Source organism: Caulobacter sp. DMC95 (assembly GCF_056313785.1).
On the sequence record NZ_JBQUZP010000007.1, the window covers coordinates 205,013 to 250,986 of the forward strand.

Below are 45,974 nucleotides of genomic sequence, written 5' to 3' on the forward strand. Positions count from 1 at the left end.
CCAACGCCGTCGGCGCGGCGATCGGCGGCCTCCTACTCGGCATGGACGGCTTCCTGGGCCTGGCCGGCTGGCAATGGGTCTTCCTGGTCACGGGTATGCCGGCGGTGCTGCTTGCGCCCTACGTTCTGTGGCGCCTGCCCAACGGTCCCGCCGAGGCGCGCTGGCTTCCCGACCAGCAGAAGACCTGGCTAGCCTCAGCGCTGGCGGCGGAACGCGGCGGCGAAGTCGATGACCATCGCGGCGCCTGGAAGGCGATCTTCGACCCGCGCGTCCTGCTCCTAGCGGGCCTCTATATCGGCATGCCGCTGGGCGCCTATGGTCTCAGCTACTGGCTGCCGACGATCGTGAAGTCGTTTGGCGTGTCGAACACCGTCAACGGCTTCATCAACGTCATCCCCTGGCTGTTTGTCGCCGTGGCGTTGTGGTTCGTGCCCCGCCACGCCGCGCGGCATGGCGCCAGCGCCTGGCATATCGCCGGACCGGTCTTGCTCGCCGCGGTGGCCTTGAGTCTCAGCGTCATCGTGCCGGGCCCAGCGTTGAAGTTCGCCATGCTGTGCATCGCCGCGCCAGCGATCTTCGCCGCTCAGCCGGTCTTCTGGAGCCTGCCGCCGAGCTTCCTCAGCGGGCCCAAGGCGGCGGCGGGGATCGCCGCGATCAACGCCGTGGGCAATCTGGGCGGCTTCATCGCGCAGAACCTTGTGCCAGTCGTCCGGGACGCCACGGGCAGCAACCTCGCGCCTATGCTGGCCCTGGCCGCCGTGCTGCTGGTCACCAGCATGCTGATCTTCGTCGCGATGGCGAAGCTGAAGCGATCAGGTCCGTTGGGATAGAAGCCATCTCCGCCTGACGTTGGACAACTCGCAATCAAGTCGCGGTCGCCCTGGCGGCCGCGACCTTTCGGCGTGTCGACGGCCGAGAGTCAGCACAATCCCTAAAGCGGGGCTGCGGTATTTTCTGGAAAAGGGGATCTCGTCGGAATGGCGGGGACCCAAGCAACGAAGCTTGCTTGGGTCCCCATGGTGCCGCCGGGCAGGATTGAACTGCCGACCTCAGCCTTACCAAGGATGCGCTCTACCACTGAGCTACGGCGGCGACGAGGAGGGGGCGTATAGCGAGGAGAATCGCGAACGCCAAGCCCAAAATCGTCTTGACCGCAGAACTTTGTCGCCGCACCCCCGGAACATGCCGATCGACGACGACAAGGCGGCTCGCGAAGCCAAGCTGGCTGAAGCCCTCCGAACCAATCTCCGCAAGCGAAAAGCCGCGGTCCGCAAGGATTCTGGCGGCGAGGACGCGGCCGTGGCCGCCGCAGAGGCCGCGCCGCAGCCGTATAACGATGTTCGAAACTTGCTGGGGATAACTCATGGCTCCGGTGAGCGGCGGACGCTGACCCTCGCGCTGTCTGCGCCGTTCCCGAACCCGGCGGGGGAGGGGTGGGCGGTGGCTGTGCGCCTGTCGGGGGATGGCGGGCAGTTCGACACTCCCGCTGGCAAGGCGGCGTTCGGCGCAGATGGCCTCGCGGCGCTGCGGAAGGCGATCGATCTGGCGCAGGTGGCGATCGACCTCGCCAGCACGACCCACGCACTGTTCTGGCCTGACGAGCGTCCCTACGATCTCTCGGCGCCGATTTAGACCGTCAGGGCCTTGCAAGCCCTCTTGCAACGGATAGAACGCGCGCCTCACATGTGGACCGCGCGGCGTCCCCACCCCGCGCGTTCGAGGGACCTTAATGGATCGCATCGCCATCATCGGCGGCGCGCAGTTGAACGGGACGATCCCGGTCAGCGGCGCCAAGAATTCGGCCATCAAGCTGATGGCGGCCAGCCTGCTCACCGACGAGCCGCTGCGCCTGACCAACATGCCGCGCCTGGCCGACACCCGCTTCCTGGGCAAGCTGCTGACGCGGCTGGGCGTGCAGGTGACCGAGAGCGACGGTCCGGACGGTCAGCAGACCCTTCTGCATGCGCCCGAGATCACCAGCGGCTTCGCGCCGTACGATCTGGTCCGCCAGATGCGCGCCTCGTTCAACGTTCTGGGTCCGCTGGTGGCGCGATCAGGCCAGGCCAAGGTTTCGCTGCCGGGCGGCTGCACCATCGGCGCGCGTCCGGTCGACCTGCACCTGCAGGCCATCGAGGCGCTGGGCGCCAAGATCGACCTGCACGAAGGCTATGTCTACGCCCAGGCTCCCCGCGGCCTGAAGGGGGCGGAGATCACGTTCCCGTTCGTCTCGGTCGGGGCCACCGAGCACGCCATGCTGGCCGCGGTGCTGGCCGATGGCGTGTCGGTGATCCATAACGCCGCCTGCGAGCCGGAGCTCGTTGACCTCCAGGAATGCCTGAACGCCATGGGCGCCAAGGTCGAGGGCGCTGGCACCCCGACCGTGACGATCACCGGCGTGCCGCGTCTGCACGGCGCCACCCACGCTGTGATCCCCGACCGGATCGAGATGGGCACCTACGCCGTTGCGGCCGCCATGGCGGGCGGCGAGGTCCGCCTCAGCAACGCCCGACCGGGCCTGATCGACGCCCTGCTCGACAAGCTCAAGGAGGCGGGCGCCGGCGTCGAGGAGACGGCTGACGGCTGCATCATCCGCCGCGACGGCCAACGCCTTACCGCTGTCGACATCGAGACCGCGCCGTTCCCCGGCTTCGCCACTGACCTGCAGGCCCAGTTCATGGCCCTGATGACGACGGCCAAGGGCGAGAGCCGGATCCGCGAGACGATCTTCGAGAACCGTTTCATGCACGCGCCGGAGCTGATGCGCCTGGGCGCCGACATCTCGGTGTCGGGCGGCGAGGCCCGCGTGCGCGGCGTCGAGCAGCTGGAAGGCGCCGAGGTGATGGCCACCGATCTGCGCGCTTCGGTGAGCCTGGTGATCGCCGGCCTCGTCGCGCGGGGTGAGACCACGGTCAGCCGGATCTATCACCTGGATCGGGGCTTCGAGCGTCTCGAAGAGAAGCTCGGCGCCTGCGGCGCTCAGGTCCGTCGCATCAAGGGCGACGGCGAGGCGGAACTCTGATCATGTCCGAGGCCGCCAAGCCCTTGCGCCTGCTGGCTCAAGACGCCGACGACCTGAGCGTCCTGTCGGCCGCCCTTCAGGACGCGATCGCCAAGATCGGCGACATCCGGTGGGACGCCCAGGCGCGCACCCTGACCATCGCCTGCAACCGCTTCCGCTGGGAGGCTCGCAAGGGCAAGCGCGGGGAGCGGGTGCGCTCCGCGCTCCAGTTCGGCGACGTGACAAGCGTCCAGGCGCGCAACCTGCGCCGCGACGCTAAGGGGGCAGTGGTCGAGCTACTGTCGATCGGCTTTGAGCCTGCGGAAGAAGCGCCTGCAGGCGTCGTCACGCTGACCTTCGCGGGCGGCGGAGACATGCGGGTCACAGTCGATTGCCTCGACGTGGCGCTGGCGGATGTTTCCGACCCCTGGTCGACGTCCCGGACGCCGGGCCACACGGACTGAGGGCCCTTGAATTAGGCGCCTGCTCAAACCTTGAGCGGCGCCATTTTTCTGATCTTTCCAAGGGCAGGGGCGGCGCCGGAGATTCGTCCCACGCGCTAGTGATCGCACGGCCAATTCGCGTAGCGAGCGAGCGGTGTTAACCTTACGCCACGCGTCCAAAAGAGGCGCGAACGTCAGGGAGGCCCTCATGGCCAGGAAGACCGCCTACTCGATGGGCGAAGCCCAGTCCGTGTTTTTCCGCGCGTGCGACATCACCAAGCCCGAACCACCGGTGCTTCGGCACGGCGGTCCCTGTTTCGACTGGGGCCGAGCCACCTTGGTCGTGCTGGGCTTTGTGTTCTGCGCGGGCCTCGCGACGCTGGCCTACGCGGCGCTGAGCTAGCGGATCGCCAAGTAACGCTGCTCTCTCGATTGCCAGCGCGCGCGATCCGCCCGTAAGGTCGGGTCGCGCCGTGGCGGGGGCCGGCGCGCTGGGACGGATCGCACCCGCGGAGAGCGGCATGCGCGCGCCCGACAGCGACCTCTGGAACGAAGATCTGGCCCCGACCACCGAAGCGCAGCGCAACTGGCGTTGGTGGCACTTTGCGGCCCTCTGGTTGGGCATGGTCATCTGCGTGCCGGCCTACATGCTGGCGTCTGGCCTGATCGAGCAGGGCATGTCGGCCTCGCAGGCCGTGCTGACTGTCCTGCTCGGCAATGTCATCGTCTTGGTTCCCATGTTGCTGATCGGCCACGCCGGGGCGCGCTGGGGCGTGCCCTACGCTGTCCTCGCCAGGGCCTCTTTCGGCTGGAAAGGCGCGCGGATCCCGGCGGTGGCTCGGGCGATCGTGGCCTGTGGCTGGTACGGCATCCAGACCTGGATCGGCGGCGGCGCGCTGTTGACCCTGCTCGGCGTCATTGTAGGGCGGAAGCTGGAGGGCGCGCCCTTGCCGGTGCTGGGCATCGGTGTCGGCCAGCTTCTCGCCTTCTTCGCCTTCTGGGGCGTGCAACTGCTGTTCGTCACCAAGGGGCTGACCGCGATCCGCCGGCTGGAAACCTGGACCGCGCCGATCAAGATCCTGATCTGCGGCCTGATGGTTTGGTGGGCCGTCGACAAGGCTGGCGGCCTGGGTTCGATCCTGCACCAGCCGTCGGCCTTCGCGGACGGCGGGGCCAAGGCCGGCCAGTTCTGGACGGTGTTTGCGCCCGCACTGACGGCTATGGTGGGGTTCTGGGCGACCCTGGCCTTGAACATCCCCGATTTTACGCGGTTTGCTCAGCGGCAGTCCGATCAGATCATCGGCCAGGCCGTGGGGCTTCCCGTGCCGATGGGCCTGCTGGCCCTCGTCAGCGTGGTGACGACCTCGGCGACCACGATCATCTTCGGCAAGGCGATCTGGGACCCGGTCCAACTGGCGGGCGACATCGGCGGGATCGCCGTCGTGGTTGGCCTGCTGATCATCAGCCTCGACACGGTCTGCTGCAACATCGCCGCGAACCTGGTGGGGCCCGCCTACGACTTCTCCGCCCTCTGGCCTAGCAAGATCAGCTATAGGATGGGCGGCTGGATCACCGCCGTCATCGGGGTCCTGATCATGCCCTGGAAGCTGCTGGAGACCACCCAGGGCTACATCTTCACCTGGCTTGTCGGCTACGGCGCGCTTCTGGGACCGATCGCCGGCATCCTGATCGTGGACTACTGGATCGTCCGCAAGGCCCGGTTGGCGGTCGATGACCTCTATGTGCGGGAGGGCGTCTACGCCTATCGGGGCGGCTGGAACATCGCCGCCGTCGTGGCGCTGCTGCTGGGCGTCGCGCCCAATCTGCCGGGGTTTCTGGCCGCCGCCGCGCCGCACCTTTTCGCCGGTATCGGGAGCTTCTGGACGGGGCTCTACACCTACGCTTGGTTCGTGGGTCTGGCCATCGCGGCGCTTGTCTACGGGCTCCTGATGCGGCGCGCCGCGACGCGCGACCCCGCCATTCCGTAGGCTTTCGGGCTTGCCTTGGTCGGAAAAAGCCGCATCTAGCAGGCCATGCGCCGCTTCTTGTTCTCCGACCCCGATTTTCAGACCGCCTTCAAGGCTTTCCTCGACGAGCGTCGCGGCTCGCCGGCCGATGTCGACGCCGCCGCTGCAGCGGTGTTGGAAGCGGTTCGCACCCAGGGGCTCGAGGCGCTGCTCGACTACAGCCGGCGTTTCGACAAGGTCGAGCTGACGGCCGAGACGATCCGCGTGACCGCCGAAGAAATAGAGGCCGGCGCGGCCGAGACCCCGGCGGACGTCCGCGAGGCCATCGCCTTCGCCGCCGCCCGTATCCGCGCCTATCACAGCCGCCAGCGTCCGGCCGACCAGGCCTGGACTGACGAGGCCGGCGTCGAGCTCGGCTGGCGCTGGACCCCGCTGGAGGCCGTCGGCGTCTACGTGCCCGGCGGCCGCGCGGCCTATCCCTCGACAGTGCTGATGAACGCCGTTCCGGCCCAGGTCGCCGGCGTTGACCGCATCGCCATGGTCACGCCGCCCGGCAAGCTGCAGCCGGCCGTGCTGGCGGCCGCCAAGGAGGCTGGCGTCACCGAGATCTGGCGTGTGGGCGGCGCCCAGGCCGTCGCGGCGCTGGCGTACGGAGCCGGCCCCATCCAGCCGGTCGATAAAATCGTCGGTCCCGGTAACGCCTATGTCACCGCCGCCAAGCGCCGCCTGTACGGCGTGGTGGGCATCGACGCGCTGGCCGGACCGTCCGAGATCGTCGTGGTCGCCGACAGCAACAACAACCCCGACTGGATCGCGGCGGACCTGCTCAGCCAGGCCGAACACGACCCGGCCGCCCAGTCGATCCTGATCACCGACGACGAAGCGTACGCCGCCGCCGTGGAGCAGGCCGTCATCGCACGTCTGCAGACCCTCGCCACCGGCGAGGACGCCGCCGTCTCCTGGCGCGACCACGGAGCCGTGATCATCGCGCCGCTGGACGAGAGCCCGGCTCTGGTCGACGCCATCGCGCCCGAGCATGTCGAGTTCGCGCTCGACAACCCCGAGCGCCTGTCCAACCGCGTGCGCCACGCCGGCGCGATCTTCCTGGGGCGCCTCACGCCCGAAGCGATCGGCGACTATGTCGCGGGCTCCAACCACGTGCTGCCGACCAGCCGCGCTGCGCGCTTCCAGTCGGGCCTGTCGATCTACGACTTCATCAAGCGCACCTCGATCGTGAAGTGCGATCCGGCCTCGTTCGCCATCCTGGGGCCGCATACGGTGGCCCTGGCCCAGGCCGAAGGCTTGCCCGCCCACGCCCTGTCGGCGTCGGTGAGGTTGCCAAGCGGCGCCTGACGCGCGAACCTCCCGCGCCAGATGAGCACCGACGCCCGCGCCACCCAACGGATCAAGTCGATCGAGATCGACGAGGACAGCCTCGCGGCCGCGTCGCGCGACCAGGAGCAGGAGCGCCAGGTCGCGATCTTCGACCTGCTTGAGGGCAACTATTTCGAACCCGTCGAGGCGGGCGAGGGCCCCTATGACGTGCGACTGTCGCTGATCGAGAATCGATTGGCTTTCGATATCGCCGGCCAGGGCTACGAGCGCCGCCACCTGCTGTCGCTTTCGCCGTTTCGCGGCGTGATCAAGGACTATTTCCTGATCTGCGACAGCTACTACTCGGCCATCCGCAACTCCTCGCCGCAGCAGATCGAGGCCTTGGACATGGGGCGGCGCGGCCTGCACAACGAGGGTTCGAACCTTTTGCGCGAGCGCCTGGAGGGCAAGGTCAAGACCGACCTTGATACGGCGCGGCGTCTCTTCACGCTGATCTGCGCGCTGCACTGGCGGGGCTGACCGTGCCCCAGTCGTTGCCGGACGCGGTGCTGTTCACCTGCAACTACAACCGCGTGCGCTCGCCGATGGCCGAGGGGCTGTTCAAGCGATTCTACGGCACGCGGGCCTTCGTCGATTCGTGCGGCCTTAAGTCCGATCCGGCCGGGGAGGGGATCGATCCCTTTGTCGTGGCGGTCATGGACGAGCTTGGCCTGGATGTCTCCGACCACAAGCCCAAGACCTTCGCGCAGCTGGAGGACGACAGCTTCGACGTCGTCGTGTCCCTGACCCCAGAAGCCCAGCATCGCGCGGTAGAGCTCTCCCGTGATCGGTCCGTCGAGATCGAGTACTGGCCGACCCACGATCCGACCCTCGCCGACGGCTCACGGGAGGCGCGCCTGGAGGCCTATCGCGAGGTTCGGGACGCCCTGGCGGCCGCCATCAAGCAACGTTTCGGCGCGCCATCGACGTTTGGGGGGTAATTGCGTTATAGAGGCGCCTCGCCGCGATCGGCCCCGCTCTGACTCGATGTCAAAGCGGCGCTCGCGGCTATTCGATTCGTCCCTTTGAGAGGCCTGATGGCTAAGGAAGAACTGCTCGAGTTTCCCGGTACGGTCAGCGAACTGCTGCCGAACGCCACGTTCCGCGTGAAGCTGGAAAACGACCACGAGATCATCGCTCACACCGCCGGCAAGATGCGCAAGAACCGCATCCGCGTTCTGGCGGGCGACAAGGTCCTGGTCGAAATGACCCCCTACGACCTGACCAAGGGCCGTATCACCTACCGCTTCAAGTAAGACGCCGATGGCTTCGACGACGGCTGCCCCCGTGGCCGCCGGGCCGGCGCTGGTGCTGGCCAGCGCGAGCCCCCGGCGCCTCGACCTGCTCGCCCAGGTCGGCGTAACGCCCGACCGGGTTGATCCCGCCGACATCGACGAAACTCCGCTTCGCGACGAGACCCCGCGCCGCCATGCGCTGCGCCTTGCGCTGGAGAAGGCTCAGGTCGTCGCCGCCCGCGCGCCGGATGATTTTGTCCTGGCGGCCGATACGGTCGTCGCCGTCGGGCGTCGCATTCTTCCCAAGGCCGAGACCGAGGCTGACGTCCTCTACTGCCTGAAGCTGCTTTCGGGCCGGAATCATAAGGTTCTGACCGGTGTGGCGTTGATCGCGCCGGATGGTCGCACGGCCACGCGCCTGGTCGAGACCAAGGTGGGCTTCAAGCGCCTGTCCGACGCCGAGCGCGACGGTTATGTCGCCAGCGGCCAGTGGCGGGGCAAGGCGGGCGGTTATGGCGTCCAAGGCCTGGCCGGCGGTTTCATCACTGACCTGCAGGGCTCCTATCCAAGCGTCGTCGGCCTTCCCTTGTACGAGACGCTCAGCCTGCTCTCTGGCCTGGGTTACCGCTCATGAGCGCAAAGGCCCCCACCGTGCGTCGCGCCTACCTGTATAAGGGCGTTGGCGAGACCGTCGGCGTGGTGACGCTTGACGGCCGCCCCGAGCGGCTGATGGTCGAGTGGCCAGGCGACGATCCGCTGGACGCCGAGGGCGTGCGGGGCGTGGCGAGGGTGCGCAAGATCGAGAAGGCCTTCGCGTCGGCCTTCGTACAATTGCCCGGCGGTCAGGACCTGATCCTGCCGCTTCGTCCCGACATGCCGGCCCTGATCGAGGGCGGTGTGGTCGAGATCGAGATCAAGACGCCTTCGCGCGCGGACAAGGCGGGCGTCGCGCGGTTCGTCGCCGAAGGGCAGGGCGAGCCGAGAATTCTGGCCCACGCCGCCTCGATCGAGGAGCGGCTCCACCAGTTTGTGAAGGCGGGGTCTCCCACCACCGGTGACAAGGCCCTGCTGGCCGTGGAGGAGGCTGAGGCGGACGCTCTGGCCACCGTGTTCAGCTTACCGGGCGGCGGAGACATCGCCGTCGAGCCGACGCGGGCTCTGACCGCCATCGACGTCGATCTCGGCGCGCGCGAGGGCGCGGACTCCAAGCGTGCTGCGCGGTTGGCCAACATGGCGGCGGTGAACGTCGCCGCGCGGGTGCTCCGACTCAAGGGACTCGCCGGAATCGTCGTGTTCGATCTCGTTGGCCGAGGACATGACGCCCAGGCGCTGACCACGGCGGCGCGCAACGCCTTCGCTCCGGACAATCCGGGGGTGGGAATCGGCGTCGTCAGCAAGTTCGGGACGCTTGAGATGATCGTGCCCCGGCGATCCCCACCGATTCTCGATCGACTGCTCGACGGCGGCGGCGCTCATCCCAGGCACATGGCGCGGCGAGTCGCGCGGGCTCTGGAGCGCGAGGGCCGCGCCGACCCGGGCGGGCGCCTGACGGCGCGTTGCGCGCCCGCTGTCGCGGCTGCGTTCCTGGCTGAGCTCGACCAGGGCCTGGCTGAGCGCCTTGGGCGGCGGTTCAGCATCGAATCCGTTGCGGGCTGGTCTGCGGACCGATTTGAGGTGTCAGCCCAATGAGCGCGAAATGTCCGATCTGCGCCAAGCCCGCTGATTCCGCGTTTCGTCCCTTCTGCTCGAAGCGCTGTGCGGATGTGGATCTGCAACGCTGGCTGAGCGGCCGCTACGTAGTGGCTGGCGGTGAGGATGACGAGGAAAATCCGCCATCCCCAGACATCAACAGGGAATGATAAAACGGCGCTGGACTTCCTTTCGCGCCTCCCCTATAGACCCGGCTCCTCGCTTCGCGGCGAGGTCGCCAAGGCGGTTTCAGCCGCCAAACCCCGGATGCCTGGGTAGCTCAGTTGGTAGAGCAGCGGATTGAAAATCCGCGTGTCGCTGGTTCGATTCCGGCCCCAGGCACCACTCCTTTCTTCTCGCCTCCTCTTCTGGGCTCCAGGGGCCAAGTCGTTCGGAAGGCCGCCCGGTCGCCGGGTCGGCGCGCGCGTCGTTTTATCGATGGACGGGCTTGTTTCCGCCGCGCGGTCCGCCCATGTGCCGCGCAGACAGGCGCCTTTCTTCACAGACCCACGTTTTGTTGCCTTGCTGCGGTGCAGCATGCTTTTTCTCGTTGGCAGGGAAAAACCGCCCCGAAATCCGGAAAACCGTTTTGTGCAGTGCGGTAAGCCTTGGGGGTGCGGGGGGGCGGCGATGAATTTGTGCCCAAATGAGACCCTTGACGGTGCGAAAAGGGGTTGCCAAAGGACCCCAGCCGCAATTCTAACATTGTGGTAAGACCGGAGCCTCAAAAGGGCGTCGGTTGCACGCGCTTCGAAACGATCCTTCTGGAGGCTGGTCCTCGTGAGGGGCGTAACGGGTCGAGCGCAGCGAAGCGGGTCCGCTCGGGGCGAGAGCTATCGAGCTCCAGGCGGACTATTCAGAGTTAGGGTGGAGACGCTCTCGCGCGACGACCCTCGGTCCAAACGTGCTAGACCAATCAGGAACTGGCGACAGATGCTCGACATTAAACGGAAGACCCCCCTCATCGCTCTCGTCGGCGCCGTGGCGCTGATGGCGAGCGCCCCGGCTTTTGCGCAAGACGCTGCGGCTCCCGCCGCCGCCTCCGCTGAAGCTCAACCGGCCACCGACGCCGCCGCCGCTCCGGCCGCGGACGCCGCCGCCGCCGCTGCTCCGGCTCCGGAAGCCGCTCCCGCCGAAGAAGGCGGCGAGGCTAAGGCCAGCCACTCGCTGACCCCCGTCGGCATGTTCATGGCCGCCGGCGTGGTCGTTAAGGTCGTCATGATCGGCCTGATCCTGGCCTCGGTTTTCTCGTGGGTGCTGCTGCTCACCAAGATTTTCGAGTTCGCCGCGCTGAACAAGCAATCGGACAAGTTCCTGGAAGCCTTCCGCGGCGCTCGCTCGATCGCCGACATCGCGCGCATCAGCTCGTCGGAAGAATTCGAAGGCAACCCGATGGCCGACATGGCCGCCGCCGCCTCGCAGGAAGTTGAGCTGTCGCGTCAGGCCGGCCTGGCCGTCGCCGGCGAGCACCGCGACTCGACGCTGAGCCGCGCGACCTACGCCATCAACGCCGTTCAAGCTTCGCTGGCCAAGCGCCTGTCGGGCGGCATGGTGTTCCTCGCCTCGGTCGGTTCGGGTGGTCCGTTCATCGGTCTGTTCGGTACGGTGTACGGCATCATGACGTCGTTCATCGGCATCGCGAACACCAACACGACCAACCTCGCCGTCGTCGCGCCGGGTATCGCTGAAGCCCTGCTCGCCACCGGTATCGGTCTGTTCGCCGCTATCCCGGCCGTTATCTTCTACAACTACTTCCAGACCCGCATCTCGGCCTACGGCACGCGTTCGGAAGGTTTCGTTGCTGAACTGATGAACGCCATCTCGCGCCAGCTCGACAAGGGGGCGTAACACCCATGGCCGCCAAACTTTCAGGCGGTGGGGGCGACAGGTTCAACGTCGAACAGAACAGCGAGATCAACGTTACGCCCTTCGTGGACGTTATGCTGGTGCTCCTGATCATCTTCATGGTGGCGGCTCCGCTGGCCTCCGTGTCGGTCGAAGTGAACCTGCCGCCGGCGGTGGCGAAATCATCGCCGCCACCATCCAAGCCGGTTTACGTCTCGATCAAACAGTCGGGGCAGCTCTACCTTGGTGACAACGAGACCAGCATCGATGAGCTGGGCTATGACATCACCAAGAGCATGGGTCGTCGCGATCCGACTAAGGAGCGCATTTTCATCCGGGCCGACGAGAAGGTTCGCTATGGGGCTTTCATGGAGGTGATGAACACTCTCCAGGATAACGGCTTCTACAGCGTGGCGCTCGTTGGACGGGATGATAGTCAGTAGGGGGTGATGCATGGCTGATCAAAATACGCCCGAGCATCGCCGCTACGATCCGCTCACGTCGGAAGGTCCGCGTCGCAAGAAGGGCTTCGGTCCTTTCGGCGTCGCCCTGACTGTGGTGGTTGGTCTGCACGCGCTTCTCTTCGCGTACCTCGCGAAGCAAAAGTTCGAAGCCGTGTTCCAGGAGTACTCGGACGACGCGACGGTTGTGGAGCTGCCTCCGCCGCCGCCGCCGCCGCCGCCGCCTCCGCCGCCTCCGCCGCCGACCAATGAACCTCCGCCGCCTCCGGCCGTGGTTCAGCCGCGTCCCCCGGTGGCTCCGCCGCCGGACGTGACGCCGCCGCCGCCGCTGCCGATCCCGCCCGTTGAAAAGCGGGTGGAACAGACGGCTCCGCCGGTGATCTCGCCCACGCCGCCGGTTCCTTCGAACCCGCCGGCTCGTGCGTCGGTCATCACGCGTCCGGACTGGGCCCGTAAGCCTTCGGGCGACGATATGGCTCGGTACTATCCGGACCGCGCTCAGCGGATGGAAGTCAGTGGTCGTGCGACGATCTCGTGCACCGTGACGGCCAAGGGCACTCTGGAAGGCTGCTCGGTGGTTTCCGAATCGCCGGCGGACATGGGCTTCGGCGATGCGGCTATCCGCTTGTCGCGCCTGTTCCGGATGAAGCCTAAGACCCTCGACGGCGCGCCCGTCGACGGTGGCCAGGTGACCGTCCCGCTGGTGTTCCAAGTCCCGCAATAGGACCTGGACCAAAGCGAAAGCTAAGGAGCGCCCCGGAGTTTCGGCTCCGGGGCGTTTTCCGTTCAAAACATCGGGATCGGTGCTTGATCCCGACGATCGATCCCACTAAAGACAACGCCTCGCGATGAGCCGGCTTAGCTCAGTTGGTTAGAGCGCTAGATTGTGGATCTAGAGGTCCTCGGTTCGAGCCCGAGAGCTGGTACCATCGCAAGTCCTTGAAAAGCCCGGCTTAGCCGGGCTTTTTTCGTTTCTGGCTGGGCTTCGCCCGCAGCGCGCTCCGGTCTAAGCTCCCGTCTGATGGGGGGGGGGCAGAAGCAGGTCGGGTCGCCCGTTCGCCTCGGGCCAAGGCGTGAGGAGCGCGCCGAGAGGGACGTGGTCAGTGCGCGCTGGAGAGGCTACCTCTGCCGCGCGGCGACGTACGGTCTTCGGCACGTCCGCGGCGCGGTCAGATGAGGCCTGAGAGCCGACCCGCCAGCTGCAGATCCTCCACAAAGGCGCTATAGGCCGTCGCCCGCGCGGACGCGTTCGACAGGCGTAGAAGGTAGGCCGGGTGGAACGTCACCAAGCCCTGACCTTGATCAGGCAGGGTGTGAGGCCGCCCCCGCGACTCCAAGACGCGTGTCGCTCGCCCCATCACGCTAAAGGCGGCGGTCGCGCCCAGCATGACGGTCACGCGGGGGCGCACTAGGCGCCGCTCGGCGTCCAGCCACCACCGGCAAGCACTGACTTCGCCTTGCGTTGGGGTCTTGTGGAGGCGGCGCTTGCCCCGGGGCTCGTGCTTGAAGTGCTTGACGGCGTTCGTCACGTAGACGCGTTCGCGCGGCACGCCGGCCTCGATCAGCGCGTTATCGAAGAGTTCTCCCGCAGGACCCACGAACGGGCGGCCTGCGAGGTCCTCCTGGTCGCCTGGCTGCTCACCGACAAACATCAAGGGCGCGTTGGGTGGGCCCTCTCCAGGAACGCCTTGGGTCGCGTCTCGCCAGAGCTCACAGCGTCGGCAGACGCTGACGCCCGCTTGGACAGCGTCCAGCTGGGTCGGAACGCCAGCGCCGAACGAAGCGTCCCGGGCGTGGCGCTGGGCGGCCTTCAAGACGCGATCGGAGGGAGGGCGCGCCGGTGTCGCGACCATGGCGGTGGCGCGGTGCTGGGCGGCTTCAATAAGCCCTGGAATGAGCGACGCCTCAGGAAGGTTGCGCCAATACCGCTTGGGCATCTCCTGCCGCATCTGGCGAGGATTCAAGCGGGCGGGATTGAAGATTGAGGCGTAGTAGGTTCGCCAAAGCTCCTCCTGAGCGTCCTCGGACGGTGCGTCGGCGGGATCGGCGCCTTCGGAGACCGTCAGGCGTTCTCCGTCCCACGCCACGCAAGCGTCCGGAGTCAGGATGGTCCAGTCCATGTTTGAAAAACGGCGCGCAAAGAACGGCGCCGTCGCCTCGGTCACGCGGTGCGCGGGCTCGAACCAGGCCGCGTAGGTCTCCGTCTCCGCGCCCTCAACCAACCGAAATCGAACAAAGGCCTTCATCTTGTGGGCGGCGCGGCTCACCGCCTTGGCCATATCGCGCGCACGCGCCATGTCCGGGTCGGCCGGATTGTTGATCAGCCCCGGTTCGCGCTCCAGCCGCCAGAGGATCCGATAGAGCAGGGCGAAGCGATCGGATGATCGGTTCAGGACGACCTGCCGGGCGAGATCCAGGAAAGCGGCGGGCGTCGTGAACGTCGCTGTCGCCAGCGTGATCGGCGTGTCCTGCTCAAAAAGGTCTCTCTCCACGGTCCAGACCAGCGAGTCCGGCGCGGCGCCTTCGGCCCGCAAGACACGCGCGGCCTTGCGCCAGCCTTCGAAATCGATCTCAGAGCCCAAGCGAACCACGCGCATCAGAACAGGCTCAATTGGGTCGGCGCGGTGAGCGCGGCCTTGAGGTCTTCGCGATCGGTCAACGCGCCCGGCCGCCAGTCGGCCGTCATGACGAAGGGCTTGGCGCGCTTCACCACCCCGCCCACGCGCTTCAGATCATTGAGCGTCAACCGGCTGAGGCGCCGCGCCGCCAGAATCCGTCCGACGGCCTTGGCGCCCAGGCCCGGAACACGAAGCAGGGTCTCCCGGTCGGCGGTTTGCACGTCGACGGGGAACTGCTCCCTGTGCCGCAGCGCCCAGCCGGTCTTGGGGTCGACGGACAGATCCAGATCATGCCCCTGTTCGACGATCTCAGGCTGCGCAAAGCCATAGAAGCGCATCAGCCAATCGGCCTGGTATAGGCGGTGCTCTCGCAGCAGGGGCGGGCGCACCAGCGGGAGCCGGTGACTGGCGTCCGGGATCGGGCTGAACGCCGAGTAATAGACGCGGCTCAGACGATAAGCGCCGTAGAGATTGGCGCTGCGGGCCAGGATGTCGCCATCCTTGGCCTGGTCCGCACCGACGATCAGTTGCGTGGATTGGCTACGGGCGAAGGCGCGCCGCCCCGATCGACGCGCAGGCTCGGCGTGATCGTCGATGGCCAGGCGCATGCGTCCCATCGCCCGCTTGATGTCAGTAGGGTCCTTTTCAGGCGCCAGCGACTTCAAGCTGTCGTCACGCGGAAGCTCGATATTGATCGAGACCCGGTCGGCATAAAGGCCCGCCTCGGCCGCCAGCTCGGGCGAGGCTTCGGGGATCAGCTTGAGGTGGATATAGCCGCGGAAGTCGTGATCCAGACGCAGCGACTTGGCCACTCGAACCATCTCTTCCATCGTGTAGTCGCCGGAGCGGATGACCCCGGACGATAGAAACAGGCCCTCGATGTAGTTGCGCTTGTAGAAGTTGAGGGTGAGGTCGACGACCTCCTTCACCGAGAAGCGCGCCCGGGGCGTGTTCGACGACACCCGATTGATGCAATAGGCGCAGTCGTAGATGCAGAAGTTGGTCAGCAGGATCTTGAGCAGGCTGATGCAGCGCCCGTCCGGCGCATAGGCGTGGCAGATGCCCATGCCTTCGGTTGAGCCCACGCCCTTGCCATCGAGAGAGGTGCGTTTCGCCGCGCCTGAGGACGCGCAAGAGGCGTCGTACTTCGCAGCGTCCGAGAGAATGGCGAGCTTGCGCCTGAGATCGAGAACGGCCATGCGGACATGGTATCGTTCCTGATTTGTTCTTAAAAGCCCGAGGGTGCAACGTTCGCACTAGGCTGAACGTCGCACCCCAAAGCAACAGCGAAGAGCAGACAGCCCGAGGCGCCTGCTCCCCACCGAAAGGCTTAGCCGTTGACGGCGTCCTTCAGTTGCTTGGCCGGCGTGAAGGCGACCTTCTTGCTGGCGGCGATCTCGATGGTCGCGCCGGTGGCCGGGTTGCGACCGGTGCGGGCCGGCTTGGCCTGGACCTTGAACTTGCCGAAGCCCGGGATCGAGACTTCTTCGCCCTTCACGGCGGCGTCGGAGATCGACTTGAAGACGCCGTCGATGATGGCCTTGGCCTGGGTCTTCGTCAGTTTTTCGTCGGCGGCGACAGCAGCGTCGACCAGATCGGAAACGTTCATCTTCTCAAGCTCATTCCTGTGAATCAGGGAAGTTCGAGCCTGACGACGCGGATCGCGTTTGTCACCCGTTAGGAAAGGTTAAAACGTCGATTCACGGGGACAAAACGCCCATGCGGCGGGCTTTTTTTCGATCAGGCGGCCCAGTGAATGCTCTTGGCGAGCCTGAACCGCCTGCTGCACTGCAAAAAACGGGCTCAATCTCGCAGAGCCGGCCCGCCGATTCTTTCGCCGGGGCCAAAGCAAAAGACCCCGCAGTAGCGGGGTCTGAAGCGGTCGGCGGCGGTGTGGAAGCGAAACGCCCTATGGGGCGTCGTCGTCCACCATCGCCCGAACCAGGTCCACCACCCGCCGACGAAGGCGACGGTCGGCGAGGCGCGGAAACAGGCTGGCGAGCTCCAGGCCCTCGGGCGTTGACACGAACTCGGTCATACGCTGGGCGAACCCGTCGTCGACGCCGCCGTCCGTCTCGTTGAGGCCTTCGAAGAAGTAGGAGACCGGCGCCTGAAGCAGTTTGGCGGCGTCATAGAGCTTGCTGGCGCTGATGCGGTTGGCGCCGCGCTCGTACTTCTGGATTTGCTGAAAGGTGATGCCGAGCGCATCGGCGACTTGGGTCTGGCTGAGACCCATCATCTTGCGACGAATTCTCAGCCGGGCCCCGACATAGAGATCAACAGGATGGGCCTGTTCGGCTGCGGGTCGATCGTTCATCCGCCTCTATTCCCTCCAACACCGCTAAACGGCTGACTGTAGTCTTAACGGATATAGACCGAGCTTGGCGGTCTCGTCACGCGCGGCCATGCACGGAACGGGTCTTCGCGCTGAAGTGTCGCGTCGTATGGTTTATCCTTATGGTTGATTTCTAGATCTTACACGTCGTTAGGGACTTGACGCCGGGCGCCGCTGAAGGTGTCTGGCGCGCCATGAAACTTCGATCAGGCGCGCGCGTCGCCGTGGCGGGAGCCGGGGCCTTGGGATCCGCCGTGACCCTACGGTTGGCGCGCCTGGGGTTCCAAGTCACGGTCTTTGACCCGTCTCTTGGTCACGTGAACGCCTCAGCCGTCGCGGCTGGCATGCTGGCCCCGATCAGCGAGGCGCTGTTCGATCCCATCTCCCGCGACCACCTGGATATGATGAGGCGCGCGCGAAACCTGTGGCCGGACTTTGCGGCGGCGCTGGGCGTGAGGCTGGTTCGCAGCGGTGTCCGGATCGAAGGCGCGGCGGCCTGGAGACGCGAGGTTGAGGCGCGCCTTGACGCCCTGGGGGCGCCAGCCGGCGGCTCAATTGATGAGGATTGGCGGATCGACGCGCGTCAGACGCTTGAGGCGCTGCAGGAGGCCGCTCGCAAGGCCGGCGCTACATTCCAGCCGGTCGCTGTCGAGGCGGTCGAGCCTGGCTTCGTCACGCTGGCCGACGGTCGGCGCGAGGCGTTTGAGGCCTTGGTGCTGGCCACCGGGCCCGGCGTGCGCAACGGGAACATCGCGCCAGAGACCCGGGCTCTGACGCCGATCAAGGGCCAGATCCTGCGCCTGCCCGCGCATGGCGACGATGAGGCTCCCGTGGTGCGGGGCGAAGGTGTCTACCTCGCGCCGGGCGGCGCGGCCCTGGCGATCGGGGCGACGATGGAGCATGGACGGGACGACCTAGCGCCCGACCCCGCGGCGACCCAGGCTCTTCGCGCCGCCGCCGCAGCGCTTCGCCCAGATCTCGATCTGGATCGGGCCGAGGTCGAGGTCGGCGTCCGGGTGACCACCCCAGATGGACTGCCTCTCGTTGGCTGGAGCCAAGCTCCCGGTGTACTGCTCGCAGTCGGCGCGCGGCGGAACGGCTGGCTGTTCGCGCCGCTTGTCGCCGACATGGTCGCGGCGTATCTGACAGGCGATAACCTGGGCCAGGACGCTGCGGCGATGGACGCAAGGCGTTTCGAGAAGCCTTAGACCTAAAGCAAGAAGAACACGCAGGGGAGTTGGCCTATGTCCGGATTCTGGTTGACCGAGGAACAGGAGGCCATCCGCGAAGGCGTGGCCAAGGTTTGCGCCGCGTTCGATGACGAATACTGGCGTCGCACCGATGAGACGGGTGAGTTCCCCGAGGCGTTCGTCGCCGCTATTGCCGAAGGCGGCTGGCTGGGCGTGGCCATGCCCGAAAGCGTCGGCGGCGCAGGCCTGGGCCTGACCGAGGCGGCGGTGATGATGCAGACGGTGGCCCAGTCTGGAGCGGGCTTCTCGGGCGCCTCGGCGATCCACCTCAACATCTTCGGCCCGATGCCGCTGGTGAAGTTCGGCTCAGACGAGCAACGCAACCGCCTGCTGCCCCGGATCATTTCGGGCGAGGACAAGATGTGCTTCGCCGTGACCGAGCCGAACTCCGGCCTCGACACCTCGAGCCTGGAGACCCGGGCCGAGAAGGTCGACGGCGGCTACCGCCTGAACGGCCGCAAGATCTGGACGACCGGTGCCCAGCGCGCCAACAAGATCCTGATCATCGCGCGGACGACGCCCAAGGATCAGTGCGCCAAGCCGCACCAGGGCCTGTCGCTGTTCTATACCGACCGCGAGAAGATCGAGGCCAAGCCGATCCCGAAGATGGGCCGCAAGGCTGTCGAATGTAACATGCTCTTTATCGAGGACCTGTTCGTCCCGGCGCAGGATCTGGTCGGCGAGGAGGGCAAGGGCTTCCAGTACCTGCTGCACGGTCTCAATCCCGAACGGGTGCTGTTCGCCGTCGAAGCCATTGGCCTGGGCCGCGCGGCGCTGGCCAAGGCGACCACCTACGCCAACGAACGGATCGTGTTTGGCCGGCCGATCGGCCAGAACCAGGGGGTGGCCCATCCGCTGGCCAAGTCGTGGGCCGAGCTGGAGGCCGCCAACCTGTTGGCCTTCAAGGCCGCGTCACTCTACGACCAAGGCAAGGAGTGCGGCGCGGAAGCCAACGCCGCCAAGTACCTGGGCGCGGAGGCAGGGTTCCATGCGTGCGAGGCCTCGGTGCTCGCGCACGGCGGCATGGGTTACGCCAAGGAGTACGACGTGGAGCGCTACTTCCGCGAGGCGATGATCGCCCGCATCGCGCCGGTCAGCCGCGAGATGATCCTGAATTTCATCGCCGAACGCGTGCTCGGCCTGCCCAAGAGCTACTAGCGTAAAGGACGGCCGGGCCGCAGGAAGGCTTGCGGCCCGGCCTCCGCTTCAGCGCCGGAGGTTGGGCGTCTGCGTCATGGGGCTGTCAGGCGCCCGCGTTGAAGCGGATGGGGATGCGGACGGTCGCGCCGTCTACCGGTTCGCCGTTGTCGGTCTGTGGCTTCATCTTGAAGAACCGCGAAATCTTCAGCGCTGCGTTCCCAAAGCCCTCCTCGGCTTGCGACTCTGCCGCGACCACGCAATCGCGCACCGTTCCGTTGAGTGCGACCGTGCAGCTGAGCGTCGCTTGGCCCGAGAGCCCTCGGCGCTGGGCGCTTTCGGGATAGTAACGGGCCATCTCATCGGCCGAGGGAATCCGCTGCCAATTGGCGCGTACGATCAGTTTGGGCGGCGGCTGAGGCGGTGAGGGCGCCGTTGTCACCGTGGGCGCCAGGGTCGTGATCGGGCCCGCAGCCGGCGGCCCCTCCGGCACCGTCCTGGGATCGGCGAGGAGCGGAGGCGGCGTTTCGAACAGTGTGGGAACCGGGATATGGAGCTTCGGCGCGCTCACCGTCGGCGGCGGCTTGTCTGTCGGTGGAGGCGGGGGAGGGGGCTTGGCCTCAAGTGGTACGGTCTCGACGACGAAGCCGGTATCCGGCGCCATGGTCGGCATCGGCTGCGTCCACTTTTGGTAGGCAAGATAACCGATCAGCGCCACATGTAGCGCGCCCGAAACGCCGAGCCCCACCAGCAGCGCCTTGGCCGGGCGCGGCGTGTCCTCCAGCCCCGGTATGCCGGAGCCGTTAGGGTTCAGAGCCAGAGCCATGTCGATCTCCATGAGAAATTACGACCGTAGGCTCAGATCATCACGGCGTGGCGCTGCTGTAAATTGACAATCGTAATCTGATGGCCAATTTGTCTTACGCGCGTAAGAACCCAGCGTGCGCTCTGGTCGCACCTCGTGGGGAACGTGGTTAATCCGGGATTAACCATGATCGGCGACTCCTGACGCCATGCCCGCCGTGAACTCCCTCCGCAACGTCGTCGAGTCGGCGATCCAGCGCGCGTCGAACGCGACGGGGGTCGACTTCACGTTCCTGATGGGCACAGCGAAGCGTGAGAGCGGGTTCAACCCCGGCGCCAAGGCCCGGACCTCGTCTGCGTCGGGCCTTTTCCAGTTCGTCGACCAAACCTGGCTGGCCACGCTGAAAAAGCACGGCTCCAAGTACGGCTACGCGCGCTACGCCGACCTGATCAGTCAAGGGGCGGACGGCCGCTATCGGGTCGAGGGCGACGAAGCCCGAAAGGCGGTGCTGGGCCTGAAGATGGACCCGCACGCGGCGTCGCTGATGGCGGGCGAGCTGGCGTCGGATCACGCCTCTTACCTGCGCGGCCGCGTAGGACGCACGCCGACGGCGGGGGAGCTCTACGCCGCGCACTTCCTGGGGCCGCAGGGCTCGGCGCGCCTGATCCAGGCCGCGTCGGTCTCGCCCACCGCCAGCGCCGCCGCGATGTTTCCGGAAGCGGCCCAGGCCAACCGCTCGATCTTCTACCGTGACGGGCGGCCGACCACCGTCGGTGAGCTCTACGCCAACCTGACCAAGACCGGCGGCGCGACGCGCGTCACCGACGCTCCGGCGCGCGAGGCCTCTGGCGACCAGGGCTTCATCCAGTACGCCAGCGGTCGCCGCCTGGAGCGTATCCGCCAGCAGGAGGCGGTCGTGGACCTAATCTTGCGCGGCTCGCAGGATATCGGGAGCCCGTTCGGAGACTCGAGCAGTTCGGGCATGGGCGCGGGTCAGCGCCTGGCCAGCTCGATGTTCTCCGCTGAGATGCTGCGGGTGCTGGCCGAGGCCAACGATAAGGTCAAGCAGCGCTGACGCTGGTCAGGGCCGCGACCTGATCTTCGGACCAGCCCAGCTCTCGGAAGACAGCCGCCGTATCTGCGCCCAGCTTGGGGGCGGGGCCACGTGGACCGTCCTGCGCTCCTGGGAACCGCGCTGGCGCCGCCGGGGCCTTGAAGGTTCCGCCTGCGCCGTCCGGCGTGTCCACGAAACACCCCGCCGCCTCGGCCTGCGCGTCCAGCGCCAGCTCGCGAGGAGTCTGATAGGGCGCCCAGGTGATGTCGCCGGCGTCCAGCGCGGCGGCGGCGGCGTCATAGGTCATGGCGCCGAAAGCTTCGTCCAGAATGTCCACCAGCGCTTGACCATGTTCCCGGCGCGCCTTGGCGGACGCAAAGCGCGGATCGTCCACCAACTCTGGCCTTCCAGCGGCTGCGGCGATCCTGGGCCAGTCGACCGAGCCCTGCCGAGGCAGCAAGCAGATCCAGCGGCCGTCTGCGGTCATGTAGAAGTTCGCAAGCGGCTGGACGGCCTCGCGGCGCCCCCGCGTCGAGGCCAGTTTCCCAAAGCGCAGCTGGATCGCCATGTCCGATCCGATCGCATAGACGCCGGTGCGCAGCAGTGAGGTCTCGACAAGGCGACCAACGCCCGTGCGCGTGCGCTCGTGAACCGCCGCCAGGATCGCGGACACGGTCGCCAGAGAGGTCACATGGTCGCCCATGCCGGTCCGGATGGGGAAAGGTTCGGCGCCCTTGGGCGCGGTGATCGCGCCGACGCCGGCGCGCGACCAGAAGGCGGCGACATCCATGCCCGGCTTGTCAGCGTCCGGACCTGTGAGGCCGTAGCCGGACAGGCTGCAGTAGATCAGGCGAGGATTGACGGCCTTGAGCGCCTCGTAGTCCAGGCCCGCTCGGGTCAGCGCCGCAGGCCTGACGTTGGTCAGGAAGATGTCTGCGGTCGCGACCAGCGCTTTTAGCGCTTCACGGCCCAGATCGCTGCGGATGTCCAGGACGACGGCCCGTTTGCCGCGATTATCGAGCTCGAAGACGGGGTTGGCGTCCTGGTCTGAGCCGATGGTGTCGAAGAACCGTCGCATCGGATCGCCTTCGGGCGACTCGACCTTGATGACGTCCGCGCCCCAGTCGGCCATGACGCCGGCGGCGCCGGGGGCGGCGATGTAGGTCGCCAGTTCAACGACGCGCAGGCCTTCCAGCATCGCCACCTCCCATATGTTTTCGTTGCCTGGGAGGATGGGGGAGGGTCTTCCTCGAGGGAAGGCTTACCCTACGGTATGTTGATTAAGCCGCAGCCTTGGCGGCGTCGTTGCGGTCCAAGGCCGCGGCGTCGGCGAGGGCGCGCGCCACGCCGGCCACGCTGACAGGCTTGCGCAGCACGATATCGGCTCCCGCCTCCAGGAACTCGGCGGCTTCGTCGGCCTCGCCGTCGATAATCGCGACGATCGGGGTCAGGCGGTTGGGGCCTTCGCCCTGACGCAAGGTCGCGGCGGCTGCAGGCCCATCCATCACCGGCATGCGATGGTCCAGCATCAGAAGGTCGAACTCGGCGATCTTTGCCAGATCGGCCGCGCGGCGACCGTTCTGGGCATGGACCACCTGATGACCCAGTTGCTCCAGAACGGCGCGCAGCATCGCCGCGTTCAGCGCATCATCCTCGGCGATCAGCACGCGCAGCGTGCGCGGTGCGCCGGGGGCGTCGACGGTCACGGTCTCGAGCTCTTCCTCAAGCTCGCCCTGAGCGGCGGGATCAAACGGCAGGGTCAGGGTGAAGCAGCTACCGACGCCCACGGCGCTGCGGGCGTCCAGAGCGCCGCCCATGAGGCGCGCCAGCTGACGCGACAGCGACAATCCAAGGCCAGCGCCATTGACCCCGGCGCCGGTGCGCTCGACGCGCCGGAAAGGCTCGAAGGCCTGGTCCATCTCGTCGGGCGACAGTCCCGGACCCGTATCGGCCACTTCGATGGCGATCAGGTCGTCGCGAAGCTCGAGCCGAACCTCGACTCGGCCGCGGACGGTGTACTTCACGGCGTTGCCCAACAGGTTCGAGACGATCTGCCGCGTGCGGAGCGCATCGGCGATCGCCGCGCCCTTGGCGGAGCCGCGCAGGAACGGATCGACGTGCACCGAGAGCTCCAGCCCCTTGGCCGCCGCATGCGGCTTGTCCAGCAGGGCCAAGTCCTGAACCAGCCGAACAGGATCGAACGGACGGGCGTCGACCTGCAGTCGGCCCGACTCCGCAGTCTCGGAGTCGAGGGTCGCGTTGAGGACAGCGATCAGATCCTGCGCTGCGTCCAGCGCCGCGTTCAGCTGCTCGCGTGACGGCGCGGCGCGGCCGCCTCGGCCGGCGGCGGCGGCCAGCACGTGGGTGACGCCGGTCAGGCCGTTGCGAATCTCGTGGCTCAGCGTGGCGACGATGTCGGACTTCGAGCGCGCCGTGCGCTCGGCCTCGTCCAGCACCCGCAGACGCTCGTCGACCAGTTGTTCGTGGGCGATCGCAAGATCGTGTTGGCGTCGGAACATGCGGTTGAGGATAAGCGCCAGCGTCATCGCCAAGGCCGCGGCGCCAAAGGTCAGCTCACCGGCCTGACGGCTGTCGGCGTGCGAAAACTGCGCCCACAGCGGACCCGCTGCAGCGAGCGGCGCGATGATCAAGAGGCCTGGCAGGTAGGACGCGGCGAAGAAGGCGCAAAGCACGGCTCCAGCCGTCGCAAGAAGCAGCAGCGTCTCGCGCGCTGGGCCGGCGGCTTGCGCAAAGGCCGAAATCTGGACCACGGCGAGCGCCCAGAGGACGCCGCAAAGCACCTGAACGCGCGCGCGCCGCGCCAGATCTTGCGACGGTTCGTCGCGTAGCCAGTTCACCGCTGCATAGAAAGCGCCCCAGTTGATCGCGAAGATCGCGAAGCTGGCGGTCATCCAAAGCGGATTGGCGGCAAACGATCCGACCCAGACGAAGAGCGGCAGGCTGACCGCGAAAACCGCCAGAGCGTAAGGCAACAGCGCTGTTTGAGCGTCCAGGGCCTTGACCACTTGGGCGCCGTCCGTCGTCGTTACTGCTAGGCGGCGCTCGGCGAGCAAGGTCGCGCTCCTCTCGGTTGAGGAAACACCCTAGTCGAGCGTGGTTTGCGGCCCGTTACGGGTTATCGTTAATCCACAGCTTCATCGCGCAAACAATCATTAAGCCTAACCGCCGAAGATGCGACTCTACGCATAGCTCCCTGCGGGCGAACCATGGCCACCACACGCGCTGCACTGACCGACTCCGACATCCGCATGCTCGTCAAGGGCGCGACGCCCGATGAGCGCGCCCTGGCGGCGCACAAGCTTTGTCGCAGCATCGATCGTTCCGTCCTCACTGACGAGGAGCGCGAAATCGCGCACGACATTCTTCGCGTCATGGCCGCCGACGCCGCCGAGCTCGTGCGTCGCGCCATGGCTGTGACGCTGAAGAACTCCTTGGCTCTGCCGCCGGATGTCGCCAACCGCCTTGCGCGCGATGTCGAGAGCGTCAGCCTGCCGATCATCAGCTTCTCACCCGTCTTCACCGACACCGATCTCGCCGAGATCGTGAAGGTGGGGGGGGCGGTGCGTCAGATGGCGGTCGCCAAGCGTCCCAAGCTCTCAAGCAAGATCACCACGCTGCTGGTCGAGCAGGGCGGTGAGGACGTGGTCGCGACGGTCTGCGCCAACGACAATGCGCGCTTTTCCGAAGTCGCGCTGCAAAAGGCGCTCGACCGGTTCTCCAAGTCCGAGCAGGTGCTGCAGGCGGTGGCCTACCGGTCGGCGTTGCCGCTGGCGGTCACCGAGCGCCTAATCGACATGGTCGGCGAGCAGCTTCGCGATCATATCCTGACCAGCCACGCGCTGTCGCCCGAGCGCACGATGGAGCTGATCCTGGGCGCGACAGAGCGCGCGACGATTGATCTCGTGGATCAGGCTGGCCGCGCGGCGGATCCCAAGGCGTTTGTCGCTCACCTGAACAAGATGGGTCGCCTGTCGCCGTCCTTGATCCTGCGCGCGCTGGCGCATGGACACATGACCTTCTTCGAGTGGGCGGTCGCGGAACTGGCGGGCGTACCGCATCACCGCACATGGCTGATGATCCATGACGCCGGCCCTCTTGGCTTGAAAGCGATCTGCGAACGGGCGGGCTTGCCCTCGCGCCTCTACTCGGCGTTCCGAGCCGGTGTCGACGCCTTTCATGGCCTTGAGTTCGACGGCCGGGCCAATGATCGCGAGCGTTTCCAGGAGCACATGATCCAGCGCTTCCTGACTTCGTCCCACATCGCATCGCGTGAGGACAGCGAGTACCTACTGGAGCGCATGGACCGCAGCGCCAGCAAGCGCCGCGCCCAGTCGGCCTGACCCTGCGGAACCTAACAGTTGTTCGAAAGGGGTCTGGGCAAGCACCGCTGTGGGCGCCAGACTTGCCGCCATGCCTGAGTCATCCCTAAGTCCGATCCGACCCGCCGCGACCATACTGCTGCTTCGAGACGCGCCGACGTTCGAGGTCTTGATGGTCAAGCGCCACCACCAGATCGACTTCGCGGCGGGCGCGCTGGTTTTCCCGGGCGGCAAGAGCCACCAAGGCGACAGCGATCCGCGCTGGCGCGACCTGGCGATCGGCTTCGACGTCGCTGACGAGGACGGCGCTGCCTTGCGGATTGCGGCGTTGCGTGAGGCCTACGAAGAGGCGGGCATTCTTCTGGCCCGTGATCGCGACGGCGCGTTCTATGCCGGCGAAGCGGCCAAGGACATCCGCGCCGCGGTCGCCGAGGACAAGGTTGCCTTTATCGACGTGGTCGAGGACCTGGGTCTCAAGCTCGACCTGTCGGCCTTGACGATCTTTGCGCGCTGGATCACGCCCAAGCTGATGCTAAAGCGGTTCGACACCTGGTTCTACGTCGCGCATGCGCCCTTGGCGCAGCAGGCGATCTGTGATGGCCACGAAGCGGTGGACGCCGAGTGGATCGCGCCGGCCAAGGCGTTGGAGTTGGCGGCCTCGGGCGAACGCAAGGTGATCTTCCCTACAAGGATGAACCTGCAGTTGCTCGCCGAGAGCCCGGACCCCTCGGACGCCGTGGCGCGCTCGACCACCCGTCCTCTAGTGACCGTCGAGCCCTGGGTCGACGGGGCCGTCCTGCGTATTCCTGAGGACGCGGGCTATGGCGCCGTGACCGAGCCCCTGGACGCCCTCTAGTTCCGGGTGGCGGGACCCGCAGCGTTAACCCACGCCACGACCTCGCCGAGGACTTTCGCGGTGGCTTGATCATAGGCTGGAACGATCGCCGAGATACGATTGTCCGCCGCCTTGACGCGAGCCTCGAAGATCTGGTCGCCGACCAGAGCGCGGTCCTGACTGTTGTTCAGCACGCCACGCACCCGCACCACCACCTCCGGCGCGGCCTTGGGCCCGTTGAGGTACTGGGCCTCAAAGGCTCTGACCTCCAGGCGCAGCACGAGGTCGGCCTTGGCGATCTCGCCCCGGCCAATCAAGCGCGCACGGCCAGGATCGCTTTGAAACGCGTTGGCGACAGCCTCTTCGAAAAGAACGAAGGCCGGCGAGACCCAGCGCGCATCGGCGATATAGGCCACCTCGCCCTGGGTGATCGTCAACAGGCGATCACCGGCCGCCGCGCGGGTGAACACGGTCGGCGACTTCAGTACGCCGAACATCGCGCCCGCCGGCCCCTTCTGCGCACTGACTTCCGCGTCGCCGAACCGATAGAGGCCCACCGGCTTGCTCTTCGGGAAGACGCTGATGCAGGCCGATAAGCTGACGGCGAGGGCGGTGGCGGTCGCGATCTGGGCGAGCGCGCGCAGGGTCTTGCGGTTCATCGGGTTCACGGCTTCACCTCCACTTCCTTGGCGGGCGCCTTGCCGACAACGCCGCGGGGGTTCTGTTCGACCTCGCCGACCAGACGATCCAGAGATTCTGCGGCCGACTGCAGGGTGACGATGGCGGACGACAGCTGTGGCAAGCCGGTGGTGGCGAAGTCGCTCGTGGGGCCCTCCAGCTTGGAGACCATGCCACGGGCGTCCTTGGCGGCGGCCTTCAGCTCGGCGGCCGCGTCGCCCAGTTCCGTCAGGGTGCGCTTGGCGTCACCCTCGACCAGGGTGTTGGCGCTGTTGGACAGTTCGGTGATCGACTGCGCCGTCTGGTCGATGCTCTGCAGCGCCTTCTGGGCGTCAGCGATGATCGCCTTGCGATCGCGCATTTCCTGAGTCACGGCCTGGACGTTGGTCATCGTCGCGCCGAAGCTCTTGATGTTCCGATCCGACAAGACCCGATTGACGCGATCAAGCGCCTCGATGGTTCGGGTCAGCACCGTGCCGCCGCCCTCCAGAAGGTCGGAGAGCGCGCTGCGCTGGGTCCGCAACACCGGCACCTTGCCGTTCTTCACCGTGTCTTTCAGCAGCTCCTTGTTCGGCGAGCCGGCCGTGATCTGCACATAGTTCACGCCGGTGATGCCTTGCGGCTCCAGCGTTGCGTAGCTGTCCACCTTAATCGGCACGTCCGAGGTCACGCGCACCCGGGCGATCACGCGGTTGGTGTCGGTCTTGTCGAGCTCGATTCGGGTGACTTCACCGACCTTGATGCCGTTGAAATGCACTTCGCCCCCTTGGGAGAGGCCGCGTACCGGACCGACGAACAGGATGTCGTACAGGTCGTAGTCGCGGTTGAAGCTCAGCTTGGCCAGCCAGACGGCGAAGATCACCAGGCCCATGAAGAGCGCCAGCGAGATGGCCCCGACCAGGGCGTAGTTGGCGTTTCTTTCCATCAGTAGTCGGTCCTCGACTCGGCCAGTTCCTCGGCGGCCGCAGCGGCGCGCCCTCGGGGGCCCAGGAAGTATTGTTTGATCCAGGGGTGTTCTGAACGCTCGAGCTCGCGAACCGGCGCCACGGTCACCACCTTCTTGTCCGCCAGAACCGCCACTCGGTCGGTGATCGTGTAGAGGCTGTCCAGGTCGTGGGTGATCATGAAGACGGTCAGCTCAAGACTGTCCGAGAGATCCTTGATCAGGGCGTCGAACGCCTGGGCGCCGATGGGGTCGAGGCCGGCGGTGGGCTCGTCCAGGAACAGCAGTTCCGGGTCCATGGCCAGGGCGCGCGCCAGACCTGCGCGCTTTCGCATGCCGCCCGACAGTTCAGCGGGTTTCAAGGTCGCCGCACGGGCGGGCAGGCCCACCATCGCGATCTTGAGGTCCGCGATCGCCTCGACCTCGCCGCGCGGCAGGCGCGTATGTTCGTACAGCGGCGCGGCGACGTTCTCGCGCACCGTCAGGTTCGAGAACAGCGCGCCCTGCTGGAAGAGCACGCCCCATCGACGTTCGACCGACGACCAACGTCGGCGGGACGCGCTGCGCATGTCGCCGCCAAAGAGCCGGACATGGCCGTCATCCGGCGTCTTCAGGCCGATGATGGTGTTGAGCAAGACCGATTTGCCCGAGCCGGAGCCACCGACGACGCCCAGTATTTCACCCTGCTCGACCTTCAGGTCCAAGCCGTCATGGATGACGTTGTCGCCGAACCGTGTGACCAGGCCGCGAATGTCGATCGGGTATTTGTCCGTATCCGGCGCCTCGCCGGGTGGGGGGAGGGGCGTGGGGCCGGTCATATGTCCAGCTCCATGTAGATCAGGGCGAAGACCGCATCGATCAGGATGATCGCGAAGATGGCGTGGACCACCGAGGCCGTTACACGTCGCCCGAGAGACTCGACGTCCTTGCCAACCTCCATGCCCTGACGGCAGCCGATCGCGGCGATCACCATGGCCATCACGGGCGCCTTGGACAGGCCGATCCAGAAGTGCGTGGCGCCGACATAGTCCACGATCCGCTGGAGGAAGAACGTGGGGGAGAGGTCCAGCACGCTCCAGACGACGAGAATGCCGCCCGCCAACCCGGCGATGGTGGCCACGAAGGTCAGGAGCGGAATAGTCAGAAGCAGCGCGGCGAACCTTGGCAGCACGAGCGCCTCATAGGGATCGACCCCCATGACCTGCATGGCGTCGATTTCCTGGTTCATCTTCATCGAGCCAATCTCGGCGGCGAAGCTCGAGGCTGACCGGCCGGCCAGCAGGATCGCGGTGATCAGGATATTGAACTCCCGCATCACCGAGATGCCGATCAGCTCGACCGCGTAAACCTGGGCGCCAAAGTCGGTCAGCATGTTCGCGCCGAGCAACGCGACCACAGCGCCGATGAAGAAGGTGGTTGTCGCCACGATCGGCATGGCGTCGAGGCCGGCGCGCTCGCAGAGCGCTACGATCGGCGCCCACCGGATCCGCCGAGGCGAGACCGCGCTGCGGCCAAGCGCCACCAGGAGGTGGCCCAGAAACACCAGCGTTCCATAGCCGTCCGCGAAGAGGCCGAAGACCCCGCGACCGATCCGTTCCAAGAGGGCGTAGAACCCCCCGGGCCGCACCGTCCGTTGAGGTTCGACCTGGATCGCCGCGCCGACCAGCTCCAGAAGCCGCAGCACCTGCCTGCGGGCGGTCACGTTCTCGGCGTCGAGGCGCTCGCCCGCCGCGCGCAGGATGGCGTAGGCGCCGGCGGTGTCGCACCGGTTCACGCCCGTCAGGTCCAGCCGCAAATCAGCCCGGCCGTCGAGCGCTTCGGCCAAGCGCGGCCCCGCGTCGAACAGGCCCCGCGCGGTCCAATCTCCCGTCAGGACGGCGACCGAGCCTGCGTCCTCTTCGGTCAAGGTGAAATCCGCAGGAAGCGCCATGAAGTCCTTGGGGTTCAGTCCCGGTTATATCCAGGCCCTCGCAAGGACCTGACAAGTCCAAAACGCGCCAAGGCGCAGCTTGGTTCTCATTATGGCGAAGATTGCCGGACGGTGCGGCCTCGGGGCGCATCGCTCCGAACTTCAATCTTGGTTAACAGATTCCGTTCACCAACATGGTCAACCAATCCTTACCAGCGAGTCGGAGCCCCCTGGCATGAGCGCCAACGCCAAGCTTGATCAGCGCATGGCCTTCATGCGCTTTGACGAGCGGTCTCGCGCCAACCTGCGAGCGATCAAGCCGGTGATCGACGCGGAGATCGGGGCCGCGCTGGGCAAGTTCTATAGCCAGGTTCGGCTTTTCCCCGACACGCGGGTGAAGTTCCGTGACGATGGCCACATGGCCGGCGCCGAGCGCGCCCAGGCCGCTCACTGGCGTCGTATTGCGCAAGCCGACTACGGCGAGGGGTACGTTCGCGACGTCGAGCGTATCGGCCGCGCGCACGCCGACGCCGACATCGCTCCGCAATGGTACATCGGCGGCTACGCCCTGGTCGTCGAGGAGATGATGCGGGCCCTTGTGGCCAAGCGCGCCAAGGGGCTGTTTAACAGCGCCAAGTCTGACGCCGAGCTGGCGGATGGGCTTTCGGCGCTGATCAAGGCTGCGTTCCTCGACATGGATATTTCGGTGTCGACGTACATCGACGTCCTGCTGGAAGAGCGCGAAGCGCTGGAGCGTGAGCGCGAAGCGGTCGAGCATCGTCAGGCGTCGGCGGTCAAGGCCGTCGGCGAGGCGCTTGCGCGTCTGGCCGCAGGCGACTTGTCCGCCCGGGTCGAGGGGGATCTGGCTCCGGAGTTCCAGAGCCTGAAGGTTGATTTCGAGCGGGCGACTGGCGCCTTGACCGAGGCCATGAGCGCGGTCGAACGCGCGGCGGGCGGCATTCGCGCCGGCGCCGACGGCATCGCCCACAGCGCCGAGGACCTGTCTCAGCGCACCGAGCAGCAAGCCGCTACGCTGGAGCAGACCGCAGCCGCCGTCGAGCAACTGACCAGCGCGGTGGGCAAGACCGCCAAGGGGGCGCGCGAAGTCTCGTCGCGTGTCAGCGAAGCCTCCGCAGAAGTGGAACGGTCCGGCGACATCGTCACCCGGGCCGCCGAGGCGATGACCAAGATCGAGGCGCAGTCGCAGCAGGTGAATCAGATCCTGGGGATGATCGACGAGATCGCCTTCCAGACCAATTTGCTGGCTCTCAACGCCGGGGTAGAAGCCGCCAGGGCCGGCGACTCGGGCAAGGGCTTTGCGGTGGTCGCGCAGGAAGTGCGGGCGCTGGCTCAACGCTCGGCGCAGGCGGCCAGCGACATCAAGTCCCTGATCACTCAAAGCAGCCGTCAGGTCAGCGAGGGCGTCGATCTGGTCGGTCAGACGGGTGAGGCCCTGCGTGGCATCCACGAAAAGGTCGGCGGCATCGATGAGCTGGTCAACGCCATCGCCGCTTCGGCGAGCGAACAGGCCACGGCTCTGGGCCAGGTCAACGCGGCCGTGAACCAACTGGACCAGGTCACCCAGCGCAACGCAGCCATGGTCTCTCAATCGACTGACGCCACGCATGCGCTCCGCGTCGAGGCGGCCGACCTGTCGAACCGCGTCGGGGCCTTCCGCCTTGGGACGCGTTCGCAGCCGATCCACCAGGAAAAGGTTGTCGAAAACCCTGTGCATGCGGCGCGCGCGCGGGTCGCAGCTTTCGCGCGGCCCGGGCGCTAGGCCCGAGCGTCTCTCACATCGCCTAACCGTCCGGTGGGCCGCCTTACCTCGGCGGCGGGGCTGTCGAGGCGCGGTGGATCAGGGTGAAGGGCAGCAGCTCGTCCACCGGACGTTCAGGCGGCCCCCCGCTCCGCGACTGCTCGATCAGCAGCTTCGCGGCGACCGACGACATTTCGGCGACGGGTTGACGCACGGTCGTCAGTTGGGGGCGACTGAACCTTGAGCTTGGACTGTCGTCGAAGCCTGCGACCGACACATCCCCGGGCGTCATCAGCCCGGCCTCGGCGATGGCGGCGATGCAGCCCAGCGCCATATCGTCATTGCTGGCGAAGATGGCGGTCGGACGCTCGGGAAGCGCCAGCAGGGCCTTGGCCTGCTCGAGACCCGACTGGAACGTGAAGTCGCCCTGTCGGACCCAGTTTTCCCCGACGGGAAGACCCTTCGCTCGCATGGCCTCCAGATAACCGTCGCGCCGGGCCTGGCTGGCCCCGTAGCGTGGCTCGCCGACTATGAAGCCGATGCGCTTGTGCCCGAGGCTGATCAGATGATCCGTCATTTCGCGGGCGGCGGCCACGTCATCCATGTGCACGCGAGGACCCAGGCCCTCCGCGCGTTCAGGCCCGACACGGACATAGGGCGTGCGGGCCTTGTCCAGCAGTTCGAGCACGACGGCGTTGTCGGAGGAGGGCGGGGTCAGGATCACGCCGTCCGGTTTCAAGGCGGCCAGCAGCGCAGCGACCTCCTGCCGGACTTGCGGACCTTCATGGTCGATCAGCTCGATCAGGAGGTGATAGCCAGCGTCGCGGCAGACCAGGGTCGCGCCCAGCTGGATGCGGCTCAGATAGTCGGCGCCACGCTCGCTCTGCCAGTGGTCGATCGTCAGAGCCGCGTCGACGAACACGGCGATGACAAAGGACCTTGAGCCGGCGAGGCTTCTCGCCGACAGGTTTGGGCTGTATCCCAGCTCGCCCGCAGCCGCGAGCACGCGTTCGCGCATGACGGGCCGAACATTCGGCTCGTTGTTCATCACGCGCGAAACGGTCTTGATCGAGACGCCCGCCTTCGCGGCGACGTCGTAGATCGTCACCGAACCCATTCGTTGGCCCCGACTTCCTTGAGACTCATGCCCATGACACACAAACTAGTGCGTCTGGGCGAAGGAAGGAAACGCCTCGATTGAAAGCGCTCCCAGGCCTTGTATCTGGCCGTTTGCGCGGCCAGTGTGGGGGCAGGCGCGGCGACAGATCGCGCGGGGAGGTGAGATGCGGTCTGACGACGGGGCGCGGCCCAGAGAGCCGGTGCGCGCGAATTTCATCGCCGCTTACACCGTCGCGCAAATTGCGGCGTTCGTATCGTTCCAGCCGCTGCTTCAGGTTCTTCTCCCTCTCAAGGCTGAGGCCATCGATCCTGGCGGCAAGGCGGTGGTGCTTGCTCAGGTCGCCTTCTACGGGGCCATAGCGGCCAGTATCGCCAACCTGCTGGCCGGGGCGATCAGTGATCGCACCACCTCGCGTTTTGGACGTCGACGGCCCTGGATGGTGATCGGCGCCATCGGCGCGTCGTTGGCCTACCTGGCCATCATGCACGCCGAAACGCCGCTCGAGCTGATCGGCGGCGTGATCCTGTTCCAGGTGGCGTTCAACCTCTGTTTCTCGGCGCTGATGGCGGTGATGCCTGACCGCGTGCCAGACACCCAGAAGGGCTTGGTCGCGGCGTTTCTGAGCCTGGGCAATCCGATCGGGACTGCGGTGGGCGCTGTGGTGGTCGGAGGGCTGCTCGTCACCGAGAGCTACCGCTACGCCACCATAGCCGCAGCCCTGTTACTGGGCCTCGCCCCGTTCGTGATCCGGCTCCGTGACCCACCATTGCCAGCCAGCGAGGTGCCGCCGTTCAATCTGCGGGCCTTCGTGTCGGGTCTCTGGGTCAGCCCGCGCAGGCATCCGGACTTCGCTTTCGCCTGGCTCGGGCGCTTTCTGGTGCTCGTCGCTTTCAGTCTCGTACAGAGCTACATGCTCTACTTCCTGAAGGACGAGGTCGACTATCCGCACCTGTTTCCCGGACGCCGGGCGGAGGAGGGGCTGGCGATCCTGGCGACGGTCTCGACCGTCTTCAACGTGGCGTGCGCGATGCTGGGCGGGGTGCTCTCTGATCGCCTTCGTCGGCGAAAGCTGTTCGCGTTCGGTGCGGCCCTGACGGTGGCGCTGTCGCTGATCGTCTTCTCAATGTCCCCGGACTGGCCGGTGTTGGTGGCCGCGTTCATCGTCTATGGCTGCGGGGTAGGTTGCTTCTCCGCCGTCGATATCGCGCTGGTGACCCAGGTGCTGCCGTCGCAGCGGGATGCGGGCAAGGATCTGGGCGTGATCAATCTCGCCAATACGCTGCCGCAGGCGTTGGCGCCCGCGCTCGCGGTATGGAGCCTTGGCCCCACGCACGGCGATTTCCGGATGTTCTTCCTAGTGGCCAGCGGCCTGGCCCTGGCTGGCGGACTGGCGATCCTGCCGATACGAGGGGTGCGCTGACCGCCCGCTTCGTTTTCAGAGCCCGCCTTGCCCCAGTTTCATCGTGTCTCGCACCCGGACGATCCCGCCGTCGCTCCGTTCCGCGCGATCAAGGAGCGTGACCTCGTCGGTCGCGAAGGGCTGTTCATCGCCGAGGGCGAGACCGTGCTTCGCGCCTTTGTCCGCGACGCGCCCGAGCGCGTGGTCGCTCTGCTGATTGATCCCAAGCGCCTCGACAAGCTCGAGGTGGTCCTCGCGGGCTTGCCGAGTGACACGCCTGTGCACTTGGCCGAGCAGGCGGTGCTGGACTCGATCGCCGGCTTCCACCTGCATCGCGGGATTCTGGCGCTGGGTCGCAAGCCGCCGGCGCTGAACGCGCGTGATCTGCTGGCGAGCCTGCCGGCGCGGGCCGTGGCGTTGCTCCTCTGCGGTATCGCCAATCACGACAATATCGGGGGCATCTATCGGAACGCGGCGGCGTTTGGCGCCGATGCGGTGATCCTCGACGCCGACTGCTGCGATCCGCTGTACCGCAAGGCGATCCGGGTGTCGGTCGGTGCGGTCCTGTCCGTCCCGACGGCGCGGCTGACGCGGACCGACTCGATCGCGGACCTGCTCGAGGCCACCGGCTTCGAGGGACTGGCCTTGAGTCCGGCGGCGGATGAGATTCTCGCAGCGCTCGAGCCGGCGCCCCGGACTGCGGTGCTGCTCGGCGCCGAGGGGCCCGGCCTCACGCCGGAGGTCATGGCGCGCGCGCGTCGGATCGGCATTCCGATGGCCAATGGCTTCGACTCGCTGAACGTCGCTACGACCAGCGGCATCGTTCTGCATCACCTGCGTTTCGCGAAAGGCTAGGAAACCGGTTTCCAAACCCGCGCTGGGGGTTTTAGGGTCCGCCAACGACAACGAGTAGGTCTTGGCTTCCATGTTGAACCGGCGCGGCGCTCTGAGCGCTTTTGTTTCGAGCGTGCTGGGTTCCTTGGCGGCGGGCGAGGCGAGGGCGGCGAAGATGGACAATCCAGCGATCACGCCGCCGGATCCGACCGAGGCGATCGTGCTTTGGCCGCATGGGGCGCCGGGCGGCGACAGCGTGAGCGTCGAAGAGGCGATCGTTGAGCGGGGCGATCCGAAGGGCTTGAGGGATCGGGCCCAGGTTCACACGCGCGCCCCCAAACTGGTGGTGTTTCGGCCGAAGACCCCGAACGGCGCGGCCGTGATGCTGATCCCTGGCGGCGGCTACGAGCGGGTCGTGCTGGACAAGGAAGGCTATGAGACCGCGCGGTGGCTCGCCGCGCGTGGCTACACCTGCTTTGTTCTCTTCTACCGTATGCCGGGCGATGGCTGGGCCTCTGGCGGCGATGCGCCGCTGCAGGACGCCCAACGCGCGATCCGCCTGATCCGCGCCAGAGCCGAGGGCATGAGGTTCTCGGCTGACCGGGTCGCCATCATGGGCTTCTCGGCCGGCGGACATCTTGCGGCGAACCTAACCACGCGCTTCGATGTCGAGACCTACCCGGCCATGGACGCTGCCGACGGTTTGCCGACCAAGCCTAACCTTTCGGCGCTGATCTATCCGGTGATCACGCTGGACCCGACGGCCGCCCATGGCGGATCTCGCAAGCAACTCCTCACGCAGCGCGACACGCCCGAGCGAGCGATTGAACTCTCCCCCGAGAAGCAGGTCCGCGCAGGGCTTTCGCCGGTGTTCCAGTTGCACGCAGCCGACGACAAGTCGGTTCCGGTCGAGAACTCGTTGCTGATGTTCGCAGCGCTGAAGGCCAAAGGCGTGCCCACCGAGATGCACATCTTCGAAGAGGGCGGCCATGGGTTCGGCTTGCGCTTCGTCTCGGGCAAGCCTGTGGCCGCCTGGCCAGGTCTCTTCGAGGCGTTCGCCAAGCGTCACGGCGTGTAGCAGTCGCTCGCGGCGCGGGCCTCCCAGGCGGTGATCTCGGCTTCTCGGAACCGCAGCCACTCGGCTCGCAGCACGGCGGGGCGCTTGCCGTGGCGTTCGTCCATGAACTCGGCGCCGACCACGCGATCGGTGCGGAAGGTCCGGAACGCGGCGCGAAGTTCGCACCAGGCGATGATCATCCGGATCGTCTCGCGATAGCCGACCGTGACCGGCCAGATGACCCGCTCGCTGATCGAGCCCGCCTCGTCGCTGTAGTTCAGGCGGATCTTGCGGCCGGCATGGATCCAGGCGCGCACCTGGGCCACATCAATTCGATCGGTCTGCGGCTTCCACGCCGGCGCGGCGGCGGCGGCGGGCTCCAGCACATAGGGGCGTAGACGATCAGGGACGGCGGCGGCGATCTTGCTGGTCAGGTCGCGAGCGGCCTTGGCCAGGACCGGGTCGCCGCGCCCCGCCACCCACTGGGCGCCGAGCACGGCCGCCTCGATCTCATCAGGCGTCAGCATGAGCGGCGGCATGTCGAACCCCGCCTCCAGCACATAGCCGACCCCGGCCTCGCCCCGAATGGGCGCGCGCTGACCCACCAAGGCGGCGATGTCGCGATAGACGCTGCGCTTGGACGTCTCCAGCTCGGCGGCGATGGCGTCGGCGGTGACCGGCGCGCGGCTGCGGCGCAGGATCTGGATGATCTGGAAAAGGCGTTCGGCGCGTCTCATGGGCTTCACTATCCAGGATCGTTGCTGACAGCATGCTGGCAGTAGGCTGGCGGTAGCAAGTCGTCATCGCGACATTCGGGATGGAGAGGGACGATGATCACGCTGTTCGCCACGGGAGCCGGGTTCGGGTTGCCCGAGATCAGCCCCTATGTGACCAAGACCGAGGTCCAGTTGATGATGGCGGGTCTGGACTATCGTAAGGCGGCGGGCAGCCGCGAGACGGCGCCGAAGGGGCAGTTGCCCTGGATCGAAGACGCGGCTCAAGCGATCGGCGACTCCACCTTCATCCGCGTGCACATCGAGCGGAAGTACGACGTCGACCTTGATATCGGCTTGAGCGGCAAGGAGCGGGCGCAGGCCTGGGCCATCGAGCGAATGCTGGAGAACCAGCTGGGGTGGGTTTCGGCCTATTTCCGCTTCATGGATCCCGCCAACTTCAACAAGGGGCCCGCCCGTTGGTTTGACGGCGCGCCGGCGGAGCTTCGGGACGACCTCCGAGCGACGCTCAAGCAGGCGGTCGCCGCAAATATCCGAGCGGTCGGCGTGGGCCGTCACCTGCCAAATGAAGTGGCATGGCTCGGCGGCTTATCGTTGCGGGCCTTGGATGAGCTTCTGGAGGATAAGACCTACCTGATGCGTGACAGCCACCCGGTGGGCGTGGACGCCACCGCCTTCGCGATGCTGGCGGCCGTGCTGACGCCGTTCTTTGACTCGCCCTTACGGCGTGAGGCCGAGAGTTATCCGAGGCTGGTCGCCTATGTCGGGCGGATGATGGCGCGTTACTATCCGGCGCATGACTGGGGGCTAAGGCAGGCTGCCTAAGCGACTCCACATGAGAGCGCTAACAAATTGGCTGTACAACTTTCTGCGGCGTTGGGATTATTGGTAAGGCCATTTTGAGATTGATTGCCTAGCCAATCTTGCTAACTTGCGTTGGCTCCGCCGCACGGCTTGAACCGCTGGTGGCTGAGCGCTCGTCGACCAGGGCGCTGCGTATCTTGCGCCCACCTCCTCCCGGGGCGGACGACGAGGGCGACCGGAGTCCTTACCCTCCGGTCGCCTCGACTTCTTGGTAAGGCCACTTTGACCGGGGCGCCTTGTGACTGGGGCGTGCGCGCGCTAGTCGTTGGACTGCGCCGTTTCGGGCGTCTGTTAGCGGCCGCTCCAATGTCGACCCTCTCGCTGGACACCTCGTCTCCTGACGCCACCCGGCTCTATCAGCAGGTGGCGGCGTCGATCAGCGCCGCGATCGCCGAAGGTGTCTATCAGCCGGGGCACCGGTTGCCCTCTGAACGTGATCTCGCCGACGAGTTCGGGGTGAGCCGCCCCACTGTCCGACGCGCCATCATCGCCCTGGAGATGCGCGGTCTTCTGGAGGCGCGGCAGGGCTCCGGCGTCTATGTGCGCCTCGACCAGCCGCCGCCGCCCGTGAAGGACCTGGATATCGGGGCGTTCGAGCAGGCCGAAGCGCGACGTCTGTTCGAGGGCGAGGCAGCCGCCCTGGCCGCGACGCTGATCACCGACGATGAGTTGGCCTATCTTGAGACCCTGGTCACTGAAATGAACAGCGAGGCCTCGACGAAGGAGCAGAGCGAACTGGCCGACCGCCAGTTCCACATCACGATCGCCCAGGCCACGCGCAACACGGCCGTGGTGAGGGTCGTCGAGAGCACCTGGGACCTGCGCTACCGTTCGCGGCTCTGCATGCAGATGCTGGAGAAGGCGCGTCTGGTCCGCAAGCGTCCGCTCCGGGACGAGCACCAGGAAATCATCGAGGCGCTTCGAACCCGGGATCCCAAGGCCGCCCGCGCGGCGATGCAGGCGCATCTGGGCGGCCTCATCGAGAATCTTCTGCTCACCGCTGAACTCGAGGCGATCGAGCGCACCCGAGAAAGCCTCGCCGCCAAGCGCGAGGAGATCGCTCTCCGCGCCGCGAGCGCGGCGAAGTAGCGACGCGCCGGTCTCCAGGCGCACTAGCTTTCCGAAGCATTCCAGCTGGCCTGGCCAAAAGCGGACCTGCCAGTCCGCCCCTAGATGCTGACTATCTCTCTGATAAAAATGCGAAATACGGGTGAAGGGCGTCGTCGGTTAACGCGTTTCGGCTGATCACGTGCTGAAAGTTGACATACCGCTTTACGGCTGGTTGTCTAAATTGGTAATGTCAATTTAGAAGCCGCCCCGCTGAGGCGGACGTGCGGCGGGGAGGTCGGTGGGCGTCGACATGGACTATCGCGAGAGCACCGACAGGGCTGGCATGGGGCGCATGACGGCCGGAGAGCTTCGCGACGCCTTCGTCATCGCGAACCTGTTCGAGGCTGGCGCGCTGCGGCTCAGCTATCTGGAGGTCGAACGCGCGGTGGTCGGCTCGGCCGTCCCGACGACAATGCCGCTGGCGCTGCCCACGCACCCTGAGCTGGCGTCGAAGTTCTTCTGTGAGCGCCGCGAAGTCGGGGTGATCAATATCGGCGAGCCCGGTTCGGTGGTGCTGGATGGCGAACGGTTCCAGCTGTCCCGCCACGATTCCCTATACATCGGACGCGGCGTTGAGGCGGTCAGCTTCGAGAGCGAGGACATCGGCCGTCCGGCCCGGTTCTATTTCGTCAGCTATCCCGCCCATGCGCGCTACCCGAGCCGCAGCGTTCGTCGGGATGAGGCCCGCACCATCGTCACAGGGGAAGCCAAGAGCGCCAATCGTCGGGTCATCCGCCAGTCGATCCGACCCGGTGTGGTCGACAGCTGTCAGTTGGTGATGGGCTTCACCGAACTGGAGGCCGGCAGCGTGTGGAACACCATGCCGCCGCACACTCACCGGCGGCGGAGCGAAATCTACATGTACTTCGACGCCGCGCCTGGACGCGTGATGCATCTGATGGGCGAACCATCAGAGCCGCGCGCGGTGTTCATGGACGACGGCGAGGCTGTGTTCTCGCCCAGCTGGTCGATCCACAGCGGCGTCGGGACCGCGAGTTACAGTTTTGTCTGGTCCATGGGCGGCGAGAACCTCGAGTTCGACGACATGGACGTTCTGGCCGTGTCTGATCTGGGCGCGTGCGCGTAGGGGAGGCCCAAGATGACCTTCAAGTTTTTGAGGGCGGCGCTTGTCGCCGCTCTGGTCGCCAGCGCCGGGGCGCAGGCCGCCGCCGCGCCGGAAGCGTCGCCGGCGCGCGCCTCCGCCGACTCGGTGGACGTCGCCGCGCGCAAGGTGGCCGCCTGGCAGTTGGCCCATATGGACAACTTCGACTACGTGCCAGTGACGTCGTTTCGGAAGGACACCGAAGCGCCTCGCGACTGGGTGCAGGCGGCCTTCTATATCGGTCTCTACACCTTCGCCGACGCGACCCAGGACCCTTACCTGACCCGTGCGGCCCTCGCGCACGGCGAGGCCCAGCAATGGGGCTTTGACCATCGCCCCCGCCATGCGGACGCCGACGCCATAGGCGCGGTGTGGATCTGGGCGGCGAACCGTACGAAAGACCCCTCCAAGCTCAACCCGACCAAGGGCCGCTTTGAAGCGGTGCTGGCCAATCCCTCGACGGTGTCCCTGGACTTCGAGCCCAAGCCCGCCAAGGGCGACCCCTACTGCCAGGCGCGCTGGTGCTGGAGCGACGCGATCTTCATGGCGCCGCCGGTCTGGACGGCTCTGTCCAAGGCGACGGGTGACAAGCGTTACCTGGCGCACGCCGATCGCGAATTCTGGGCGACCCACGACTACCTGTTCGACGAGACCGACCACCTTTACTTCCGCGACAGCCGCTTCATCGCGCGTCGCGATGCGGAGGGGCGCAAGATCTTCTGGGGACGCGGCAACGGCTGGGCGTTCGCGGGGATCGCGCGGATTCTGCAGGACCTGCCCGCCAACCATCCAAGCCGCCCGCGCTATGAGGCTGTCTTCCGCCAGATGGCGGCCAAGATCGCGCCTTTGCAGGGCGAACAAGGCTATTGGCCGGTGTCATTGCTCGAACCGCAGAGGACGCCGGAGACCAGCGGCACGGGGTTCTTCGTCTACGGCTTGGCCTGGGGCGTGAACCACGGCGTGCTGCCCCGTGCGAAATATGCTCCCGTCATCGACAAGGGCTGGAAGGCGCTGGAGGCGGCTGTGGAACCGGACGGGCGTCTGGGCTGGGTGCAGCGGGTGGGCGTGGCGCCTGATCAAGTGGGCCGCGACGATACGCAGCTCTATGGCGTGGGGGCCTTTTTGCTGGCGGCCAGCGAGGTGCGTCGCCTGGCGCCAGCTTACAAAGGTCAGGCCAATCGCTAGTATGGGATCATAGAATCCCAAGCGAGGCTGGATGAGCGGCGCGCCCGACCCCCAGAAGCTGTACCAGCAGGTGGCTCGGTCCATCGCCGCGTCGATCGCCGAGGGGCGCTACGCGCCCGGCGATCGGCTGCCGTCTGAGCGGGGACTGGCGGATTCTTTTGGCGTCAGTCGGCCCACGATCCGCGACGCCATGATCGCCTTGGAGTTCCAGGGGCTGGTGGAGGCGCGCCAGGGCTCCGGCGTCTATGTCACCGCGCGCGGCGAGGTGGAGAAGGACCCGTCGGACGCCGAGGTCTCGGCCCTCGAGCTGACCGAAGCGCGGCGTCTCTTCGAAGGAGAGGCTTGCGCCTTGGCGGCGGCGGCCGTCGACGACGAGCAGGTCGCGGCGTTGGAGCGCATGGCCCGTGAGATCGCCCGCCTCGCCGGGGGCGAAGACGGCGAGCGGGTGGAGCACGACTTCCACCTCGCGGTCGCCCACGCCACCCGCAACGCGGCGATCGTGGCGGCGGTGGAGGAAATCTGGATCCTGCGCCGGCAGTTTTCCGATTGCGCCAAAGCCTTGCGGCGCGTCCGGCTCGCCGCGCCGAACGCGTTTGCGGACGACCATCGTCGCATCGTCGAGGCGCTGCGAGCCCGCGACCCCAAGGATGCGCGTCGTGCGATCCACGATCATTTGAACCGCACGGTCGAGGTTCTGCTCTCCATGGCCGAGCGGGACGCGCTGGAGCGCACGCGCCGCGAGATGGCCGACCGGAGAGAGGCGCTTCTGCGTCGGACTGCTATCTAGCGTTGATTTTTCAGGGTTGTTCTGGGCCGCGCCATTTCGTCGCACAAATCAAGGCCTTGCGGTTGAAGCCCTGCGCATGCTGACCTCGCGGCAAGGAATCAGGGGGATGAGATGTCGGATAAGTTGGCGCCGGCGAGCGTCGAGGTGGTTTTGAAAGCGATCTCTGCGGAGATGTCGTTCGCCGCTGTCGCCTGCGGGCATCTGGACGTGGCGCTTGGCAAGATCCTTGAGGTCGTGCCGGACGAGCATCGTCTTTCGGTCATGCAAGAACTGCATACGGTGGATTTGCTGGCGCAGCACATCACGGCGCTGACCGATTTCGCGGGTAACCTGTCTCAACAGCACGGGCAGGGCGTTCTCGAGGTGAACGACTCGCTGAACGCCATCACGCTGGGCGACGTCGCCGCCCGCCTGCGTGAGGCGATTGTCAGCGGGGTTTAGCGCCCAACCGCGTCTGGCGATCTGCAAAAGCATCCAGTCAGGTCGGTCGAGCGACCCAAACCGATTGGCAGATTGTAGAGGTTGTGTCGGCGTTCGGCGGGCTTGAGCGTCCTTGGACGGCAGCGGCCCGGAGCTTCGACATGCGCCCCACCATCACCGCGTTCAAAACTTCACCGGATCGTGGCCGCGGCCTTGCACGCGACATGGCGGTGCGCTGGGCGCTGGAAGAGGTGGGGCTCGCCTACGACGTTCGCCTCGTCACTTTCGATGAGTTGAAGTCCCCTGAGCACAGGGCGCGTCAACCGTTCGGCCAGATTCCGACCTATGAAGACGCTGCAGGCGCGCTCTTCGAGTCCGGTGCGATCGTCATGCATGTGGCCGCGCAGCGGCCGGGCCTGCTGCCCCCGGACCCGGCCGCGCGAGCACGCGCAATCACCTGGATGTTTGCGGCTGTAAGCACCATCGAACCGCCGATCGTCGAGCGCTCCATGGCGAGCCTGCTGGAGCGCGATCAGCCGTGGTTCGAAGCCCGGCGGGGCCTTCTCGACACCAGGGTTAAGGTCCGGCTTGCAGATCTGTCCGCGCATCTGGCGGGCGGCGACTGGTTGGACAGCGGGTTCAGCGCCGGTGACCTTATGATGGTCGCGGTGTTGCGCAGGTTGCACGGCTCGGGCCTTCTAGAGACCTATCCGACCGTCCAGGCCTATGTCGCGCGCGGTGAAGCTCGGCCAGCGTTTCAACGCGCCTTCTTGGCCCAAAAGGCCGTATTCGATGCGGTGGCCAGGGACGGCGCGTGAAGGTGGGGATCGGGAAGATGACTAGGTTTCGAGCGGCCCTGCGAGGGCTGTCGTGCGGCGCCTTGGGCTTGACGATCGTCGCAGCAGCCCCGGCCAGCGTCGCGCAGGTCTGGCGCTCGGACTCTGGGCGCGGGACCTACGCCAATCCGCCGCTCAACGCCGACTATCCGGACCCTGACATCATTCGGGTGGGCGAGGACTTCTACTTCGCCTCGACGACGTTCGTGAACACGCCAGGCCTGGTGCTTCTGCACTCCAAGGACCTGGTGAACTGGGACATCGCCAGCCATGTTATGCCCCGTTTGACGGGCAACCCGAAGTACGACCTGGAGAAGGGCGGTGACTACCGTCATGGGGTCTACGCCCCCAGCCTGCGCTATCACAAGGGCCGGTTCTACATCGCTGTGACGCCGGTCGGCGGCCATACGCGGATCTATTCAGCCGCCAAGATCACTGGTCCATGGACCATGCGCGAGCTTGACCGCGAAGCTTTCGATCCGGGCCTGTTCTTCGACATCGATGGCAAGGCCTACATCGTCACCGCGATCGGCTCGGACGGCACGATTACGCTGCTCAGCCTCAACGACGATCTCACCGCCGTGGTCGACGCCCGCGAGGTGCATTTCAACAAGGGCGCCGAGGGCTCCAAGCTGATCCGGCGCGGCGACTGGTATTATCTGTTCAACGCCATTCCATCACGCCTTGGCCTGACGGTCTCACGCGCGAAAAGCCTGACCGGCCCGTGGGAGACACGGCCCCAGATCGACGACACCTCAGGCGGCCATCAGGGCGCGCTCGTCGATCTGCCGGGCGGCGGCTGGTACGGCTTCGTCATGCTGGACGCCGGCGCCGTGGGCCGTGTCACGAACATCAGCCCCGTCTTCTGGCAGGATGACTGGCCGGTGTGGGGTACCCCCGAGGCCCCCGGCCGGGTCCCCGCAAGCGCCGCCAAGCCGATACCGGGCCATCCGTTCAGGGAGCCGCCGAGCTCCGATGATTTCTCGGGCGCTGTGCTGGGTCGCCAATGGCAGTGGAACCACAACCCTGACGACAACCGCTGGTCGCTGATCGAGCGGCCGGGGTTCATGCGCTTGAGGGCGACGACCAGCGACGCGTTCTGGACGGCCCGCAATACGCTCGTTCAAAAGGGGCAGGGACCCCGCAGTCGCGGCGTCGCAAAGCTGGACCTTCGAGGGCTGGCTGTCGGCGATCAGTGCGGTCTTGGGTCGTTCGGCAAGTTTTCAGCCCAGTTGGTCGTTACACGAACGCCTGAGGGCCAGGGCGAGGTGAGCGCCCGGTTGATCGAGAGCACGGCTCAGGGCTCGAAGACCCTCTCGCTCTCCCAACCCCGTCCGGTGGCGTTGACCGATCTCTGGCTGGCGGTGTCCATGGACTTCACCACGGACAAGAGCGCGCTGAGCTACAGCGTCGACGGCAAGGCCTGGTCGACATTCCCGGGTGATTTCCCGCTGGCGTTCGATTGGAGGACGGGCACCTTCCAGGGCGAGCAGTACGGCCTGTTCTGCTACAATCCCCAAGGCGGGAAAGGGCGGCTGGACATCGACAGCTTCACCCTGAGCCTACCCTAGGTGTGATTTCGAGTTTCCGGGGGGAAATGGTGGATGCGACAGGGATTGAACCTGTGACCCCCTCGGTGTGAACGAGCGGGGGATTTGTCAAAATCCTTACGCTATAAGGAATTCGCGTTCAAGGTCTTCCCGTTCTGTTCACGGTAATCGGGGGGCATGCTGGGGGGCAGCTGGGGGGCAGGCGAGCGACGCGCAGCCTAAGCCGGATCTATCGAGACGCTGCCGTCTGCGCCGTTATAGGCCAATTTGTATTGGCGCAGGAAGGAGCGGCCCAGGATCACGCCATGCCATTGGTCACCTTTCTGAAGCTTGACCCCCGTGAAGGGCTGAAACAACAGCTTCTCAAGGGATGGGACGTAGAGTCGGGCCGTATAAATGTATGCCCAATGACGACCACCAACGCCGCTAATCTCGCCCTCGTCGTGGATTGGTAGGCCCAGCGATCTTGCAAGGTCGTCATCGATGCAGTCTCCCCCCGCGCCTGTATCGATCAGCGCCTTGATGCGCTTCTTGGGAAGATCTGGCGTGGCGCCGGCCGGAGAGAGCGACCGCATGCCAATGTCGACGTACACTGTCGGCCCCAGTTGAACCAACAGGTCTGCAGGCGACTGCGTCGCCGTCCCGTTTTTAAAGCCTGCTTGGGCTGAGGGCATGTGACGGCGTGAAGATCATACCACCCGGCAGTTGGATCGCAGCCGGAGCGCCAAGCTGGCGGATCAGGCAAGCGCCAGAACCAAAACGGTCGACGGCCACCTCCGCAGCTTCCTCAAATCGATCGAAGAGGCCCTCGAGCTTGGCGTTATAGATCAGCACCCATTTTTTCTGGTTGCAGCTCTCAAGCTCAGCACGCATCGACTCGAATGCGGCGATGTCGTCTCTAAGAACGGTCATCGTTAGGTCCCCTGTGACCCTATGGACCACTGAACGGTTCGCATTGCCAATCAACTACGGTGACAACGCGCAACATTCCCACGAGTCGCAAAAATGGGGGTTAACCATTGTTAACCAATTTGTGCACGCGCTTAGCTCACGATCGCAACTTTGCCTACAGGCCTAACCAGGCAAGCTGCTAATTTCGTAGGGACGAGCTTTAACGTTCGAGCGCCGAGCGAGCGCTGCTTTGGTGATCCGGCCGATGGTGGCCGTAGTTCTTCTCGATCATGGTCGCGGTCATGCCGGTGTACCCGGCCGCATCCCAGATGCTGACGTGACCCCCGTTTCTCATCCAGCGATAACGAGAGTCCTGGGTTGATTTGAGCCTTGGTGTTGGTGGGTGGCAA

Annotated in this window: 48 protein-coding genes, 3 tRNA genes and 1 pseudogene (1 of these 52 cut by a window edge); 35 read left to right on the top strand and 17 right to left on the bottom strand. The window is 66.3% G+C overall.

Going from position 1 to position 45,974, the window contains the following annotated elements; translation table 11 throughout:
- Positions 1-830: the 3' portion of an MFS transporter gene (locus ACT53N_RS16670; RefSeq protein ID WP_476064938.1), read on the top strand. 463 nt of this gene lie to the left of the window's left edge; 830 of the gene's 1,293 nt are visible here — the last part of the coding sequence; its start codon lies beyond the left edge, outside the window; its stop codon occupies positions 828-830.
- A 187-nt stretch (positions 831-1,017) separates the two neighbouring features.
- On the opposite strand, the gene ACT53N_RS16675 is transcribed toward ACT53N_RS16670, so the two are convergent.
- Positions 1,018-1,092: transfer RNA gene (locus tag ACT53N_RS16675), tRNA-Thr, on the bottom strand.
- Positions 1,093-1,182: 90 nt separating this feature from the next.
- On the opposite strand from ACT53N_RS16675, the gene ACT53N_RS16680 reads away from it, so the two are divergent.
- From ACT53N_RS16680 to ACT53N_RS16760, 17 genes are all read left to right on the top strand, one after another.
- Positions 1,183-1,632, top strand: coding sequence for a hypothetical protein (locus ACT53N_RS16680; RefSeq protein WP_476064939.1), 450 nt, complete (start codon positions 1,183-1,185; stop codon positions 1,630-1,632).
- A 97-nt stretch (positions 1,633-1,729) separates the two neighbouring features.
- A complete protein-coding gene (gene murA / locus ACT53N_RS16685) occupies positions 1,730-3,019 on the top strand; it encodes a UDP-N-acetylglucosamine 1-carboxyvinyltransferase (RefSeq protein ID WP_476064940.1) in 1,290 nt (429 codons plus the stop codon).
- A 2-nt stretch (positions 3,020-3,021) separates the two neighbouring features.
- Positions 3,022-3,462, top strand: a complete 441-nt coding sequence (locus tag ACT53N_RS16690) for a DUF2948 family protein (protein ID WP_476064941.1) — start codon at positions 3,022-3,024, stop codon at positions 3,460-3,462.
- 187 nt (positions 3,463-3,649) lie between these two features.
- Positions 3,650-3,844 carry a hypothetical protein gene (locus tag ACT53N_RS16695; RefSeq protein WP_476064942.1) on the top strand — a complete coding sequence of 65 codons (195 nt, stop codon included), beginning with the start codon at positions 3,650-3,652 and terminating at the stop codon, positions 3,842-3,844.
- 118 nt (positions 3,845-3,962) lie between these two features.
- The gene (locus ACT53N_RS16700) at positions 3,963-5,429 is read left to right on the top strand and encodes an NCS1 family nucleobase:cation symporter-1 (RefSeq protein WP_476064943.1); all 1,467 of its coding nucleotides are present in this window, start codon (positions 3,963-3,965) and stop codon (positions 5,427-5,429) included.
- 45 nt (positions 5,430-5,474) lie between these two features.
- The gene (gene hisD / locus ACT53N_RS16705) at positions 5,475-6,761 is read left to right on the top strand and encodes a histidinol dehydrogenase (RefSeq protein WP_476064944.1); all 1,287 of its coding nucleotides are present in this window, start codon (positions 5,475-5,477) and stop codon (positions 6,759-6,761) included.
- Positions 6,762-6,782: 21 nt separating this feature from the next.
- A complete protein-coding gene (locus ACT53N_RS16710; protein WP_310212612.1) occupies positions 6,783-7,262 on the top strand; it encodes a UPF0262 family protein in 480 nt (159 codons plus the stop codon).
- A 2-nt stretch (positions 7,263-7,264) separates the two neighbouring features.
- The gene (locus ACT53N_RS16715; RefSeq protein WP_476064945.1) at positions 7,265-7,723 is read left to right on the top strand and encodes an arsenate reductase/protein-tyrosine-phosphatase family protein; all 459 of its coding nucleotides are present in this window, start codon (positions 7,265-7,267) and stop codon (positions 7,721-7,723) included.
- A 96-nt stretch (positions 7,724-7,819) separates the two neighbouring features.
- Positions 7,820-8,038, top strand: coding sequence for a translation initiation factor IF-1 (infA, locus tag ACT53N_RS16720; protein ID WP_004617696.1), 219 nt, complete (start codon positions 7,820-7,822; stop codon positions 8,036-8,038).
- Between the two features lie 7 nt (positions 8,039-8,045).
- The gene (locus tag ACT53N_RS16725; RefSeq protein ID WP_476064946.1) at positions 8,046-8,651 is read left to right on the top strand and encodes a Maf family protein; all 606 of its coding nucleotides are present in this window, start codon (positions 8,046-8,048) and stop codon (positions 8,649-8,651) included.
- Positions 8,648-9,706, top strand: coding sequence for a ribonuclease E/G (locus ACT53N_RS16730; protein WP_476064947.1), 1,059 nt, complete (start codon positions 8,648-8,650; stop codon positions 9,704-9,706). The genes ACT53N_RS16725 and ACT53N_RS16730 overlap by 4 nt, the downstream gene beginning before the upstream one ends.
- Positions 9,703-9,876, top strand: coding sequence for a DNA gyrase inhibitor YacG (locus ACT53N_RS16735; RefSeq protein WP_310212600.1), 174 nt, complete (start codon positions 9,703-9,705; stop codon positions 9,874-9,876). The genes ACT53N_RS16730 and ACT53N_RS16735 overlap by 4 nt, the downstream gene beginning before the upstream one ends.
- Before the next feature lie 99 nt (positions 9,877-9,975).
- Positions 9,976-10,051: transfer RNA gene (locus ACT53N_RS16740), tRNA-Phe, on the top strand.
- A 588-nt stretch (positions 10,052-10,639) separates the two neighbouring features.
- The gene (locus ACT53N_RS16745; RefSeq protein WP_096051983.1) at positions 10,640-11,554 is read left to right on the top strand and encodes a MotA/TolQ/ExbB proton channel family protein; all 915 of its coding nucleotides are present in this window, start codon (positions 10,640-10,642) and stop codon (positions 11,552-11,554) included.
- Positions 11,555-11,559: 5 nt separating this feature from the next.
- The gene (locus ACT53N_RS16750; protein ID WP_062094562.1) at positions 11,560-11,994 is read left to right on the top strand and encodes a biopolymer transporter ExbD; all 435 of its coding nucleotides are present in this window, start codon (positions 11,560-11,562) and stop codon (positions 11,992-11,994) included.
- A gap of 10 nt (positions 11,995-12,004) precedes the next feature.
- Positions 12,005-12,736, top strand: a complete 732-nt coding sequence (locus tag ACT53N_RS16755) for an energy transducer TonB (protein WP_476064948.1) — start codon at positions 12,005-12,007, stop codon at positions 12,734-12,736.
- A gap of 128 nt (positions 12,737-12,864) precedes the next feature.
- Positions 12,865-12,941: transfer RNA gene (locus ACT53N_RS16760), tRNA-His, on the top strand.
- Between the two features lie 240 nt (positions 12,942-13,181).
- On the opposite strand, the gene ACT53N_RS16765 is transcribed toward ACT53N_RS16760, so the two are convergent.
- The 4 genes from ACT53N_RS16765 to ACT53N_RS16780 all read right to left on the bottom strand — a co-directional run bounded on the left by ACT53N_RS16765 (position 13,182) and on the right by ACT53N_RS16780 (position 16,947).
- Positions 13,182-14,609, bottom strand: coding sequence for a UdgX family uracil-DNA binding protein (locus ACT53N_RS16765; RefSeq protein ID WP_476064949.1), 1,428 nt, complete (start codon positions 14,607-14,609; stop codon positions 13,182-13,184).
- Complete coding sequence (locus tag ACT53N_RS16770; RefSeq protein ID WP_476064950.1) at positions 14,609-15,829, bottom strand: putative DNA modification/repair radical SAM protein; 1,221 nt, start codon at positions 15,827-15,829, stop codon at positions 14,609-14,611. Before ACT53N_RS16770 ends, ACT53N_RS16765 begins: the two co-directional genes overlap by 1 nt.
- A gap of 131 nt (positions 15,830-15,960) precedes the next feature.
- The gene (locus tag ACT53N_RS16775; RefSeq protein ID WP_310212580.1) at positions 15,961-16,239 is read right to left on the bottom strand and encodes an HU family DNA-binding protein; all 279 of its coding nucleotides are present in this window, start codon (positions 16,237-16,239) and stop codon (positions 15,961-15,963) included.
- Between the two features lie 300 nt (positions 16,240-16,539).
- Positions 16,540-16,947 (bottom strand): helix-turn-helix domain-containing protein, encoded by a 408-nt coding sequence (locus tag ACT53N_RS16780; RefSeq protein ID WP_310212578.1) that lies wholly within the window; start codon positions 16,945-16,947, stop codon positions 16,540-16,542.
- A 212-nt stretch (positions 16,948-17,159) separates the two neighbouring features.
- Between ACT53N_RS16780 and ACT53N_RS16785 the strand changes: the two genes are divergently transcribed.
- Positions 17,160-18,173 (top strand): NAD(P)/FAD-dependent oxidoreductase, encoded by a 1,014-nt coding sequence (locus ACT53N_RS16785; protein WP_476064951.1) that lies wholly within the window; start codon positions 17,160-17,162, stop codon positions 18,171-18,173.
- 36 nt (positions 18,174-18,209) lie between these two features.
- A complete protein-coding gene (locus ACT53N_RS16790; protein WP_476064952.1) occupies positions 18,210-19,373 on the top strand; it encodes an acyl-CoA dehydrogenase family protein in 1,164 nt (387 codons plus the stop codon).
- Between the two features lie 85 nt (positions 19,374-19,458).
- On the opposite strand, the gene ACT53N_RS16795 is transcribed toward ACT53N_RS16790, so the two are convergent.
- Entirely contained in the window at positions 19,459-20,178 is a 720-nt protein-coding gene (locus ACT53N_RS16795; protein WP_476064953.1) for an energy transducer TonB family protein, read from the bottom strand.
- A 187-nt stretch (positions 20,179-20,365) separates the two neighbouring features.
- Here ACT53N_RS16795 and ACT53N_RS16800 point away from each other — a divergent pair, with 187 nt between their 5' ends.
- Positions 20,366-21,232 (top strand): transglycosylase SLT domain-containing protein, encoded by an 867-nt coding sequence (locus tag ACT53N_RS16800; RefSeq protein WP_476064954.1) that lies wholly within the window; start codon positions 20,366-20,368, stop codon positions 21,230-21,232.
- On the opposite strand, the gene ACT53N_RS16805 is transcribed toward ACT53N_RS16800, so the two are convergent.
- Complete coding sequence (locus tag ACT53N_RS16805; RefSeq protein ID WP_476064955.1) at positions 21,219-22,409, bottom strand: CaiB/BaiF CoA transferase family protein; 1,191 nt, start codon at positions 22,407-22,409, stop codon at positions 21,219-21,221. The genes ACT53N_RS16800 and ACT53N_RS16805 overlap by 14 nt on opposite strands.
- An 82-nt stretch (positions 22,410-22,491) precedes the next feature.
- Positions 22,492-24,285 (bottom strand): ATP-binding protein, encoded by a 1,794-nt coding sequence (locus ACT53N_RS16810; RefSeq protein WP_476064956.1) that lies wholly within the window; start codon positions 24,283-24,285, stop codon positions 22,492-22,494.
- 153 nt (positions 24,286-24,438) lie between these two features.
- Between ACT53N_RS16810 and spbR the strand changes: the two genes are divergently transcribed.
- Both spbR and ACT53N_RS16820 read left to right on the top strand, forming a co-directional pair.
- A complete protein-coding gene (spbR, locus tag ACT53N_RS16815; RefSeq protein ID WP_476064957.1) occupies positions 24,439-25,572 on the top strand; it encodes a SpbR family protein in 1,134 nt (377 codons plus the stop codon).
- Positions 25,573-25,642: 70 nt separating this feature from the next.
- A complete protein-coding gene (locus ACT53N_RS16820) occupies positions 25,643-26,407 on the top strand; it encodes an NUDIX hydrolase (protein ID WP_476064958.1) in 765 nt (254 codons plus the stop codon).
- Here ACT53N_RS16820 and ACT53N_RS16825 read toward each other — a convergent pair.
- From ACT53N_RS16825 to ACT53N_RS16840, 4 genes are read right to left on the bottom strand one after another with little or no spacing between them, the layout of a single operon-like run.
- Positions 26,404-27,054, bottom strand: a complete 651-nt coding sequence (locus ACT53N_RS16825) for an ABC-type transport auxiliary lipoprotein family protein (protein WP_476064959.1) — start codon at positions 27,052-27,054, stop codon at positions 26,404-26,406. The genes ACT53N_RS16820 and ACT53N_RS16825 overlap by 4 nt on opposite strands.
- Complete coding sequence (locus tag ACT53N_RS16830; protein WP_476064960.1) at positions 27,051-27,989, bottom strand: MlaD family protein; 939 nt, start codon at positions 27,987-27,989, stop codon at positions 27,051-27,053. The genes ACT53N_RS16825 and ACT53N_RS16830 overlap by 4 nt, the downstream gene beginning before the upstream one ends.
- Complete coding sequence (locus ACT53N_RS16835) at positions 27,989-28,825, bottom strand: ABC transporter ATP-binding protein (protein ID WP_476064961.1); 837 nt, start codon at positions 28,823-28,825, stop codon at positions 27,989-27,991. Before ACT53N_RS16835 ends, ACT53N_RS16830 begins: the two co-directional genes overlap by 1 nt.
- Positions 28,822-29,937: an ABC transporter permease gene (locus ACT53N_RS16840; protein ID WP_476064962.1), complete on the bottom strand. Its 1,116-nt coding sequence runs from the start codon at positions 29,935-29,937 to the stop codon at positions 28,822-28,824. Before ACT53N_RS16840 ends, ACT53N_RS16835 begins: the two co-directional genes overlap by 4 nt.
- Before the next feature lie 214 nt (positions 29,938-30,151).
- On the opposite strand from ACT53N_RS16840, the gene ACT53N_RS16845 reads away from it, so the two are divergent.
- The gene (locus ACT53N_RS16845) at positions 30,152-31,696 is read left to right on the top strand and encodes a methyl-accepting chemotaxis protein (RefSeq protein ID WP_476064963.1); all 1,545 of its coding nucleotides are present in this window, start codon (positions 30,152-30,154) and stop codon (positions 31,694-31,696) included.
- Between the two features lie 43 nt (positions 31,697-31,739).
- On the opposite strand, the gene ACT53N_RS16850 is transcribed toward ACT53N_RS16845, so the two are convergent.
- Entirely contained in the window at positions 31,740-32,792 is a 1,053-nt protein-coding gene (locus ACT53N_RS16850) for a LacI family DNA-binding transcriptional regulator (protein WP_476064964.1), read from the bottom strand.
- Positions 32,793-32,958: 166 nt separating this feature from the next.
- Here ACT53N_RS16850 and ACT53N_RS16855 point away from each other — a divergent pair, with 166 nt between their 5' ends.
- The 3 genes from ACT53N_RS16855 to ACT53N_RS16865 all read left to right on the top strand — a co-directional run bounded on the left by ACT53N_RS16855 (position 32,959) and on the right by ACT53N_RS16865 (position 36,106).
- A complete protein-coding gene (locus tag ACT53N_RS16855; RefSeq protein ID WP_476064965.1) occupies positions 32,959-34,215 on the top strand; it encodes an MFS transporter in 1,257 nt (418 codons plus the stop codon).
- Positions 34,216-34,242: 27 nt separating this feature from the next.
- Positions 34,243-35,049, top strand: a complete 807-nt coding sequence (locus tag ACT53N_RS16860; protein ID WP_476064966.1) for a TrmH family RNA methyltransferase — start codon at positions 34,243-34,245, stop codon at positions 35,047-35,049.
- 61 nt (positions 35,050-35,110) lie between these two features.
- On the top strand, positions 35,111-36,106 hold the full coding sequence (locus ACT53N_RS16865) for an alpha/beta hydrolase (RefSeq protein WP_476064967.1): 996 nt from the start codon (positions 35,111-35,113) through the stop codon (positions 36,104-36,106).
- On the opposite strand, the gene ACT53N_RS16870 is transcribed toward ACT53N_RS16865, so the two are convergent.
- On the bottom strand, positions 36,094-36,822 hold the full coding sequence (locus ACT53N_RS16870; RefSeq protein ID WP_476064968.1) for a helix-turn-helix transcriptional regulator: 729 nt from the start codon (positions 36,820-36,822) through the stop codon (positions 36,094-36,096). The two genes, ACT53N_RS16865 and ACT53N_RS16870, sit on opposite strands and share 13 nt — an antisense overlap.
- Before the next feature lie 93 nt (positions 36,823-36,915).
- On the opposite strand from ACT53N_RS16870, the gene ACT53N_RS16875 reads away from it, so the two are divergent.
- The 8 genes from ACT53N_RS16875 to ACT53N_RS16910 all read left to right on the top strand — a co-directional run bounded on the left by ACT53N_RS16875 (position 36,916) and on the right by ACT53N_RS16910 (position 44,694).
- Complete coding sequence (locus tag ACT53N_RS16875; protein ID WP_476064969.1) at positions 36,916-37,644, top strand: glutathione S-transferase family protein; 729 nt, start codon at positions 36,916-36,918, stop codon at positions 37,642-37,644.
- 345 nt (positions 37,645-37,989) lie between these two features.
- Entirely contained in the window at positions 37,990-38,772 is a 783-nt protein-coding gene (locus ACT53N_RS16880; RefSeq protein WP_181242804.1) for a FadR/GntR family transcriptional regulator, read from the top strand.
- Positions 38,773-39,031: 259 nt separating this feature from the next.
- Entirely contained in the window at positions 39,032-39,880 is an 849-nt protein-coding gene (kduI, locus tag ACT53N_RS16885; RefSeq protein ID WP_476064970.1) for a 5-dehydro-4-deoxy-D-glucuronate isomerase, read from the top strand.
- Between the two features lie 12 nt (positions 39,881-39,892).
- Positions 39,893-41,080: a glycoside hydrolase family 88/105 protein gene (locus ACT53N_RS16890; RefSeq protein WP_476064971.1), complete on the top strand. Its 1,188-nt coding sequence runs from the start codon at positions 39,893-39,895 to the stop codon at positions 41,078-41,080.
- 31 nt (positions 41,081-41,111) lie between these two features.
- Positions 41,112-41,867 carry a FadR/GntR family transcriptional regulator gene (locus tag ACT53N_RS16895; RefSeq protein WP_476064972.1) on the top strand — a complete coding sequence of 252 codons (756 nt, stop codon included), beginning with the start codon at positions 41,112-41,114 and terminating at the stop codon, positions 41,865-41,867.
- 111 nt (positions 41,868-41,978) lie between these two features.
- Complete coding sequence (locus ACT53N_RS16900) at positions 41,979-42,308, top strand: hypothetical protein (RefSeq protein ID WP_310212509.1); 330 nt, start codon at positions 41,979-41,981, stop codon at positions 42,306-42,308.
- 140 nt (positions 42,309-42,448) lie between these two features.
- On the top strand, positions 42,449-43,105 hold the full coding sequence (locus tag ACT53N_RS16905) for a glutathione S-transferase family protein (protein WP_476064973.1): 657 nt from the start codon (positions 42,449-42,451) through the stop codon (positions 43,103-43,105).
- A gap of 17 nt (positions 43,106-43,122) precedes the next feature.
- Complete coding sequence (locus ACT53N_RS16910; protein WP_476064974.1) at positions 43,123-44,694, top strand: glycoside hydrolase family 43 protein; 1,572 nt, start codon at positions 43,123-43,125, stop codon at positions 44,692-44,694.
- A 197-nt stretch (positions 44,695-44,891) separates the two neighbouring features.
- Here the strand turns inward: ACT53N_RS16910 and ACT53N_RS16915 are convergent, their stop codons facing one another.
- The 3 genes and pseudogenes from ACT53N_RS16915 to ACT53N_RS16925 all read right to left on the bottom strand — a co-directional run.
- A complete protein-coding gene (locus ACT53N_RS16915) occupies positions 44,892-45,266 on the bottom strand; it encodes a retropepsin-like aspartic protease (RefSeq protein WP_476064975.1) in 375 nt (124 codons plus the stop codon).
- Between the two features lie 55 nt (positions 45,267-45,321).
- A complete protein-coding gene (locus tag ACT53N_RS16920; RefSeq protein WP_476064976.1) occupies positions 45,322-45,585 on the bottom strand; it encodes a hypothetical protein in 264 nt (87 codons plus the stop codon).
- 199 nt (positions 45,586-45,784) lie between these two features.
- A pseudogene (locus ACT53N_RS16925) lies at positions 45,785-45,974 on the bottom strand (hypothetical protein); the annotation flags it as partial.

Bases quoted from the DNA above. Each gene is read 5' to 3' on its own strand.
- hisD (WP_476064944.1), top strand. From the start codon at position 5,475: ATGCGCCGCTTCTTGTTCTCCGACCCCGATTTTCAGACCGCCTTCAAG.
- ACT53N_RS16695 (WP_476064942.1), top strand. From the start codon at position 3,650: ATGGCCAGGAAGACCGCCTACTCGATGGGCGAAGCCCAGTCCGTGTTT.
- ACT53N_RS16710 (WP_310212612.1), top strand. From the start codon at position 6,783: ATGAGCACCGACGCCCGCGCCACCCAACGGATCAAGTCGATCGAGATC.
- ACT53N_RS16750 (WP_062094562.1), top strand. From the start codon at position 11,560: ATGGCCGCCAAACTTTCAGGCGGTGGGGGCGACAGGTTCAACGTCGAA.
- ACT53N_RS16765 (WP_476064949.1), bottom strand. From the start codon at position 14,609: ATGCGCGTGGTTCGCTTGGGCTCTGAGATCGATTTCGAAGGCTGGCGC.
- ACT53N_RS16890 (WP_476064971.1), top strand. From the start codon at position 39,893: ATGACCTTCAAGTTTTTGAGGGCGGCGCTTGTCGCCGCTCTGGTCGCC.
- ACT53N_RS16700 (WP_476064943.1), top strand. From the start codon at position 3,963: ATGCGCGCGCCCGACAGCGACCTCTGGAACGAAGATCTGGCCCCGACC.
- ACT53N_RS16820 (WP_476064958.1), top strand. From the start codon at position 25,643: ATGCCTGAGTCATCCCTAAGTCCGATCCGACCCGCCGCGACCATACTG.
- ACT53N_RS16735 (WP_310212600.1), top strand. From the start codon at position 9,703: ATGAGCGCGAAATGTCCGATCTGCGCCAAGCCCGCTGATTCCGCGTTT.
- ACT53N_RS16900 (WP_310212509.1), top strand. From the start codon at position 41,979: ATGTCGGATAAGTTGGCGCCGGCGAGCGTCGAGGTGGTTTTGAAAGCG.
- ACT53N_RS16905 (WP_476064973.1), top strand. From the start codon at position 42,449: ATGCGCCCCACCATCACCGCGTTCAAAACTTCACCGGATCGTGGCCGC.
- murA (WP_476064940.1), top strand. From the start codon at position 1,730: ATGGATCGCATCGCCATCATCGGCGGCGCGCAGTTGAACGGGACGATC.
- ACT53N_RS16880 (WP_181242804.1), top strand. From the start codon at position 37,990: ATGTCGACCCTCTCGCTGGACACCTCGTCTCCTGACGCCACCCGGCTC.
- ACT53N_RS16875 (WP_476064969.1), top strand. From the start codon at position 36,916: ATGATCACGCTGTTCGCCACGGGAGCCGGGTTCGGGTTGCCCGAGATC.
- ACT53N_RS16835 (WP_476064961.1), bottom strand. From the start codon at position 28,825: ATGACCGGCCCCACGCCCCTCCCCCCACCCGGCGAGGCGCCGGATACG.
- ACT53N_RS16840 (WP_476064962.1), bottom strand. From the start codon at position 29,937: ATGGCGCTTCCTGCGGATTTCACCTTGACCGAAGAGGACGCAGGCTCG.
- ACT53N_RS16845 (WP_476064963.1), top strand. From the start codon at position 30,152: ATGAGCGCCAACGCCAAGCTTGATCAGCGCATGGCCTTCATGCGCTTT.
- ACT53N_RS16795 (WP_476064953.1), bottom strand. From the start codon at position 20,178: ATGGCTCTGGCTCTGAACCCTAACGGCTCCGGCATACCGGGGCTGGAG.
- ACT53N_RS16680 (WP_476064939.1), top strand. From the start codon at position 1,183: ATGCCGATCGACGACGACAAGGCGGCTCGCGAAGCCAAGCTGGCTGAA.
- spbR (WP_476064957.1), top strand. From the start codon at position 24,439: ATGGCCACCACACGCGCTGCACTGACCGACTCCGACATCCGCATGCTC.
- ACT53N_RS16785 (WP_476064951.1), top strand. From the start codon at position 17,160: ATGAAACTTCGATCAGGCGCGCGCGTCGCCGTGGCGGGAGCCGGGGCC.
- ACT53N_RS16775 (WP_310212580.1), bottom strand. From the start codon at position 16,239: ATGAACGTTTCCGATCTGGTCGACGCTGCTGTCGCCGCCGACGAAAAA.
- ACT53N_RS16805 (WP_476064955.1), bottom strand. From the start codon at position 22,409: ATGCTGGAAGGCCTGCGCGTCGTTGAACTGGCGACCTACATCGCCGCC.
- ACT53N_RS16690 (WP_476064941.1), top strand. From the start codon at position 3,022: ATGTCCGAGGCCGCCAAGCCCTTGCGCCTGCTGGCTCAAGACGCCGAC.
- ACT53N_RS16725 (WP_476064946.1), top strand. From the start codon at position 8,046: ATGGCTTCGACGACGGCTGCCCCCGTGGCCGCCGGGCCGGCGCTGGTG.
- ACT53N_RS16730 (WP_476064947.1), top strand. From the start codon at position 8,648: ATGAGCGCAAAGGCCCCCACCGTGCGTCGCGCCTACCTGTATAAGGGC.
- ACT53N_RS16895 (WP_476064972.1), top strand. From the start codon at position 41,112: ATGAGCGGCGCGCCCGACCCCCAGAAGCTGTACCAGCAGGTGGCTCGG.
- ACT53N_RS16780 (WP_310212578.1), bottom strand. From the start codon at position 16,947: ATGAACGATCGACCCGCAGCCGAACAGGCCCATCCTGTTGATCTCTAT.
- ACT53N_RS16790 (WP_476064952.1), top strand. From the start codon at position 18,210: ATGTCCGGATTCTGGTTGACCGAGGAACAGGAGGCCATCCGCGAAGGC.
- ACT53N_RS16745 (WP_096051983.1), top strand. From the start codon at position 10,640: ATGCTCGACATTAAACGGAAGACCCCCCTCATCGCTCTCGTCGGCGCC.
- ACT53N_RS16870 (WP_476064968.1), bottom strand. From the start codon at position 36,822: ATGAGACGCGCCGAACGCCTTTTCCAGATCATCCAGATCCTGCGCCGC.
- ACT53N_RS16800 (WP_476064954.1), top strand. From the start codon at position 20,366: ATGCCCGCCGTGAACTCCCTCCGCAACGTCGTCGAGTCGGCGATCCAG.
- ACT53N_RS16920 (WP_476064976.1), bottom strand. From the start codon at position 45,585: ATGACCGTTCTTAGAGACGACATCGCCGCATTCGAGTCGATGCGTGCT.
- infA (WP_004617696.1), top strand. From the start codon at position 7,820: ATGGCTAAGGAAGAACTGCTCGAGTTTCCCGGTACGGTCAGCGAACTG.
- ACT53N_RS16910 (WP_476064974.1), top strand. From the start codon at position 43,123: ATGACTAGGTTTCGAGCGGCCCTGCGAGGGCTGTCGTGCGGCGCCTTG.
- ACT53N_RS16855 (WP_476064965.1), top strand. From the start codon at position 32,959: ATGCGGTCTGACGACGGGGCGCGGCCCAGAGAGCCGGTGCGCGCGAAT.
- ACT53N_RS16755 (WP_476064948.1), top strand. From the start codon at position 12,005: ATGGCTGATCAAAATACGCCCGAGCATCGCCGCTACGATCCGCTCACG.
- ACT53N_RS16850 (WP_476064964.1), bottom strand. From the start codon at position 32,792: ATGGGTTCGGTGACGATCTACGACGTCGCCGCGAAGGCGGGCGTCTCG.
- ACT53N_RS16830 (WP_476064960.1), bottom strand. From the start codon at position 27,989: ATGGAAAGAAACGCCAACTACGCCCTGGTCGGGGCCATCTCGCTGGCG.
- ACT53N_RS16770 (WP_476064950.1), bottom strand. From the start codon at position 15,829: ATGGCCGTTCTCGATCTCAGGCGCAAGCTCGCCATTCTCTCGGACGCT.